The organism is Streptomyces sp. NPDC007095 (assembly GCF_040634475.1).
Taxonomy (GTDB): Bacteria; Actinomycetota; Actinomycetes; order Streptomycetales; family Streptomycetaceae; genus Streptomyces.
In genome coordinates this window covers 1-44,377 of record NZ_JBEYFS010000084.1, presented here as the reverse complement: position 1 = coordinate 44,377, position 44,377 = coordinate 1, and the positions used below count along the sequence as shown (strand labels likewise).

General features: G+C 70.1%; 46 protein-coding genes and 2 pseudogenes. 25 read left to right on the top strand and 23 right to left on the bottom strand.

The features are described from left to right. Positions 1–166 precede the first annotated feature (166 nt). Positions 167–910: a hypothetical protein gene (locus tag ABZ656_RS27285; RefSeq protein WP_360271088.1), complete on the bottom strand. Its 744-nt coding sequence runs from the start codon at positions 908–910 to the stop codon at positions 167–169. Between the two features lie 154 nt (positions 911–1,064). Between ABZ656_RS27285 and ABZ656_RS27280 the strand changes: the two genes are divergently transcribed. Both ABZ656_RS27280 and ABZ656_RS27275 read left to right on the top strand, forming a co-directional pair. After that, positions 1,065–1,427 carry a DsrE family protein gene (locus tag ABZ656_RS27280; protein WP_101407995.1) on the top strand — a complete coding sequence of 121 codons (363 nt, stop codon included), beginning with the start codon at positions 1,065–1,067 and terminating at the stop codon, positions 1,425–1,427. A 13-nt stretch (positions 1,428–1,440) separates the two neighbouring features. Beyond that, a complete protein-coding gene (locus ABZ656_RS27275) occupies positions 1,441–1,572 on the top strand; it encodes a hypothetical protein (RefSeq protein ID WP_360271086.1) in 132 nt (43 codons plus the stop codon). 19 nt (positions 1,573–1,591) lie between these two features. Here ABZ656_RS27275 and ABZ656_RS27270 read toward each other — a convergent pair whose 3' ends face one another. The 8 genes from ABZ656_RS27270 to ABZ656_RS27235 all read right to left on the bottom strand — a co-directional run bounded on the left by ABZ656_RS27270 (position 1,592) and on the right by ABZ656_RS27235 (position 6,922). After that, the gene (locus tag ABZ656_RS27270; protein WP_067371511.1) at positions 1,592–1,852 is read right to left on the bottom strand and encodes a DUF3099 domain-containing protein; all 261 of its coding nucleotides are present in this window, start codon (positions 1,850–1,852) and stop codon (positions 1,592–1,594) included. An 88-nt stretch (positions 1,853–1,940) separates the two neighbouring features. Continuing rightward, positions 1,941–2,228 carry a DUF1416 domain-containing protein gene (locus tag ABZ656_RS27265; protein ID WP_054232391.1) on the bottom strand — a complete coding sequence of 96 codons (288 nt, stop codon included), beginning with the start codon at positions 2,226–2,228 and terminating at the stop codon, positions 1,941–1,943. 22 nt (positions 2,229–2,250) lie between these two features. Then, the gene (locus ABZ656_RS27260; RefSeq protein WP_095853903.1) at positions 2,251–3,090 is read right to left on the bottom strand and encodes a sulfurtransferase; all 840 of its coding nucleotides are present in this window, start codon (positions 3,088–3,090) and stop codon (positions 2,251–2,253) included. Positions 3,091–3,230: 140 nt separating this feature from the next. Beyond that, positions 3,231–3,311: a putative leader peptide gene (locus ABZ656_RS27255; RefSeq protein WP_350310325.1), complete on the bottom strand. Its 81-nt coding sequence runs from the start codon at positions 3,309–3,311 to the stop codon at positions 3,231–3,233. A gap of 250 nt (positions 3,312–3,561) precedes the next feature. Continuing rightward, positions 3,562–4,314 (bottom strand): DUF2993 domain-containing protein, encoded by a 753-nt coding sequence (locus ABZ656_RS27250; RefSeq protein WP_101404271.1) that lies wholly within the window; start codon positions 4,312–4,314, stop codon positions 3,562–3,564. A 173-nt stretch (positions 4,315–4,487) separates the two neighbouring features. Beyond that, positions 4,488–5,693, bottom strand: a complete 1,206-nt coding sequence (locus tag ABZ656_RS27245; protein WP_360271083.1) for a hypothetical protein — start codon at positions 5,691–5,693, stop codon at positions 4,488–4,490. A gap of 8 nt (positions 5,694–5,701) precedes the next feature. Beyond that, complete coding sequence (locus tag ABZ656_RS27240; protein WP_101404270.1) at positions 5,702–5,956, bottom strand: MoaD/ThiS family protein; 255 nt, start codon at positions 5,954–5,956, stop codon at positions 5,702–5,704. A gap of 69 nt (positions 5,957–6,025) precedes the next feature. After that, entirely contained in the window at positions 6,026–6,922 is an 897-nt protein-coding gene (locus ABZ656_RS27235; protein ID WP_101404269.1) for an alpha/beta hydrolase, read from the bottom strand. A gap of 285 nt (positions 6,923–7,207) precedes the next feature. On the opposite strand from ABZ656_RS27235, the gene ABZ656_RS27230 reads away from it, so the two are divergent. Both ABZ656_RS27230 and ABZ656_RS27225 read left to right on the top strand, forming a co-directional pair. Next, positions 7,208–7,999, top strand: coding sequence for a response regulator transcription factor (locus ABZ656_RS27230; protein WP_101404268.1), 792 nt, complete (start codon positions 7,208–7,210; stop codon positions 7,997–7,999). Positions 8,000–8,070: 71 nt separating this feature from the next. Next, positions 8,071–9,093, top strand: a complete 1,023-nt coding sequence (locus ABZ656_RS27225) for a LacI family DNA-binding transcriptional regulator (protein ID WP_101404267.1) — start codon at positions 8,071–8,073, stop codon at positions 9,091–9,093. Between the two features lie 165 nt (positions 9,094–9,258). On the opposite strand, the gene ABZ656_RS27220 is transcribed toward ABZ656_RS27225, so the two are convergent. Further along, entirely contained in the window at positions 9,259–11,004 is a 1,746-nt protein-coding gene (locus ABZ656_RS27220; RefSeq protein WP_101404266.1) for a trypsin-like serine protease, read from the bottom strand. 369 nt (positions 11,005–11,373) lie between these two features. Here ABZ656_RS27220 and ABZ656_RS27215 point away from each other — a divergent pair, with 369 nt between their 5' ends. The 4 genes from ABZ656_RS27215 to ABZ656_RS27200 all read left to right on the top strand — a co-directional run bounded on the left by ABZ656_RS27215 (position 11,374) and on the right by ABZ656_RS27200 (position 15,367). Further along, a complete protein-coding gene (locus ABZ656_RS27215) occupies positions 11,374–12,585 on the top strand; it encodes a trypsin-like peptidase domain-containing protein (RefSeq protein ID WP_360271079.1) in 1,212 nt (403 codons plus the stop codon). A gap of 34 nt (positions 12,586–12,619) precedes the next feature. Then, positions 12,620–12,847: a hypothetical protein gene (locus tag ABZ656_RS27210; protein ID WP_101404264.1), complete on the top strand. Its 228-nt coding sequence runs from the start codon at positions 12,620–12,622 to the stop codon at positions 12,845–12,847. A gap of 304 nt (positions 12,848–13,151) precedes the next feature. Next, entirely contained in the window at positions 13,152–13,883 is a 732-nt protein-coding gene (locus ABZ656_RS27205) for a response regulator transcription factor (RefSeq protein ID WP_360271077.1), read from the top strand. After that, the gene (locus tag ABZ656_RS27200; protein ID WP_101404263.1) at positions 13,880–15,367 is read left to right on the top strand and encodes a HAMP domain-containing sensor histidine kinase; all 1,488 of its coding nucleotides are present in this window, start codon (positions 13,880–13,882) and stop codon (positions 15,365–15,367) included. Before ABZ656_RS27205 ends, ABZ656_RS27200 begins: the two co-directional genes overlap by 4 nt. On the opposite strand, the gene ABZ656_RS27195 is transcribed toward ABZ656_RS27200, so the two are convergent. From ABZ656_RS27195 to ABZ656_RS27180, 4 genes are all read right to left on the bottom strand, one after another. After that, entirely contained in the window at positions 15,343–15,606 is a 264-nt protein-coding gene (locus tag ABZ656_RS27195; RefSeq protein WP_360271075.1) for a hypothetical protein, read from the bottom strand. The two genes, ABZ656_RS27200 and ABZ656_RS27195, sit on opposite strands and share 25 nt — an antisense overlap. A 149-nt stretch (positions 15,607–15,755) precedes the next feature. Then, complete coding sequence (locus ABZ656_RS27190) at positions 15,756–16,031, bottom strand: hypothetical protein (protein WP_360271073.1); 276 nt, start codon at positions 16,029–16,031, stop codon at positions 15,756–15,758. A gap of 41 nt (positions 16,032–16,072) precedes the next feature. After that, a complete protein-coding gene (locus tag ABZ656_RS27185; protein WP_101404261.1) occupies positions 16,073–16,300 on the bottom strand; it encodes a DUF397 domain-containing protein in 228 nt (75 codons plus the stop codon). After that, complete coding sequence (locus tag ABZ656_RS27180) at positions 16,297–17,121, bottom strand: Scr1 family TA system antitoxin-like transcriptional regulator (protein ID WP_101407993.1); 825 nt, start codon at positions 17,119–17,121, stop codon at positions 16,297–16,299. Before ABZ656_RS27180 ends, ABZ656_RS27185 begins: the two co-directional genes overlap by 4 nt. Positions 17,122–17,305: 184 nt before the next feature. On the opposite strand from ABZ656_RS27180, the gene ABZ656_RS27175 reads away from it, so the two are divergent. The 4 genes from ABZ656_RS27175 (at position 17,306) to ABZ656_RS27160 (ending at position 21,155) form a co-directional block, all read left to right on the top strand. Next, positions 17,306–17,629 (top strand): hypothetical protein, encoded by a 324-nt coding sequence (locus ABZ656_RS27175; protein ID WP_101404260.1) that lies wholly within the window; start codon positions 17,306–17,308, stop codon positions 17,627–17,629. Continuing rightward, entirely contained in the window at positions 17,626–17,931 is a 306-nt protein-coding gene (locus tag ABZ656_RS27170) for a hypothetical protein (protein WP_360271070.1), read from the top strand. Before ABZ656_RS27175 ends, ABZ656_RS27170 begins: the two co-directional genes overlap by 4 nt. A 246-nt stretch (positions 17,932–18,177) precedes the next feature. Then, on the top strand, positions 18,178–20,256 hold the full coding sequence (locus ABZ656_RS27165) for a pectinesterase family protein (RefSeq protein WP_360271068.1): 2,079 nt from the start codon (positions 18,178–18,180) through the stop codon (positions 20,254–20,256). A gap of 194 nt (positions 20,257–20,450) precedes the next feature. After that, on the top strand, positions 20,451–21,155 hold the full coding sequence (locus tag ABZ656_RS27160) for a response regulator transcription factor (RefSeq protein WP_101404258.1): 705 nt from the start codon (positions 20,451–20,453) through the stop codon (positions 21,153–21,155). Here ABZ656_RS27160 and ABZ656_RS27155 read toward each other — a convergent pair. From ABZ656_RS27155 to ABZ656_RS27140, 4 genes and pseudogenes are all read right to left on the bottom strand, one after another. Then, positions 21,131–22,885: an ABC transporter ATP-binding protein gene (locus tag ABZ656_RS27155; RefSeq protein WP_360271066.1), complete on the bottom strand. Its 1,755-nt coding sequence runs from the start codon at positions 22,883–22,885 to the stop codon at positions 21,131–21,133. The two genes, ABZ656_RS27160 and ABZ656_RS27155, sit on opposite strands and share 25 nt — an antisense overlap. A 92-nt stretch (positions 22,886–22,977) precedes the next feature. After that, complete coding sequence (locus ABZ656_RS27150) at positions 22,978–23,118, bottom strand: hypothetical protein (RefSeq protein ID WP_167552124.1); 141 nt, start codon at positions 23,116–23,118, stop codon at positions 22,978–22,980. Positions 23,119–23,189: 71 nt separating this feature from the next. Next, on the bottom strand, positions 23,190–23,327 hold the full coding sequence (locus ABZ656_RS27145; protein WP_360271064.1) for a hypothetical protein: 138 nt from the start codon (positions 23,325–23,327) through the stop codon (positions 23,190–23,192). 245 nt (positions 23,328–23,572) lie between these two features. Next, a pseudogene (locus ABZ656_RS27140) lies at positions 23,573–23,755 on the bottom strand (bifunctional metallophosphatase/5'-nucleotidase); the annotation flags it as partial. A gap of 198 nt (positions 23,756–23,953) precedes the next feature. Between ABZ656_RS27140 and ABZ656_RS27135 the strand changes: the two are divergent. Together ABZ656_RS27135 and mshD are read left to right on the top strand one after the other, a co-directional pair. Continuing rightward, positions 23,954–25,583 (top strand): annotated as a pseudogene (locus ABZ656_RS27135) (IS200/IS605 family accessory protein TnpB-related protein). 128 nt (positions 25,584–25,711) lie between these two features. Continuing rightward, complete coding sequence (gene mshD, locus ABZ656_RS27130; RefSeq protein WP_101404255.1) at positions 25,712–26,638, top strand: mycothiol synthase; 927 nt, start codon at positions 25,712–25,714, stop codon at positions 26,636–26,638. Positions 26,639–26,971: 333 nt separating this feature from the next. Here mshD and ABZ656_RS27125 read toward each other — a convergent pair whose 3' ends face one another. The 5 genes from ABZ656_RS27125 to ABZ656_RS27105 all read right to left on the bottom strand — a co-directional run bounded on the left by ABZ656_RS27125 (position 26,972) and on the right by ABZ656_RS27105 (position 31,995). Next, positions 26,972–27,667: an ABC transporter gene (locus ABZ656_RS27125; protein WP_360271062.1), complete on the bottom strand. Its 696-nt coding sequence runs from the start codon at positions 27,665–27,667 to the stop codon at positions 26,972–26,974. 104 nt (positions 27,668–27,771) lie between these two features. After that, complete coding sequence (locus ABZ656_RS27120; RefSeq protein WP_360271060.1) at positions 27,772–29,346, bottom strand: ABC transporter permease; 1,575 nt, start codon at positions 29,344–29,346, stop codon at positions 27,772–27,774. Beyond that, positions 29,343–30,203 (bottom strand): ABC transporter ATP-binding protein, encoded by an 861-nt coding sequence (locus ABZ656_RS27115; RefSeq protein ID WP_360271058.1) that lies wholly within the window; start codon positions 30,201–30,203, stop codon positions 29,343–29,345. The genes ABZ656_RS27120 and ABZ656_RS27115 overlap by 4 nt, the downstream gene beginning before the upstream one ends. After that, positions 30,200–31,150 (bottom strand): zf-HC2 domain-containing protein, encoded by a 951-nt coding sequence (locus ABZ656_RS27110; protein ID WP_360271056.1) that lies wholly within the window; start codon positions 31,148–31,150, stop codon positions 30,200–30,202. The genes ABZ656_RS27115 and ABZ656_RS27110 overlap by 4 nt, the downstream gene beginning before the upstream one ends. A gap of 302 nt (positions 31,151–31,452) precedes the next feature. After that, complete coding sequence (locus ABZ656_RS27105) at positions 31,453–31,995, bottom strand: RNA polymerase sigma factor (RefSeq protein ID WP_101404253.1); 543 nt, start codon at positions 31,993–31,995, stop codon at positions 31,453–31,455. 273 nt (positions 31,996–32,268) lie between these two features. Between ABZ656_RS27105 and ABZ656_RS27100 the strand changes: the two genes are divergently transcribed. From ABZ656_RS27100 to pstB, 11 genes are all read left to right on the top strand, one after another. Next, the gene (locus ABZ656_RS27100; RefSeq protein ID WP_099921882.1) at positions 32,269–32,655 is read left to right on the top strand and encodes a GntR family transcriptional regulator; all 387 of its coding nucleotides are present in this window, start codon (positions 32,269–32,271) and stop codon (positions 32,653–32,655) included. Further along, complete coding sequence (locus ABZ656_RS27095) at positions 32,652–33,557, top strand: ABC transporter ATP-binding protein (protein ID WP_360271054.1); 906 nt, start codon at positions 32,652–32,654, stop codon at positions 33,555–33,557. Before ABZ656_RS27100 ends, ABZ656_RS27095 begins: the two co-directional genes overlap by 4 nt. Then, entirely contained in the window at positions 33,554–34,579 is a 1,026-nt protein-coding gene (locus ABZ656_RS27090) for an ABC transporter permease (RefSeq protein WP_360271052.1), read from the top strand. The genes ABZ656_RS27095 and ABZ656_RS27090 overlap by 4 nt, the downstream gene beginning before the upstream one ends. After that, positions 34,576–35,514, top strand: coding sequence for a hypothetical protein (locus tag ABZ656_RS27085; RefSeq protein WP_360271050.1), 939 nt, complete (start codon positions 34,576–34,578; stop codon positions 35,512–35,514). The genes ABZ656_RS27090 and ABZ656_RS27085 overlap by 4 nt, the downstream gene beginning before the upstream one ends. Before the next feature lie 306 nt (positions 35,515–35,820). After that, positions 35,821–38,052, top strand: coding sequence for an RNA degradosome polyphosphate kinase (locus ABZ656_RS27080; RefSeq protein WP_180362432.1), 2,232 nt, complete (start codon positions 35,821–35,823; stop codon positions 38,050–38,052). Beyond that, positions 38,033–39,184 carry a CHAD domain-containing protein gene (locus ABZ656_RS27075; RefSeq protein ID WP_360271048.1) on the top strand — a complete coding sequence of 384 codons (1,152 nt, stop codon included), beginning with the start codon at positions 38,033–38,035 and terminating at the stop codon, positions 39,182–39,184. Before ABZ656_RS27080 ends, ABZ656_RS27075 begins: the two co-directional genes overlap by 20 nt. 10 nt (positions 39,185–39,194) lie before the next feature. Then, positions 39,195–39,617: an NUDIX hydrolase gene (locus ABZ656_RS27070; RefSeq protein ID WP_101404249.1), complete on the top strand. Its 423-nt coding sequence runs from the start codon at positions 39,195–39,197 to the stop codon at positions 39,615–39,617. A 271-nt stretch (positions 39,618–39,888) separates the two neighbouring features. Then, on the top strand, positions 39,889–41,025 hold the full coding sequence (pstS, locus tag ABZ656_RS27065) for a phosphate ABC transporter substrate-binding protein PstS (protein WP_101404248.1): 1,137 nt from the start codon (positions 39,889–39,891) through the stop codon (positions 41,023–41,025). A gap of 104 nt (positions 41,026–41,129) precedes the next feature. Further along, a complete protein-coding gene (pstC, locus tag ABZ656_RS27060; RefSeq protein WP_101404247.1) occupies positions 41,130–42,140 on the top strand; it encodes a phosphate ABC transporter permease subunit PstC in 1,011 nt (336 codons plus the stop codon). Next, on the top strand, positions 42,137–43,201 hold the full coding sequence (pstA, locus tag ABZ656_RS27055) for a phosphate ABC transporter permease PstA (protein WP_360271045.1): 1,065 nt from the start codon (positions 42,137–42,139) through the stop codon (positions 43,199–43,201). Before pstC ends, pstA begins: the two co-directional genes overlap by 4 nt. A gap of 53 nt (positions 43,202–43,254) precedes the next feature. Further along, positions 43,255–44,031, top strand: a complete 777-nt coding sequence (gene pstB / locus ABZ656_RS27050) for a phosphate ABC transporter ATP-binding protein PstB (RefSeq protein WP_101404245.1) — start codon at positions 43,255–43,257, stop codon at positions 44,029–44,031. The last annotated feature ends 346 nt before the right edge of the window (positions 44,032–44,377 follow it).

Here is a 44,377-nt window from a genome sequence, read left to right as displayed (position 1 = left end):
GGCGCAGACTCCACGGCGGGCTCGGGCGCAGACTCCACGGCGGGCTCGGGCGCAGACTCCACGGCGGGCTCGGGCGCAGACTCCACGGCGGGCTCGGGCGCAGACTCCACGGCGGGCTCCTCCACGTGCTCCTGAACGGGCTGCTCGCTCATCGGTTGCTCCTCGGTCACAGCCGCTCCATCTGCCGCTCGGCCAGGTCCATGATCTTGGCCTTGGAAATCGGCTTGGTGTCGTAGATCCAGACCTCCATGGCGATGTCACCGCGCCAGGCGTGTGCCTGTGCGCTGTACACCGGTAGATAGCCGGGCTTGGTGTCGGGCTTGGTCGTCACGTACGCCATGCCGTCGCCCGTGCCGGGGACGGGCCAGCTGCGGGTGCCGTCCACGTTCCAGTTGCCGGCCTGTTCGGAGGCGGAGAGGTTCTCCTCCTGGCGGTACTGCACGAGCCTGATCCCGACGCTGTACGTGCTGCCGACCCGCCAGTCGACGCCGGCCGCACGCCGGAACTCCGCGCCGACCAGCTGCCCGAACGCCTGGTCCGGGTCCTCGAGCTGGTCCGCGTACTCGGCCATGGTCAGCCAGCCGTCGCGGCCCGGTGCGTACTCGGTGTCCTGGGCCCCCTTCGGCCGCTTGATCAGCAGCTTGCGCAGGTCGCCGTCGGTCTTCACGCGGCGGTCCTGCGCGGCGGACAGCGGTTCGGGACCGGCGCCCTTGGCCTGGGCCACCACGGGCTGCGAGAGCGACGGCAGCTTGGTCGGCTCCCGGTCGGCCTGGATCAGATAGCCGGCGCAGGTGCCCCCGACGAGCCCCAGCACGGCGGCCGTGGCGATCAGCAGGGCCGTACGCCCCCGCCGGCGTACGCGAGGCGCCTCCTCAGATGTCTCCTCGCCCGTTGCCTCCGGACCTGGCACGGGTACTTCCTCGACTTCCACGACATCCCCCCACGGAACGCGACGCACGGATTCCATATCCGCGCGCACAGGAGACCCATGGGAATCTCATGGAGTTGTAAGGGGCATGATCACGATTCGGACTCTCCCGACTCCCCCGGACTACCATGCGGCCATGGCGAAGAAGCTCGTGATCAAGGTGACGGCGGGGGCCGATGCCCCCGAGCGCTGCTCGCAGGCGTTCACGGTCGCGGCGGTGGCCGTGGCCAGCGGGGTCGAGGTCTCCCTGTGGCTGACCGGCGAGTCCTCGTGGTTCGCACTGCCGGGCCGGGCCGCCGAGTTCGAGCTGCCGCACGCGGCGCCGCTGCCCGATCTGATCGACTCGGTCCTGGCCGCGGGCCGGCTCACCCTGTGCACCCAGTGCGCGGCGCGCCGGGACATCACGGAGAAGGACGTCATCGACGGTGTACGCATCGCGGGCGCCCAGGTGTTCGTCCAGGAGGCGATGGCGGACGAGACGCAGGCGCTCGTCTACTGAAGGTGCCGCGCGCATGAAGGTGCTGTACGTACTGAAGGTGCTGTACGTACTGAAGGTGCTGTACGTACTGAAGGTGCTGCGCGTACTGATGGTCCTGCGCTTACTGAAAGGTGCTGCGCGTACTGAAAGGTGCTGCGCGTACTGAAGGTGCTGCGCGCGCCCTCCTACGGGCGGCGCTTCTTGCCGTCGAGCTCGTCCCACCACTCGTCGGACTTCTGATCCCCGGACGGGTCGTCCCACCAGCGGTCCTCGGGCCCCCGCCGGTTGGCGACCATCGCGGCGAACGGCGGAATCACCATCGCCACCACACACATCCCCACGGCCACGGGAATCGACCAGATCCTTACGACTCCCCAGGCCAGGACGAAAAGACCGATGCACGTCCCCATCATGGCGAAGTAGACGTGTCGCCGTCGTGCGTACATACCTCAAGCGTAGGCCCGTACATACCGAAGGGCCGCACCCCGAGCGTCCAACCCTGGGGTGCGGCCCTTCGGCCACTCAGAAGTGCTGTCAGACGGCGATCGCGACCTCGGCGAGGCCGCCCGTCTGGGCGACGACCGTGCGGTCCGCGGTGCCACCGGGGACCAGGGCGCGTACGGTCCAGGTGCCCTCGGCCGCGTAGAAGCGGAACTGGCCCGTCGCGGAGGTGGGGACCTCCGCCGTGAACTCGCCGGTCGAGTCCAGCAGGCGCACGTAACCGGTGACGGGCTCGCCGTCGCGGGTCACCTGGCCCTGGATGGTGGTCTCACCGGGCTTGATCGTCGAGGCGTCGGGGCCGCCGGCCTTCGCTCCACACATATTTCGATTCCGTCCTTCCGGGTTACTTGTTGGCGCCGAGCTCGATCGGGACGCCGACCAGGGAGCCGTACTCGGTCCAGGAGCCGTCGTAGTTCTTGACGTTCTCCACGCCGAGCAGCTCGTGCAGCACGAACCAGGTGAGCGCGGAACGCTCACCGATACGGCAGTACGCGATGGTGTCCTTGGCGAGGTCGACCTGCTCCTCGGCGTAGAGCTCCTTGAGCTCGTCGTCCGACTTGAAGGTGCCGTCGTCGTTGGCGTTCTTCGACCACGGGATGTTGCGGGCGCTCGGGACGTGGCCCGGACGCTGCGACTGCTCCTGCGGCAGGTGGGCCGGGGCGAGCAGCTTGCCGCTGAACTCGTCGGGCGAGCGGACGTCGACCAGGTTCTGCGAACCGATGGCCGCCACGACGTCGTCGCGGAAGGCGCGGATCGCGGTGTTCTGGGCCTTGGCCTTGTAGTCGGTCGCGGCACGGTTCGGGACCTCGACGACCAGGTCGCGGGAGTCGAGCTCCCACTTCTTGCGGCCACCGTCGAGGAGCTTGACGTTCTCGTGGCCGTACAGCTTGAAGTACCAGTAGGCGTAGGACGCGAACCAGTTGTTGTTGCCGCCGTAGAGGACCACCAGCGTGTCGTTGGCGATGCCCTTCTCCGACAGGAGCTTCTCGAAGCCCTCCTGGTCGATGAAGTCACGGCGGACCGGGTCCTGGAGGTCCTTGGTCCAGTCGATCCGGATCGCGTTCTTGATGTGGTTCTTCTCGTACGCGGAAGTGTCCTCGTCGACCTCGACGATGGCCACGCTCGGGTCGTCCAGGTGGTCCTGGACCCAGTCGGCGTCGACCAGGACGTCGCTGCGGCTCATGCTGTTTCTCCTCCGGGGCAGTTGCGGCGGGGCGGTGCGTTAGACAGAGGGTGCGCGGTCATGCCTGTCGAGGCTGCGCGGCGCGCACGGGGACCCTGGCGAAGAGGGGCCAGGGGAGGGCGGACGGACGAATGTCCCGCTCAGAAGGTGCGACAGAGCATGGCGGCGACGCGGCACAGGTCTACTGCCCGCCGCTTCGTGAGATCCGCCTGTCGCTTCATGGGTCCGATCGTAGGGACGGACAGGCGGGCATGTCACCGGCGTGTCGGATGCTGAGATGCGATCGTCCGCAATGTGGGACGCCTTCACCGCCGGTACGGCCCCCGCAGGGATTCCGGGCGCCGGCATCCGTCATCACACCGACCGCACATCTGCGGTACGGACGGGCCCGTCTCGCCCCTCGGACAGCTCTCCGGCCGCGGTCTCCCCGGCTTCCGGCCTCCGGCCAGCGGCCAGTGGCCGCTGGCCCTTCTACCCGACCAGCTTGACGTTCGAACCCTTCACGGAGATGTCCACGCCGTTCGCGGCCGCCTGGACCGTGTCGAGCTGGATGCCGCCCGGCAGCTGGCCGATCTTCTGCTCGAAGTCGGTGATCGCGCGCACCCGGTTCTCGGCGAGGCCGACGCCCAGCTTGGGGAGGGAGTCCGCGTGCACCTTGACCGTGTTGCCGCCGACGACCGTGACCGAGCTGAGCACGGAGACCGGCTGGGGCACCTTGGTGCCGCCGATGCTGACCTCGACCGCCACCTTGATCTTGCCGTTGCCGCCGTCGGAGAGGCCGACGACCCGGGCGGTGACTTCGGGGCCGACCTGAGTGGGCTGGGACTTGGCGGTCTTGAGCAGCTCGGCGTACCCGATGGACGCGGAGCCGGTGGCGCTGTTGGCGGTGGCGGAGCTGTAGTCGCCGTTGAAGCTGACGCCGTGCATCTCGGCGTTCAGGTCGTCGATACGGATGGTGCCGGTGCCGCCGGCACTGCCCGCGCCGCTCGTCGACGCCTCGTAGTCCTTGATGCCGATCTTCACGTCGTCGAGTTCGCCGCCGACGACCTGGGTGAGGAAGGGGAAGCCCTCGATGGACACGTCCGGCGTGCCGGCCAGGCCCTCGGTGGTCTTGATCCGGTCCGCCGCCTTGTTCTCCGCGAAACCGACCGCCACCCGGTCCGCGATCACGAACAGGCCGCCCAGGATGACGGTGACGATCAGGATTATTCGCAGTGCACGCATGCGCGGTGTTCCCCCACCTCGAACGGATCCGGGCGACCGAGTGGTCCTCCCTAGCGAACCTAACCCCGCAGGGCCCCGCGACGGGGCCCTGCGAAGTGGTTGTAGATCACCTGTGACGAACAGCCACTGGACCAGGCCCCGGGGCCTGTCCGGCGGATCACGCCGGACAGGCCCTAGCCGAGGGCGCGGCCCAGCAGGTAGACCGCCGGGGCCGCGGCGGCCAGCGGCAGGGCCACGCCCGCGGTGAAGTGGACGAAGCGGGACGGGTAGTCGTAGCTGGCGACCCGGTGGCCGATCAGCGCGCAGACCCCGGCGCCGAGGCCGAGGAAGGCCCCCTTGCTGCCCAGGTCCGTCGTGCCGCCGACCGCGATACCGGCGCCCGCGGCGGCCAGCAGCGCCACCACCACGGAGGCCGCGGTGGGCAGCGGCAGGGCGCGGGCGAGGATCGCGACGGCGACCGCGGCGGCGCCCACCGTGACGGCGTCCGGCTCGGCCGCGAGGTGCCCGGTGGCGATGATCGCGAGCGCCGCCGAGGCGACGGTCGCCATCAGGCCGTACATCCGGGTGTCCGGGTCGGCATGACTGCGCAGTTGCAGGACGAGGGTGAGCAGGACCCACACGCCGAGGGTGCCGAGGATCGCGGCGGGCGCGTTCTCCCGGCCCGCCGCGAGGAGCGCGACGTCCGCGGTGACCGCGCCGAGGAACGCCAGCGCGATGCCCTGGCGGGCCGGCCACATCCCGTTCAGCCGGAACCAGCCCGCCGCGGTGACGGCCTGGAGGAGGACGAGGGGGACGACGAGGGCGTACTGCCCGATCGCCGCCGTCCCGGAGAGCAGCAGCCCGAGCACCGCGGTGAGCGCGGCGGGCTGGATGCCGGGTTCGATGATCGGGGAGCGGCCCTCGGCACGGGCGCGCTGGGCGTCGGTGACGCGGGCGTTGCCGGTGACGGTCGGGGGGCCGTAGCCGGAGGCGGTCTCCGGGGTGACCGCACTGCCGGTGCCGGGCGCCTGCTGGGCGGGGGGCTGGTACGCGGGCGTCCACTCCGGTGCCGGAGTCGGTGCCGGCGCCTCCTGCGGCAGCGGCTGCCCGACCGTGCCGTACGTCTGCGGCTCGGGGTAGGCCTGGTAGCCCCGCGGCGGCAGGTACGTCGTGTCCGCCGCCGGCATCGGGGGCTGCACCTGGGTCTCCCAGGTCTGCCCCTCCCACTGCTGCGTGTGCTGCTGCCACTCGGGCTGCTGCGGCGGCTGTTGCTGCTGAGGCCGTTGCTGCGGCTGTTGCTGCTGAGGCCGTTGCTGCGGCTGTTGCTGCTGAGGCTGCGGATACGGGTCGTACCCCTCGTACTGACCCTCGTACCGGCCCTCGTACGGCTGGTCGCTCATCGTCTCGCTCACCCTCCTGCGAACGGCGGGAGCACCTCGACCGTGCCGCCCTCGGCCAGCCGTACCGTCTCATGTTCGCGCGTGCCCACGGGGTCACCGTCGATGAGGAAGGAGCATCGCCGCAGGACGCGGACGAGTTCGCCGGGGTGTCGCGCGCGGGCCGCGTCGAGCGCCTCGGCGAGCGTGCCCGCGTCGTACGGTTCCTCCGCGACGCCCGCCGCTGCCTTGGCGGCGGCCCAGTAACGCACCGTGCCCTGTGCCATCTCGTTCCTCAATCGGTGTTTTCCGTGAACACGGATCAGTCATCAGTGGTTTCTGTGAACACGGTCAGGCTAGCCCGCCGCCGCGACGGCCCATGCCCCGATACGGCCGAGCAGCCCGTCGTCAGCCGCGTGCTCGGCGTGGCCCATCCCGTGCTCGATCCACAGTTCGGCGTGGCCGCCGGAGGCGGCGGCGAGCATCCGCGGGTGGTCGACCGGGAAGTAGCCGTCCTGGTCGCCGTGGACGATCAGCAGCGGAGTGGGCGCGACGAGCGGGACCGACTCGACCGGGGAGGCCGGCACCGGGTCCCAGTCACGGTGGTGGATCCGGGTGCGCAGGCCGTAACGGCCGACCGCACGGCCCACCGGCCGGGTTACCAGCCAGTGCAGGCGACGCATAGGGGCCGTACCCCGGTAGTACCAACGGGCGGGTGCGCTCACCGAAACCACGGCGTCCGTACGCGCCTCGGTGCGCCCCTCGTGCTCCATCTCCGCGCCCCGGTCCGAGCCCCCGTCCGGGCCACGGTGCAGCGCCGCGTGCCGCAGCACCACCGAACCGCCCATCGAGAAGCCGACGGTGGCCACACGCGTGTGCCCGAGTTCGCGGGCCCAGGCCACCGCGGCGGCCAGATCGTGGACCTCGCGGTCACCGACCGTGGAGCTGCCGCCGGAGGCGCCGTGACCACGGAAGGAGAAGGTGACCACCGCCGCGTGCCGGGCGAGGACCGCCGCCGCGCGGCGCACGTGCGGACGTTCCAGATCGCCCGTGAAGCCGTGCGCGACGACAATGACCACATCGTTCAAGCCAGTGGCCGAGTCACCAGAAGGCCGCGTTCCAGGGTCGTACGCCGCATCGATCGTCACCCCGTCGACCGTGTGCAGAAACCTCCGCAAAGGGGTCTGCGGTGGCGTCTCAAGGGGTGGACGATCGGAAGATCCCGTCGCTTGACCTGCCGGACCTGAGCTCATGTGGGCTATTCTGCTGGGCAGAGGACTCGGGCAGCGTAGCCCCCGGGTCCTTTTGTGCTTTCTGAAGCGTTGTATACGAAGCGGGAAACCGCAGGTGTACGAAGCCTACGAACGCATAGAACGTGTGGCGGCCCCCAGTGGGCCGTCCGGCGACTCCCAGGGGCGCGGGAGCCGCACCGTAGGAAGCAGTGCCGCAAACGTCCTCGCAGGGACCGAGGAGGAACCAGACGTTATGGGCGAGCGAACCTTGCATGACCGTAGGACGACCCAGGCAGGTGGGGCGCGATGAGTTCTCTGCTGCTCCTGACCAATGCTCTTCAGCCGTCGACGGAGGTGCTTCCCGCTCTCGGCCTGCTCCTGCACAACGTGCGAGTGGCTCCGGCGGAAGGCCCCGCTCTCGTCGACACCCCCGGTGCCGACGTCATCCTGATCGACGGCAGGCGCGACCTCCCGCAGGTGCGCAGCCTGTGCCAGCTGCTGCGCTCGACCGGGCCCGGCTGTCCGCTGATCCTCGTCGTGACGGAGGGCGGTCTCGCGGCCGTCACCGCCGACTGGGGCATCGACGACGTGCTCCTGGACACCGCGGGACCGGCGGAGGTCGAGGCGCGGCTGCGGCTGGCCATGGGCCGCCAGCAGATCGTCAACGACGACTCCCCGATGGAGATCCGCAACGGCGACCTCTCGGTCGACGAGGCGACCTACAGCGCCAAGCTCAAGGGCCGGGTCCTCGACCTGACCTTCAAGGAGTTCGAGCTCCTCAAGTACCTCGCGCAGCACCCGGGCCGTGTCTTCACGCGCGCCCAGTTGCTCCAGGAGGTCTGGGGCTACGACTACTTCGGCGGTACGCGGACGGTCGACGTCCACGTACGACGGCTGCGCGCGAAGCTCGGACCCGAGCACGAGTCGCTGATCGGTACCGTCCGGAACGTCGGTTATCGATTCGTTACACCTGAGAAGGTGGACCGTGCCTCGGACGAGGCGAGGGCCAAGGCGGCCCAGCCAAAGCCGGAGGATGCGGACGAGACGGCGCACCTGGACGCCGTCGAGGCGGTCGAGGCGGCGTCGGAGGCGCAGTAGGCGGTGACGGAGGCGCAGCAAGCCTCCGTACGCCCTGCCCAGCGGCGGGTCCATCCGCGTAGACTCCGCGCGTGGCCAAGGTGACGAGGGACGATGTAGCGCGACTGGCGGGTACGTCCACCGCCGTTGTCAGCTATGTCATCAACAACGGACCGAGGCCGGTTGCCCCGGCCACGCGCGAGCGTGTTCTCGCCGCGATCAAGGAACTGGGGTACCGGCCCGACCGGGTCGCCCAGGCCATGGCGTCGCGGCGGACCGAGCTCATAGGCCTGATCGTGCCGGACGCGCGCCAGCCCTTCTTCGGGGAGATGGCGCATGCGGTCGAGCAGGCCGCCGCGGAGCGCGGGAAAATGGTGCTCGTCGGCAACTCCGACTACATCGCCGAGCGCGAGGTCCACTACCTGCGCGCCTTCCTCGGTATGCGCGTCTCCGGGCTGATCCTCGTCAGCCACGCGCTCAATGACAACGCTGCCGCGGAGATCGACGCGTGGGACGCCCGCGTGGTGCTGCTGCACGAGCGCCCCGAGGCCATCGACGACGTCGCCGTCGTCACGGACGACATCGGCGGCGCCCAGCTCGCCACCCGCCACCTCCTCGAACACGGCTACGAATACGTGGCCTGTCTCGGCGGCCTCGCGGAGACCCCGACCGTCGGCGACCCGGTCTCCGACCACGTCGAGGGCTGGCGGCGCGCGATGCAGGAGGCCGGGATTTCCACCGAAGGCCGCCTCTTCGAAGCGCCGTACAACCGCTACGACGCCTATCAGGTCGGCCTCCAGCTGCTCGGCGGTCCCGACCGCCCGCCCGCCATCTTCTGCTCCACCGACGACCAGGCGATCGGCGTGCTGCGCGCCGCGCGTGAACTGCGCATCGACGTTCCGGGGGAGCTGGCCGTGGCCGGTTTCGACGACGTCAAGGAAGCCGCGCTGACGGATCCGCCGATGACGACGATCGCCTCCGACCGGTCGGCGATGGCGCGGGCCGCGGTGGATCTCGTACTGGATGACGGGTTGCGGGTCGCGGGGTCGCGGCGCGAGCGGTTGAAGGTGTTTCCGTCCAGGTTGGTCGTCCGGCGGTCTTGCGGGTGCGAGTAGCTCCGCTGGTGGGGCGGGTTTTGCGGGTCGTTTTCAGAGTGCAGGCGAGTGGGGGCTGGTCGCGCCCACGCGGCGGAGCCGCTTATGTCACAGCCCCGCGCCCCTAAAAACAGGGGCGCGTCGGCCCCCGCGAGATCACGGGGGCCGACGCATCCAGGTGCTGAGCTAGAACAACAGGTTGTACTGGTTGAAGCCGCTGCCCAGGCCGATCCGTGAGCCGAAGAGGCTGCTGGAGGCCTTGTTGGTGCCGGGGTAGAGCCAGAGCTTGCCGGCGGAGTCGCGGGTGATGACGTCGGCGATGCCGTCGCCCGTGACGTCACCGTTGGAGACGTACGAGGTGAAGTTGAAGCCCGTACGCGCCTGGATCCGCGCCGCGAACGGGGTCTTCTCGACCTGCGTGCCCCGGTAGAGGTACAGGACGCCGGAGCTGTTGCGGACCAGCAGGTCGGCCCTGCCGTCGCCGGACAGGTCGCCGTGGCCGAAGATCTTCACGTTCTTCCAGGCCTTGTCGACGACCTTGACCTTGCCGTAGAACTGGCCGTTGCCCTTGCCCGGGTAGAGGTAGACCGAGCCGTCGGCGTCCACCGCGACCAGGTCGGGGCGGGCGTCACCCGTCAGGTCGCCGGGGATGGCGTACGACTTGTAGCCGCCCCACACCGAGCTGATCTGCATCCAGTCGTACTCGCCGGAGCTGTGGTTCAGGTAGCTGCGGTAGAGCTTGCCGTCGCCCTTGTCACGCATGATCAGGTCCTGGTAGAAGTCCCGGTCCAGGTCGGCCTGGAGGACCCAGCTCGCGTTCTGCCAGCCGTTGCCCTGGTAGGCGCGGGTGGCGAGCGAGGTGCCCTTGCTGTCCTGCTGGAAGAGGCCGCCGGACGGCGTGCGCTCCAGCAGGTCGGCCTTGCCGTCGAAGGTCAGGTCCGCGTCGTCGATGCGCGGCTGGGCGGCCCAGGTGTACGAGGACACCTTGGTGAACACCGGGTAGGCGCCCTTCGCGGTGCAGCCCGCGACGCCCCACGAGACGATGCCGACGACCTTGCCGCCCACGATGACGGGACCGCCGGAGTCCCCGTTGCAGGGGCTCTTGGTGCCCTCGTCGGTGCCGGTCGCCGGGGTGCCCGCGCAGAACATCGCGCCCTCGACGAAGTCGTCCTCGCCGAGGACCGACTGCATCGCGGAGTTGCAGGTGGAGTCGGCGACCAGCGGCAGGGTCACCTTGCGCAGGTTCGCCGACAGGTCGGCGCCGTCGGCGCCGGAGGTCAGGCCCCAGCCGTAGACGGTGGCGGAGTTGCCGGCCTTGTAGGAGGCGCTGTCACCGGCGGCCACCAGCCGCTGCCACTGCTGGTCCAGCGGGCGGTCGAGCGTGAGGACCGCGATGTCGTTCTGGACGGTCGTGGAGTTGTAGCGCGGGTGGTTCCACTGCCGGTAGACGCCCGCGACCGTGCCGCTGGTGTCGTCCAGCAGTCCGGTGGCGCCGGCCAGCACCGCGCCGTTCTTCACCCAGTTCAGGCCCGCGACGCAGTGGGCCGCCGTCAGGACCTTGTTCGGGGCGACGAGGGTGCCGCCGCAGAAGTAGCCGACGCCGGCCGTGCTGTCGTAGTAGGAGAGCTGGACCATCCACGGCGCGGAGGAGATCGTCGTCTCGGTGCCGCCGATGATGAAGGGTGTCTTCTTGGGGGTCGTGTCCGGGGTCGCCCGGTCCTTGACGGCCGCGGCGACCCGGCCGCGCAGCTCCTTGTCGGAGACGGCCGGCTTCGCGGGCTGGGACTGGTTCACCTCCGGCAGCGAGGGTCCGTCCGCCGCGGTGGCGGGATGCGCCGCGAAGGCGCCGGCACAGGTCAGCGCCAGCGCGAGAGCGGCCGTGGGCAACGCCGTGGCGGGGCGTCTCCAGCGGTCGCGCAGGGCACGTATCACTCAGGGCTCCTGATGTGGGTGCGTGTGGTGTCCATGACGTAAGAGGCCCGAGAAGGGCGTACGACGCACCGGCCCGATCGACGGCAGCGGTCGCCGGCCATGGCCGACAACCGCCTGCATCGATTCAGGCACACCGCGGAGCCCCCCTCCGGCGCGGAGATCGTAGGACTCATCCGCCCCAGAACACATGTCCTACACAGCAGACAGACAAGTATTCGTCCGTCGCCTTCCGTGACATCACCCCCACGCAACCCGCTGTTTCCCGGGTTTCAGCGGGCTCGGGCGTCTTTATATCGGGCATACGAGGTTCTGTCGGGCTTCTCAGCGGCCACTCAGGGAGCTCTCATGATCGGGGGACAAGCTTTTTCCATGACCGAGAGCTTCCGCCGCAGCGGCGAGTACCCCCAGGGCGACGACCACCGGGCGACCGACCCCATGCGGGCGGCGTACCCCCAGCAGCAGCCCGTCTCCTCCTCTCCCGTGAACCCCGAGTGGCCCCCGCCGCCGGCGTACGAGCCGATCGCTCCGGTCACCGTCGAGCCGGGTACCACCGTGTGGCCGGGCTCCGGTCAGGGTGGCGACGGCGGTCACGGCGGAGGCGGCGCCTACGCCGGCTACCCCGAGCCGGACGCCGTCTCCTCCACGGCGGTACTCCAGGCGCAGCCGGTCCCGGCCGCCCCGGCCCCCGCTCCGAAGAAGCGCGCGAAGGGCACGATCGCCCTGCTCGCCGCCGTGGCGATAGTCGCGGCCGCCATCGGAGGCGGTACCGCGTACGGCATACAGGAGCTGACCGGCAAGGACACCGCGTCGAGCAGCGTCAGCACCACCGTGGTACCCGCCGCCAAGAAGGGCACCGTCGCCGGTGTCGCCCAGGCGGTCAGCCCGAGTATCGTCGAGATCAGCGCGACCTCGAACGCGGGTTCGTCCACCGGCTCGGGCGTGATCATCTCGTCCAGCGGCGAGATCGTCACCAACAACCACGTCATATCGGGCGCCTCCGAGATCAAGGTGCGGCTGAGCAGCGGCAAGTCGTACACCGCGAAAGCGGTCGGCACCGACAGCAAGAAGGACCTCGCGCTCATCAAGCTCGAGAACGCGCCCTCCGGCCTGAAGGTCGCCACGCTCGGCAACTCCGACGGCGTCCAGGTCGGCGACGACGTCGTCGCGATCGGCTCCCCCGAGGGGCTGACCGGCACCGTCACCAGCGGCATCGTCTCGGCGCTCAACCGTGACGTCACCGTCTCCACGGACGAGAGCCAGGGCCAGCAACAGCAGCAGGGCGGCGGCAGCGGCCAGTGGCCGTTCTCCTTCGGCGGCCAGCAGTTCAACGGCGACACCGGTTCCTCGACGACCACGTACAAGGCCATCCAGACCGACGCGTCCTTGAACCCCGGCAACTCCGGCGGCGCCCTCATCGACATGAACGGCAACATCGTCGGCATCAACTCCGCGATGTACTCGGCCGCCGACTCCTCGTCCAGCTCGTCGAGCGCGGGCAGCGTCGGCCTCGGTTTCGCCATCCCGATCAACACCGTCAAGTCGGACCTCGCCAGCCTGCGGGCCGGCGGTTCCGACAGCTGAGTCCTTCTCGGCCAAGTCCTTCTCGGAGGTTGAAATGATCACTCGCGTCTCCCACAGCATCGAAGGCACCGACCCCGCCGGCCTCGACCTGGCCCTCTCCGTCGCCCGTGAACTGCACCGGCCGGTGCCCCGGGCTCCGGAAGTGACGGTCCCGCAGCCGCAGATGATGGGCCTGCACACCTCCGCCGATCACCCGCACCGCCGCAAGGTCCCGCTGAGCCGCCTGAGCCGCCTGAGCCAGCTGAGCACGCTGGGGGCCTGAGCGACGAGCGCTCGGCGTTGCCTGAGCGGGCCGAGGAGGCCGAGCAGGCTGTGAGCGGGCCGAGGAGGAACGAGCAGGCTGTGAGCGGGCCGAGCAGGCCTGACCTGACGAACTGATCCCGGCTGATCCCGGCTGATCCCGGCTGATCCCGTCCGATCCCGGCCGATCTCCTCCGATCCCAGCCGATCCCGACCGATCCCCGCCGATCCCCGCCGATCCCCGCTGATCCTTTCTGCCCCGGCCGGAACGTGCGAGGCTGAAAGCGTCCGGCCCCGTCCCACCGCACCCCTAGGAACCCACGCCCATGAGCCCCGCCGAAGGCGACCGTGAAACCCAGCGCATCCTGATCGTCGACGACGAGCCGGCCGTGCGCGAAGCACTTCAGCGCAGCCTCGCCTTCGAGGGATACGACACCCAGGTCGCGGTCGACGGAGCGGACGCGCTGGAGAAGGCGACCGCGTACCAGCCCGACCTGGTCGTCCTGGACATCCAGATGCCCCGGATGGACGGCCTGACGGCCGCCCGCCGGATGCGCGGGGCGGGCATGACGACCCCCATCCTGATGCTGACGGCCCGAGACACCGTGGGCGACCGTGTGACCGGCCTCGACGCGGGTGCGGACGACTACCTGGTCAAGCCGTTCGAGCTGGACGAGCTGTTCGCCCGGGTCCGGGCACTGCTGCGACGCAGTTCCTACGCGACCGCGACGGTCGGCACCCCGGACGACGACGCGCTGACCTTCGGCGACCTGCGGATGGACCTCGCGACGCGCGAGGTCACGCGCGGGGGCCGGGCGGTCGAACTGACCCGCACCGAGTTCACCCTGCTGGAGATGTTCCTGGCCCACCCGCGCCAGGTCCTCACCCGCGAGCAGATCCTCAAGGCGGTCTGGGGCTTCGACTTCGAGCCCTCCTCCAACTCCCTCGACGTCTACGTCATGTACCTGCGCCGCAAGACCGAGGCGGGCGGCGAGCCGCGCCTCGTGCACACGGTGCGGGGCGTGGGGTACGTCCTGCGGTCGGGCGGCGCGGAGTGATGAAGGTACTGCGCCGGTTCAAATCCCTGCCGATCCGCTCCCGGCTGGCCATGCTGGTCGCGGCGGCGGTGGCGTTCGGGGTGGCGGCGGTTTCGGTGACCTGTTGGTTCATAGTGCGGGGAAAGTTGTACGACGAGATCGACAACACCCTCAATGCACAGAAGGCACCCGTTACCTACGGATCGTTCCAGCGCGCCATAAAGAACTGCGGCCAGGACCCGAAGAGCGGCAGCGACGGCCCCCGCGGGCGGTCCGAGTACTACTCCCAGGTGGTCCAGGCAAACGGAACCGTCTGCGCGTTCGACGGCTCCGCAGGCACGGTGAAGGTCACCGACAGCGACAAGGACGAGGCCAAGAGCCCTAGCTGGGACGCCACCAGAATCCGCACCGGAACCGACAGCGAAGGCAACGACGTACGGGTGATCACCATGCCACTCGTCGTCGCCGGCCAGGTTCCGGGCAGCAGTCCGGTCCTGGTCCAGGACGCGTCCTTCCTCGTGGCCATCCCCCTGAAGGGCACCCAGGCCACCCTCAACGACCTCGCCCTCGTCCTCCTCCTCGTCTCGGGCATCGGAGTCGTCGGCGCCGGAGCCGCCGGCCTGGCGGTCGCCCGCGCGGGTCTGCGCCCGGTCGACAAGCTCACCGAGGCCGTGGAGCACGTGGCGCGCACGGAGGACCTCTCCATCCGTATCCCCGTCGAGGACGACAGCGAGGACGAGGTCGCCCGCCTCTCCCGCTCCTTCAACTCGATGACGTCCGCCCTCGCCAACTCCCGCGAGCTGCAACAGCAGCTGATCGCCGACGCGGGCCACGAGCTCCGTACGCCGCTCACGTCGCTGCGTACGAACATAGAACTCCTCACCCGCAGCGAGGAGACGGGCCGCCCGATCCCCCCGGCGGACCGCAAGGCGCTGCTGTCGTCGGTGAAGGCGCAGATGGCGGAGCTGGCGGCGTTGATCGGCGACCTGCAGACGCTGTCGCGTTCGGACGCGGGCCAGTCGGGCGACCGCATCCAGGTGGTCGACCTCCAGGAAACGGTCGAGGCGGCCCTCCATCGCGCCCGCCTGCGCGGCCCCGAGCTGACGATCACGGCGGACCTCCAGCCCTGGTTCGTACGGGCGGAGCCGTCCGCGCTGGAGCGGGCGATCGTGAACATCCTCGACAACGCGGTGAAGTTCAGCCCCGAGGGCGAGGCCATCGACGTCATCCTCAAGGCCGGCGAACTGACCGTCCGCGACCACGGCCCCGGCATCCCCTCCGAGGAACTCCCGCACGTCTTCGACCGCTTCTGGCGCTCCCCGTCCGCCCGCGCGCTGCCGGGCTCGGGCCTGGGCCTGTCGATCGTGGCCAGGACCGTGCAGCAGTCCGGCGGCGAGGTGTCCCTGCAACCGGCACAGGGCGGCGGAACGGTGGCGACGCTACGACTGCCGGGCGCGCCCACACCGCCTCCCGAGCTGGGTCAGGACGGGGCCGAGGATCGGTAGAAGCCGAGCATTCCCGGTGCATCAATATCGATGGCGAGGAATCCTGGCGGGTAGTCGTCCTCCCGGCCCGTCAGGATGATGGACATGCCGCCGGTCTCCAGATGCGGCGTCGCGACGTAGATGGCATGGCAGGTATCCGCGCCACCCCATCCATCGCGAACCATCCCTCCAACCAGAGTGGCCGCCGTCTGGCCCAGCGGGTCGACGAGGACTCCCGGCAGCGCGAGCAGCTTGCTCACGGCTCCTTCGTCAGCCTCTTCCGCTCACACAAGGCACAGGGCTGGGACGTGGAGCCAGTCGCCAGGCGTGTGCGCAACGTTGTCCACCAAGCGGTGCAGCGCAACGTGCCCCTGGGTGAGTGCCGTAGCCGCGCTGGTGTCGAGGATGATCACGCAGCGTGCCCTCGGAGGGCGTGGGCCTTCTCCGCCGCCATTGTGTACACATTGGCCAGCACGTCCGGCCCGTTGTCGAACTCCTCGTCGGTAAGCCTGCAGCCCATGCGCTCCCGCAGGACTCTGCGCGTGGCCGCCACACGTTCGGCGATCTGCTCAGCGGTCGGCCGCTCGGCCGCGAGTTGCTCAAGGGTCACACCGCGGTCCTTGGCAACCTGAGCCAGGTGGTCGCGGACTTCCTTGGTCACCTGGATGGTCGTGCGCTCCGCCATGGAATCACCATAGCCTCACCATTATCGACCGACAGCCCGTCTCATTCGAACGAAACGCCGACGAACACGTCTCCGTTTCTGACCGCCCCCACGAAAGGCGCCCACGCCCCGGCTCCGAGCACCAGCACGTGGCCCTGCGGGGCTTTACTGTCACGGACGGGCACGAGACCGGGGTAGCCGTCGGCGACCTCGACGCAGTTGTTGTCTCCCCCGTCGCTGTAGCTCGACTTGCGCCATGCAGCGCTGCTGAGATCGGGGGTGTGCTTCATGACCGGTGCTCCTCCAGAACGCCCCTGATGAACGTAAGTGAGTCCGACGGGGGCAGCGCCATGTCTCGAAGCCGATCGTAGGACAAGCGGTGCCGCAGGACATCCTCCGGATCGTCGACCAACTCCCCACCACCGTTGCCTTCTTTGTAGGCAACGGCGCTTCCGTCCTTCTGCCAGAGCACGGTCAGTGATCCCTCTACGAGGTAGTGGACCCCTGCGGCGAACGGGAGCACCTGGAGGACGACGTTGCGCCACATCGCAACAGCCTCGATATGAAGCAGCTGGTCGTCCCAGGTCTTCGCGGTGGCCGAGGGGCGCCGGAACGCGTACTCGTCGATGATGAAGCGGACATGGGGCGCCGGGTCCCGGCGCAGCAGCAGTTGCCGCCCCAGGCGCGCGGCCACCTGCTCCTCGACTGCCTCATCGGACTCGGCCGTTGCCTGGGGCCCGGACAACACCTCACGCGCGAACTCCTCGGTCTGCAGCAGTCCGGGCACGCCAAGCGTGAACTTGTCCATGGTCAGCGCCGCCGCCTCCAGCCGCATGAACTCCTTGTACTTGTCCTTGAAGGCGTCGTGCCGCGCTACCTTCCACAGCTGAACCAGCAGGTCACCGGACCCGTAGTAGCCGTCAAGGTCCTCCATGACCGCCATCTTGGAGAGCCGCTTGCCCGCTTCCAGGCGGCTCAGATAGCTCTTGTCGTAAGCGGTCTCGCCAGCCAGTTGGCCCAGCGATTTCCCCGCCTTCTCCCGCAGATACCGAAGCGTCCGCCCCAGTGCGGCGAGCCCCGGCTGCCCTTCCCCGTCAACCTGTTCGTCCATGTCACCCCTCACCGTTGCCAGGGCGCCGGACAACGCCCACCCTCTTCCGCAGCGTACGGGCAAGCAGTGACGATCGATACACGAACGGTAATCACCGCTCGTCAGGACCACACCCACAACAAACCCCCGCAGCCGATAGCAGGTCGGCCCGGGGGCGTGGCCGACGCTGAAAAGGAGCGCCGACATGGCCGAACGTATCGCGGGATTCTGCGAGTTACTACTGCTCGCACTCGTGCACGCATTGCTTCCCGCCCGAGGCCGCCACCGGGCAGCTCCGGCCCAACTGCCGGACGCGGGCAGGCCTCCGGCACCCTCCACCCCCGTACGCCACCCCGTCGACGTATGGCCCTTCGAGCGGGACACCCACCTCGTACGCCCGTATCTCCTCACGGCGGAAGAGCGCCGCGCGCGGCGATCGCAGCGGCAGCGCCGACGTGCCCTCTGGCTGGCCGTGCACGGAATCGATGTCGGTCCACGCCACATCCACGGAGTGGAGGTGTCTGCGTGACGAACGCCGCCGGAACGCCCGAACGGCTGCGGCTGCTGCCGTGGGCGACCCCTGAAGGCAAGCCCTGCTACCTGAGCACCGACAGCGACGGCAGCCGTCTCTCCCTGCTCGCCGACGACATCGAAGCGGCCCAGCTGGACTCCGGCGAGCAGGTACTGGCCGGAGCCAGGGCCTTACTCGCCGACCCCAAGGCCGGTGAGCGCGCGGTGCGCTTCGCGCTCACCAGGGCGACGGAGTCGCTCGCCGATGTGCTGCGTGTCGCGGTCAGCCGAGGCGCACGCATCCTCGGAGACGAACGGTGACCGTGACAACAGCTGGACGACCTCGTTCAAAGGCGGCTTCATCAAGTCGACGAACCGTCGGACCAGGCGGAGGGTTCGGTCCGGAAGGTGTCGTCATTGAGGGGCACATGAGTGAACAGCACCGCGCGCCCCGTCCCTCACCGGACGGGGGCGCGTTCGCGTTGCTGCACCGCGGCAACCTTTGCTTCCCCGGTGGCGACTGTGTCGTGACGGACCCCCTCCACAGCACTCGAACGAGACCACCACGTGACTGAGATCCGCAAGGCGCGCCACCGCAGACGCAGAACCGCCCTCGTCGTCGGTGTGCCGCTGGCCCTGGCCGCCGCCGGAGCGATGGCGTACGGCACGGTGTTCGGACTCTTCGGCGACGACGCCCAGCCGAAGGCGGCGGCCGCGACCAACACCCCGGCCTGGGCCACCGAGGCCGCCGACGGTTTCGCCTCCGTCCACGCCATGGGGCAGAACGGGACCTACGGCGGGCGCGACGGCAGGACCGTCACCGTGAAGACCCTCGCCGACCTGGAGAAGTACGCGACCTCGGCCGACCCGTACGTCATCGTCGTCGCCGCGACGATCACGATGGACCCGGTCGGCAAGGAGATCAAGGTCGCCAGCGACAAGACGATCATCGGCTCCGGCACCGCCGGGCAGATCGTCGGCGGCGGCTTCTTCCTCGGTCAGGGCGTGCACAACGTCATCATCCGGAACCTGACCATCCGCGACGCGTACCAGGGCATCTGGAACGACAAGGAGCACGACTTCGACGGCATCCAGATGGACGGCGCCCACCATGTGTGGATCGACCACGACGACATCCGGCACATGGCCGACGGGCTCATCGACAGCCGCAAGGACACCACGTACCTGACGGTCTCGTACAACAGGCTGAGCAACGAGAACAAGGCCTTCGGCATCGGCTGGACCGCCAACACCACGGCGGACATCACGATCCACCACAACTGGATCCGCGAGACCGAGCAGCGCAACCCGTCCACGGACAATGTCGCCCACGCCCACCTCTACAACAACTACCTGGAGGACGACGCGGGCACCGCCATCACGTCCTCGTACGGCAACTACGCGCGCGGCAGGACCAACATGGTCCTGGAGAACAGCTACTTCCAGGGCATGAACAACCCCGTCATCCGGGACAGCACCGCGACCCTCGTGCAGCGCGGCAACGTCTTCTCCGGCACCACCGGCCGCAACGAGAGCGGCGGCAGCGGTACGCCTTTCGACCCGAAGACGTACTACAAGTACACGCTGGACAAGGCCGCCGACGTGCCGGCGCTCCTCAAGTCCCAGTCCGGGCCGCGGACTTCGCTCGGCAACACTGCCACGCCGACCAGCAGTACCCCGACCGTCACCGGCAAGGTCCTCACCGTCGCGCAGGACGGCTCCGGGCAGTACAGGACCGTGCAGGCCGCCGTCGACGCCGTACCCGCGAACAACACCGCGCGCGTCACGATCTCCGTCGAGCCGGGCACGTACCGCGAGACGGTGAAGGTCCCCTCGAACAAACCGCACATCACCCTCCAGGGCTCGGGCGGCAGCCGCAAGGACACGGTGATCACCTTCGGCAACGCGGCCGGTACGAAGAAGGCCGACGGCTCCACGTACGGGACCACCGGCAGCGCCACCGTCGCCGTCGAGGGCGACGACTTCCAGGCCCGCAACCTCACCATCGCGAACGACTTCGACGAGGCGAAGAACCAGAGCGTGCTCGGGCACCAGGCCGTGGCCCTGCGCACCGGTGCCGACAAGGTCGTGCTCGACGGTGTCATCGTCAGCGGCGACCAGGACACCCTGGAGATGGAGACCCCCGGCTCGGACAAGCCCGGCCGGGTCTACATCACCAACTCCTACATCACCGGCAACGTCGACTTCGTCTTCGGCCGCGCCACCGCCGTGATCAACAAGTCGGTCATCAACCTGAAGAAGCGCTGGGACGGTTCGTCCGCCGGTTTCGTCACCGCGCCCAGCACGCAGGCGAACCGCAAGGGCTTCCTGATCACCCACTCCACGGTGACCGGCGATGTCGCCGCGGGCTCCTTCTCCCTCGGCCGCAACTGGCACGCGGGCGGCGACGCCGCCCTCAGGCCGCAGACGACCGTCCGTAACTCCACGCTCAGCGCCGCGATCCGGTCGAACCCGTGGTCCGACATGGGCGGCTTCTCCTGGAAGAACGACCGCTTCGCCGAGTACAAGAACAGCGGCGCCGGCGCGGGCGCCGCGAGCGGTGAGCGACCGCAGCTGACGGACGCGCAGGCCGCGGGCCAGTCGATCGCCGACTGGCTCGGTGACTGGACGCCCACCGCCTCCTGACGTCCACCGGGAACCTTGTGACGTCCCTCGCTGCTTCTTGACGTCCATCGCTGTTTCCTGACTCCCCGGGAGGCCGGGGGGCCTCCTGGGGAAGGCCGGGTCCTCCCGGCCGGGGAGGCTGGGCGCGGACACCGCCCAGCCTCCCCACACCCCTCTCCAAGCCCTCCCACAGCACCCCGTTACACGTTGGGGGGATGGCGCGGAAGATCCTGCTGGCCGATGACGACGAGGCCGTACGTGAGGGGCTCGACCGGCTGCTCAGGTTCGAGGGCTACGAGACCGTCCTCACCGGGGACGGCCGCGATGCCCTCGAACTGGTGGCCGGGGTGGACGAGCGGCCCGACCTGGTGCTGATGGACGTCACCATGCCCGGCCTCGACGGGCTGGCCGCGACGCGCCGGATCAGAGCCTCCGGGTCCACCGTCCCCATCCTCATGATCACCGGCCGGGACGCGGTCGGCGACCGTATCGTCGCCCTCGACAACGGCGCCGACGACTACCTCATGAAGCCGTTCGCCGCCGAGGAACTCCTCGCCCGGGTCAGGGCCCTGCTGCGCCGCAGTCCGCAGCCGAAACAGTGCGCTCCCCGTCTCGACGACCGGCTTGCCTTCGCGGACCTCGCCATGGACCGGCCCACCCGCACCGTCACCCGCTCCGACCGCCTCCTCGACCTGACCAGGACCGAGTACGCCCTGCTGGAGTATCTGCTCCGGCATCCCGCCAAGGTCCTCAGCCGCGCCCAGATCCTCAAGGAGGTCTGGGGCTTCGACTTCGAGCCGACGTCGAACACGCTGGATGTGTACGTGATGTACCTGCGCCGGAAACTGGAGAGCCGCGGCGAACCGCGGCTCATCCAGACCGTGCGGGGGCTCGGCTACACGCTCCGCGCCGCCAAGTAGTCGAGTTCCGGTGTCGCGAGCCGGGCGTACGCCCCGCCCCACGCCATCAGCTCGTCGTGCGTGCCCGCCTCCACCAGCCGGGCGCCGTCCACCACCAGGATCCGGTCGGCGTCGGGGGCGAGGCTCAGATCGTGCGTGATCATGATGGTCGTACGGCCCGCCATCAGCCGCCTCAGCGGCTGCACCACCCGGCGTGCGGCGATCGAGTCGAGCCCGGCGGTCGGCTCGTCGAGGACCAGGACGGGCGCGGCGCGCAGCATCGCGCGGGCGATCGCGATCCGCTGGAGCTGGCCGCCGGACAGGGTGGCCGTGCCGGGCGCGATCTCGGTGTCGTACCCGTCGGGCAGCGCGCTGATGAAGTCGTGCGCGACCGCGTCCGTCGCCGCCCGCTCGATGTCCGCCTGGGACGCGCCCGGCCTGCCGCACTCGATGTTCTCGCGGATCGTGCCGTGCAGGATCAGCGTCTCCTGGGGCAGCAGCGCCACGTTCTCGCGCAGGAACTCCAGGGACACGTCGGGCAGCGGGACGCCGTCCAGGCAGACCACGCCGGCCGTGGGGTCGTAGAAGCGGGTGAGGAGTTTGGAGAGCGTCGACTTTCCGGCGCCGCTCGGGCCGGTGACGATGACGAGTTCGCCGGGGCCCGCGGTGAAAGTCACGTCGTGCAGGGACTCGCGCTCGGCGCCGGGGTAGCGGAACGACGCGCCGTGGAAGCTGACCCAGCCGTGCACGGGCCAGTCCCGGACGGGCTCGGCGGGTTCGGTGACGGCGGGTTCGGTGTCCAGGATCTCCTGGATGCGTTCCGCGCCTGCGGTGGCGGCGGTGAGGGTGAGGCCGAGCTGCCCCAGATTGCGGATCGGCGGGTACAGGTAGCCGAGGAACGCGGCGAAGGCGAGCAACTGGCCCAGCGACATGCGCCCCTGCGAGATCTCCCAGGCACCGAGGCCGATCACCGCGAGCACGCACAGCGTCTCGACGACCTCGACGAACTGCTCGTACATCTCGCTCGCCCGTGCCCCGCGCACCGACGCCCGCATCCAGGCACGCGCCTCGCGGTCGAGCCGCTTCTCCTCGGCGCGGCGGCGGTTGTACGCCTGGGTCAGCACCACGTTGCCGAGGGACTCCTCGACGACCGAGGTGATCGCGCCGTCGGCGGCCCGCTCCTCCTGGGAGGCGGTCTTGATGCGGCCGGCGAACCGGCGGGCGGCGACGAGGAAGAGAGGGGCGAGGAGGAAGGTGACAAGGGCGAGATCCCAGCGCAGCCAGAGCGCGGCGGTCGCGTAGAAGACGGCGGAGAAGGCGGCGGAGACCGTCCCGACGACACCCGACACGACCATCTGCTCGATGGCCTCGACATCACCGGTGAGCCGTTCGACCAGGTCGCCCTGGCGGTGCTTCTGGAAGAAGTCGGGTGGCAGGTCCTGGACGTGGCGGAAGACACTCGCGCGCAGGCGCAGGACGAATCTCTCCGCGATCCACACGGCGAGCGAGTTGCCGAGGTAGCCGACGATCGCGCCGATCACGGCGACGCCCAGCCAGGCTCCGGCCGGCTCCCAGAACGCGGAGAGCGAACCGGCCTTCAGGGCGTGGTCCGTGAGTTGTGCGAAGAGCAGGATCGAGGCCGTCTCGGCGAGCGCGGCCACGACCACGCAGCCGATGATCAGCAGTAGCCATTTGCGGTCGCCGCGCGTCAGCGGCCAGAAGCGTGCGAATGCCTCCCGTACTTCCCGCATATCAAATCAACTTCCCTTTCCTGTCCGGAACATGGCCGAGGCGGGGCCACCGGAAACCGATAATTCCCGGGGACCCCGCCTCGCGCGGGCTGCTACTGGCCCTGACGGCTGACCGGGCGCTTCTTCGGAGCGACGGCCTTCTTCGCCACCGGGGCCGGCTTGGCAGGCCGGCGCTTCGCGACCGGGGCGGCCTTGTGGTGCTTCTTGACGGGGGCGATCTTGTGGAAGCTCATGGGTTTCCCTCTCGTAGCTGTGACTGATCCGCTGGTCGCGGGGGGATCTGTTGATCGGGGGTGGATCTTGCTTACTTGTTGCCGACAGGACGGCGCCCGGGCTTCTGCGCCACCGGGGCCGGCTTGGCGGGCCGGCGCTTCGCGGGCTTCTTCGGGGCCGGAGCGGGCTTGTGGTGCTTCTTGACCGGGGCGATCCCGTGGAAGCTCATGGGTGTCTCCTTGTTCCCTGCGGGTGAATTCCCTTTGCCGTTTGCGCTGTTCGCTTTCGGCATGGAAAACACTACGGGACCCCGGACCCTTAAATCGCCAATTCGGATAAGACCTCAATGAATTACGGCTGAAACAAATTCTCAGGTGGGCCGTGGAACCAATCCACTACTCACACAGAATTTAGGTCGAAAAAAAGCGGGGCCGATACGCATCCGCGTACCGGCCCCGCCTGTTCCGTAAGGGACTACCGCACTACCGTGATCCGGTCCGCCGTCGGCACCGGGCACGGCGCCGTGGCCGAGGAGTTGGCCGTCAGGTAGGACTCGAAGGCCGCCAGGTCGTCGCCGCCGACCAGGACGTCTCCGCCCTTGCCGAGCTCGGCGAAGCCGTCGCCACCGCCCGCGAGGAAGGTGGGGGTCTGGAGCTGCTGCCGCTGGAGCGCGCTCAAGCATGTGCTGGTGAGCGGGAGGAAGTGCCGGTGGCAGGTGTCGTGCCATGCGCCGGGAGGGAACTGGCGTGCCTGTGTCGAATGCGTGACCTTTGCGGGTGGTGCTCGTTGGATGCGGTGACAGGGATCTGCAGGGTGACAGGGATCTGCAGGGTGGGGCAGGGCGGGGGTGGAGTGGTGGGCGGGCTGAGGGAAGTGGCGCAGCCGTTCGTCGCGTCCGGCCCGACCGGTGCGGCCATCCGTACCCGGCTCAAGCACCTGACGCCCGAGGACGAGCAGGTGCTGCGACTGGTCGGCGCGCGCCTGGGCGCGCTAGCCTCGAAGGATCTTGCGGCGCGCTGCCGGGACGGCCTGGAACACTCCGCCGACACCTGGGCGGCCCGCAAGCGCGAGCTGACTGCGGTCTCCTCGTCACGCTGGGCAGGTAGCATCACCAAGGCGTCGCACGACCAGTGGGCGCTGGCCCGCCGCTGTCAGCTCGCCCACGTCCAGAGCCTGGAAGCGGGCATCAAAACCGTCGTGCACCGGCTGTCCCTGCCCCTCGGGCAGAAGGGCTCCAAAAAGGCGCCCGGGGGGTACCGGTCGAGGCAGGAGTGGCACGCCAAGGCCCGTCGCCTGCACGTGCTGGAAGACCGGCTGGCCGTAGAGCGGGCCGACCGCGAAGCCGGGCTCGTGCACGTCGCACGCGGCGGGAAACGGCTGGCCCGCACCCGGCACCACCTGGATGCCGCCCAGCTCACCGAGGCCGAGTGGCGTGAACTCTGGGAGGCCGAGCGCTGGTTCCTCGCCGCCGACGGTGAGTCCGGGAAGCGGTACGGCAACGAGACGATCCGCGTCAGCCCCGGGGGCGAGGTGAGTATCAAACTCCCCGCACCGCTCGCGCATCTGGCGAACGCCAGGCGCGGCCGGTACGTCCTCGCCTTCCGCATCACGTTCCCACACCGGGGCACCGAGTGGGCCGACCGGATTGAGGCCAACCGGGCCGTCGCCTACCGCGTTCATCTGGACGTGGGCCGGGACTGCTGGTAGCTGACCGCCTCCTGGCAGATCCCGCCCACCCCGGCCATCCCCATCCGTGCCGCGCTCGCCGACGGCGTGATCGGCGTGGACATGAACGCCGACCACCTCGCCGCCTGGCGCCTGGACGTCCACGGCAACCCCATCGGTGCCCCGCGCCGTTTCGTCTACGACCTGACCGGCTCGCGAGAGCACCGTGACGCCCAGGTCCGCCACGCCCTCACCCGGCTCCTGCACTGGGCCCAGGCCTGCGGGGTGAAGGCGATCGCCATCGAGGACCTGGACTTCACCGCGGACAAGACCCGGGAGAAACACGGCCGGAAGAAGCGGTTCCGGCAGGTCATCTCCGGCATGCCCACCGGCAGGCTCCGCACCCGGCTGACCTCGATGGCCGACCAGACGGGCATCGCCATCATCGCCGTGGACCCCGCCTACACCAGTCGCTGGGGCGCCCAGCACTGGCAGAAGCCTCTTACCAGCAGCAACCGTAAAACGACTCGTCATGACGCGGCAGCGGTGGCGATCGGAAGGCGCGCCCAGGGACATCCGATCCGGCGACGGACGGCACCGCCCCCGCACGACCAGAGCGATCGTGCGGGGCATCGGACCGTCCAGGCCCGACCGGAGGTCTCTGGGCGTGAGGGAACCCGCCCCCGCATTCCCGGACCACGGACACGATCCGTGCCGCCCGGACGCGGAGCGAACGCGGGGGACCAGAACGCCCAGCACCGTTCGGGGCGTTCGGCTGAGCACAGGTCCTGGCAACAGGACTCACCCGCTCAGTCCTTAGGATCGGTTACAGGCTGGTTGCCATCACCTCACCACCACCTGACGGAAGCCCCTCCGCACCCCGCCACGAGCCACATCGACTCCGCGCAACTCCTTGTCCGCAAAACACCGCGCCGTACCCTCGTATCCATGACCAGCGACGACACCGCGCCCCACGCCCTCACCCGCTCCATCGAGACCCACACCGCGCTCTCCCCGGCCCAGGCCGAGGATGTGCTCCGGCTGCTCGCGGAGGCCGCCCGGGCCGACGGGCAGCAGGCGGTATCCGAGCAGGGCCGGCTCCAGCTGAAGGGCGGCGCCCGCGAGGGCGTGCGCCATCTGCTGCTGACCCTCGGCGACGAGCTGATCGGGTACGCGCAGCTGGAGGACACCGACCCGGTGGAAGCCCCGGCCGCCGAACTGGTCGTGCACCCGGCGCACCGCGGCCACGGCCACGGCCGGGCCCTGGGCTCGGCCCTGCTCGCCGAGTCCGGCAAACGGCTGCGCGTGTGGGCGCACGGCGGTCACTCCGCAGCGCGGCATCTCGCCCAGGTCCTCGGCCTCACCCTCTTCCGCGAACTGCGCCAGCTGCGGCGGCCGTTGACCGACCTCGACCTGCCCGAACCGAAGCTCGCGGACGGCATGCACGTCCGCACCTTCGTGCCCGGCCAGGACGACGCGGCCTGGCTCGCCCTGAACGCCGAGGCCTTCGCCCACCACCCCGAGCAGGGCTCCCTCACCCAGCGCGACCTGGACGACCGCAAGGCGGAGGTGTGGTTCGACCCGTCCGGGTTCTTCCTCGCCTTCCGCGGCGACGAACTCGTCGGCTTCCACTGGACGAAGGTCCACGCCGAGGAGGGCCTCGGTGAGGTGTACGTCCTCGGAGTCCGCCCCGGCGCCCAGGGCGGCGGCCTCGGCAAGGCCCTCACCACGATCGGGCTCCGCCACCTCGCCCGGCAGGGTCTGCCGACCGCCATGCTCTACGTCGACGCCGACAACAAGGCGGCCGTGACCGTGTACGAGCGGCTCGGCTTCCGCACGCACGAGACGGACCTGATGTACCGAAGCGAGTCCTGACCGTCGGTCCGGTGTCCTTGGCGGTCCGGTGTCCCTGCCCGTCCGGTGTCCTTGTCGGTCCGGTGTCCTTGGCGGTCTGGTGTCCCTGCCCGTCCGGTGTCCCTGCCCGTCCGGTGTCCCTGCCCGTCCGGTGTCCCTGCCCGTCCGGTGTCCCTGCCCGTCCGGTGTCCTTGGCGGTCTGGTGTCCCTGCCCGTCCGGTGTCCCTGCCCGTCCGGTGTCCCTGCCCGTCCGGTGTCCCTGCCTGTCCGGTGTCCTTGGCGGTCTGGTGTCCCTGCCTGTCCGGTGTCCTTGGCGGTCCGCTGTCCCTGCCTGTCCGCGCCCGCGTCTTCGTGTCACCGGCGAGCGAAGACGGCGGGTCGCCACGTCCTCAGGGGTTCCACGCTGGACCACGCCCCGGCCAGCGCCGCCGTGACCAGGACCACCGCCCATGCCTGGTGCGCTCCGTCCCAGCGCGGGTCGGACGGAGCGGGGAAGAGCGTCCACCGGTGGGGGACCAGCAGGGGTGCCAGCACCGCCATGGCCAGTAGTCCGACGCACACCGCGCCTCCCGGCTCGGCCCGGTTGGTGAACCGCACCATGACCGCCGCGGCCGCCGTCGCGAGCAACGCCGTGGCGGCGGCCTCCAAGGTCACGGCGCCCACCGGCGGCCGAGCCTGCTCCGGTATGAGGAACAGCGCGGCCGTCCACCAGAGCACGGCCGACGGGGCGACGAGCGCCACCCGCAGGCCGACCCGCACGGGACGCCTCGTCGGCACCGACGCGGTGATGTGCCGGGCCGGATCGTCCAGCAGGAAGGCCAGGCCCAGAGCGAAGGTGAGCGCGGCGGCCCGCAGGAGGTTGAGGCCGGCTCCCGTGTCGAGCCGGAGGGAGAACAGCCGCGGCGTCCCGGCGAGCAGCAGCCCCAGTACGGCACCGGTCACCAGCGCCCTCCGGGGGAGGGTGCGCCAGAGGGGGCGGAGAAGGGCGCGGGCCACGGTGAACGGCCGCCCCCGGGGCGGAATGCCGCCCCCGGTAACCCCATTTCCCACCGCTCCCACCCTTCCCACCGTTCCCACCCTTTCGGCGCTCTCCGCACCCCCGGTGCTTCCGGCACTCTCCGCGCTTCCGGCCGTACCTGCGTCGTCGAGCACGGTCACTCCTCGCATGTCTTGACGTTCAGCGCGCCCGGGCCGGTCGGCGCCCGGACTCCCAGCAGCTCAGCCACCTGGGCCGTCGTCGCCGTGGGGGATGTGAGCTCCGCCCAGTGGGCCTTCACCTTCGGGATGACGCTGTAGCGGGGCTTGCGCAGCAACTTCTTGATCACCTCTGTCTGTGCGGCGTTCATGGAGACCGGGTTCGTGGGCGCGAGGGCGACCCCTCCGCCGTCGATGGAGTCGTCGATACGGAGATGGCGCAGCACGGTCAGCGGGTGGGACTCAGAGCCCAGCGCCAGCCACATGATGATCACCGCGCGGGCGTCGCACACTTCGCCGCTGGACGTCTCGTCCCCCGTCACCAGAACCGAGGCCACCCCCACGGCGAACTCCGGGATCCGGTTGCCGCCCCATCGTGTGGTGACAGTCACCGCCCCTGGTGCTTTGGCCGGGTCGAGTGCGGAGTCGCTCTCCAGGCCATAGCTGGCGTTCACCCGCTGCCGTACGGTCAGCCGCTCGGCCGCGGCCGGGCCGCCCGCGAGGGACTGGACGCGCTGGACCACCTCGGCCCAGTCGGCGGTCTGGCCGGTCCACTCGGGGTAGGCGCAGTACGTCGACCTTTCGTGCGTGACGCAGGTCTGCACCTTCTCCGGGGTGGCGGACGCCTTCGCGCGGGCCGCGATCAGCGCGGCCGAGTCACCCGGGGCCTGCCCCGCGATGCCCTGGGCCATCGCGGCGAGGGCGAGGACCGTGATCGCCTTGATCCTGGGCGTACGACCGCCGTTGATCAGCAGTGCGAGGCACAGCAGCAGCACGATGAGCCCCACCAGATACAGCACGTGCCAGGCGGCCGGGCGGCCCAGCAGGTCGGAGGGCAACGGGTGGGCGCCTTCCTCGGTGACCACCGGTGCCAGCCATCGCACCCAGTGCGTGCCCTGTGTGCTCGCGGACACGAGGGTCGTGATGACGTACATACCGATGATGAAGGGCGGGACGACGAACGCGAAGGGGATCGACCGTGCGACCAGGACGCCGAGGACACCGGCGAGGAGTATCGACAGCGGGCCCACGAGCAGTTCGGCGACCGAGCCGTGGCCGACCGCGCCGGGCTTCAGGGCCGCCCAGATGAACTCGAACCCCACGACCAGCGCGGTGAGGACCGCGAACGGCACGGCCGACAGGGCGTGGGCCAGCGAGCGCCGCCACGGCTCCATGACCAGCACGTCGAAGTGCTGGTCGGTGCCGTGCCGGCGGGAGCGGAGCACGGCGCGGTTGATGCTGACGAACAGCACGAGGGCGAGGAGCAGGGGGGCGCCCTGCGTGGAGCGGTCGACATCCTGGAGGGCGGGATAGTCGTCCATGCCCTCCCGGCCGTTGAACATCCCCCAGCCGGTGTAGGCGACGTACAGGAGGAGGAAGACGAGTACCGGGATCTGCATCAGCAGTTCGCGTGCCTCGAAGCGGGCGAGGGCGATGACGGCCCTCGTCCTGTTCGGGTGCAGGTCCCGGGCGGGCGGCTCCACCCCCGTGGGGGCCGCCTCCTCCACGACCGTGCGGGTCACCAGCTCGCTCACGCCGCCACCTCCGCCGGCTCGCCGTCGAGAGTGAGCAAGTAGCCGTCCTCCAGGGTCGGTTCGAGGAGATCGGCGCCCTTGGGCGGGTCGCCGACATTGCGGAAGGAGCCCGTGCCCGTACGCCAGCCGGCTCTCGCGCCGGGGTCGCGGGCCGTACTGCTCCACACCCGCCCCGCCGCCCGCGCGGTCAGCTCGGCCGGGGTGCCCTCGAAGCGGATGCCGCCGCGGACCATGACGATCACACGATGGCAGAGCATCGCGACGTCCTCGGTCTGGTGAGTGGAGAGCAGGACCGTGCGTCCCATGCCCGCCTCGGCGATCATTTCCCTGAACCGCATGCGCTGTTCGGGGTCCAGGCCGACGGTCGGCTCGTCCAGGACGAGGAAGCCGGGGTCGCCGACCAGCGCGGCGGCCAGCCCGACCCGCTGGCGCATACCGCCCGACAGCCTCTTGATGCGCTTGCCCCGTACGTCGGACAGGTCCACGGTCTCCAGCACGCGCCGCACCTCCCGGTGCCGGGCGGAGCGGTCCGTAAGCTCCTTCAGGATCGCCACGTAGTCGACGAACTCGAAGGCCGAGAAGTCCGGGTGGAATGCCGGGGTCTGCGGCAGATAGCCCAGCGCGCGCCGCACGTCCAGGCGGCCCGAGGACGTGCCGGGGTCGTGCCCGAGCACCGTGAAGGCTCCCCGGTCGGCGGGCACGGCGGTGGCGAGCACCCGCAACAGGGTGGTCTTCCCGGCGCCGTTGGGCCCGAGCAGCCCGGTGACGCCCTCGCTCAGGTGCAGGGAGACGTCGTCGAGGGCGACGGTCCCGCCATACCGGAGGGTGAGCCCGGAGGCGGAGACGGTGGGGGTCATGCGGCGCTCCTGTCGGAGAAATCGGAGTGGTCGGCGAAGAGGGTGTGCGCGGGGGAGAAGTCGAACCGGTCCCGCACGAGATAGAGCAGCCCGGCGGCCAGTACCGCGACCGCGCCGGCGACGCCCTGGCCGAGTGCCGTGAACGGCGCGAGGGTGCCGCCGTCGGCCTTCGCGTGGGCCACCATCAGCAGCGTGACCCACGCTCCGCCGACCAGGCAGGGCGGGAGGACCGGCCCCCAGCGGGCGGTCAGTGCGAGCCCCGTCCCGGTGAGGGCGAGGGCGGGCAGCAGCCAGGCCAGCGCGCGCAGCCCGTAGGCGGGGAGTGCGAGGGTCGCGAGGCCGTTCAGAACGAGGCCGGTGGTGAGCACGGCCACCGTGCGGATCATCAGCAGCCGGAATCCGTGGAGGGGTGACACCACGGCCATCTCGTACGTCGGGTCGAGCACCGGTCCGTAGGACAGCGCGACGCCGACGAGCGGGAGCAGAGGGGCGAGGGCGAGGAACAGCGTGGGCGAGGGCGCGACCCGTCCGGCGTCGGTCGCCACCACCGTCATGAGGAGCACGAGGGCGACCGCGGCCAGCCAGGAGCGGCGCAGCACGGGCGTGGCCGCCAGCAGCCGTGCCGTGTGGTCGGCGACGCCGATCCGCACCAGCAGCGACTCGAGCAGCCGTGGTCGTGGCGCGTCCAGCTCGGCGTCGAGCCGCTCCCATCCGGCGTCCAGGACGACCGGATCGCTCACGGTGGCGAGCGCCTCCCGGCAGGGCGCGCACGCCACGAGGTGGGTGTCGACGGACCAGAGCCGGGGCGGCGCCAACTCGCCCCGCGCATAGGCCCGGAGGTCCTCGGCGTCCGCGTGCCACCGCCCGTCCGGGGAGCCGTCGGCACCGGGCGCGGGCCGATCGGCGTCACCCGCACCGGACGCGGCCCGACCGGCGGCCGGGTCCATCCCGCCACCGCCCTTACCGGATGCACCGGCGGTGTCGGATTCACCATCCGTGCTGGATGCACCATCCGTGGCGGATGCACCATCCATGGCGGATGCACCATCCGTGACGGATGCACCATCCGTGACGGATGCACCATCCGTGGCGGATGTGCCGTCCGTGCCGGATGCACCATCCGTGGCGGATGTGCCGTCCGTGCCGGACGTGCCGAAGACGGCCGCGTCCTCGTCCAACCCGCTCATGTTCTCTCCACCCCCATCCATGTCCCGGCGGTCTCCGCCGATGACCTCGTCATCTCCGCCGCTCATGCCAGCTCCTCCCGCAGCTGCTTGCGCGCCCGCAGGGCCCGCGTCTTGACCGTGCCGGGTGGAATACCGAGCAGGACGGCCGCTTCCCGGGTCGTGAGTCCGTCGATCACCGTGGCCTGGAGGACCGCGCGCAGCTCGGGCGAGAGCCGTATCAACGCGCCCGCGAGGTCGCCGTGTTCGACCCCGGCCAGTACGCGCTCCTCGGCGGAGACCTCGTGCCGGTGGCGGAAGCGGGCCAGCGTCTGGCGCAACCGGCCGCGCGCGCCGTCGCCGCGCAGTGTGTCGATCAGCCGCCGCGAGCCGATGCGCCACAGCCAGCCCGCCGCGTCGCCCTCCTCCCGGTAACTCGCGGTACCGCGCCAGATGGCGAGGAAGGTCTCCTGCACGACGTCGTCGACGACTCCGGCATCGGCGCACCGGCCGCGCAGCCGCGCGGTCAGCCACGGCGCATACCGCCGGTACAGCTCCTCGAAGGCGCGACGGTCCGTGTCCGCCGCGATGGCCCGCAGCAGCTCCCCGTCGCTTCTCGTTTCCCTCACATCCCCTCATCGGACGAGCCCCGCCGATCGGTTCACGCATCCGGCATCGAATTTTCCGGGCCCGCATCAGCAACTTCCGGGCTCGCCTCCGCGACTTCCCAGCTCACCTCCGCGACTCCCCGGCTCACCTCCGCGACTTCCCAGCTCACCTCCGCGACTCCCCGGCTCACCTCCGCGACTCCCCGGCTCACCTCCGCGACTTCCCGGCTTGACTCCGGACACCCCCTTGCACCACCCTTTCACTACTCAATTAGTGAAAGGGTGGTTGTCCGAGTGGTCGAGTACCGCATCGACCGGCGCAGCGGTGTCGCCACCTACGTCCAGATCGTCCAGCAGACCAAACAGGCCCTGCGCCTGGGCTTGCTGGAACCGGGCGACAAGCTCCCCACGGCCCGTGAGGTCGTGGAGGCCACGGCGATCAATCCGAACACCGTCCTGAAGGCGTATCGCGAGCTGGAGCGCGAGGGCCTGGTCGAGGCCAGACGCGGCCTCGGCACCTTCGTGAAGCGCTCGCTGGGCGCCGCCCCCGCCGACTCGCCCCTGCGCGCCGAGCTCGACGACTGGGCGGCCAGGGCCCGCGAGGCCGGGCTCGATCACGACGACGTGGCGGCGCTCTTCACCGCCGTACTGGAAAAGTTCAGCAAGGGAGACAAGGAATGAGCGACACCGCCATGGAGGCGGCCGGACTCGGCAAGCGGTTCGGGCGGCGCGGGGGCTGGGCACTGCACGAGTGCTCCTTCCGGCTCCCCACGGGACGTGTCTGCGCCGTCGTCGGACCCAACGGCGCGGGCAAGTCGACCCTGCTGGCCCACGCCGCCGGACTGCTCGCCGCCACCGAGGGCTCCCTGACCGTGCTCGGCAGCCACCCGGCCGCCGCCCGCGAACGCGTCGCGTACGTCGCCCAGGACAAGCCGCTGTATCCGCAGCTCACGGTGGCCCAGACGCTGCGCCTGGGCCACGAGCTCAACCCCGCCCGCTGGGACGCCTCGGTCGCCGAGCGGATCACGTACGAGGTCGGCGGGCTGGACCCGAAGGCCAAGGTACGTACGCTCTCCGGCGGCCAGCGCACCCGCGTGGCACTCGCCCTCGCGCTCGGCAAGCGGCCCGAACTCCTGCTCTTGGACGAGCCGATGGCCGACCTCGACCCGCTCGCCCGCCACGAGCTGATGGGCACGCTGATGGCCGAGGCCGCCCAGTACGGCACGACGGTCGTGATGTCCTCGCACGTCGTCGCCGAGCTGGAGGGCTCCTGCGACTACCTGTTGCTGATAGGCGGCGGCCAGGTGCGACTGGCCGGCGACCTGGACGACCTGCTGGCCGCGCACACCCTGACCACCGGGCCGGTCCGTGACCTCGCTCCGCACACCGTGGTCGAATCCCGCACCACAGGGCGTCAGTTGACCGCCCTGATCCGCCCGCAGGGCCCGTTCTCCGGCGGACTCGACGCTCGCACCACCACGCCCTCCCTGGAGGAACTGGTCCTCGCGCACCTGCGCAACCCCAAGGCCCCCGCGCTGATCCTCGCCTCCGCCCGCACCGCCGCCCAGGAGTCCGCCGCATGACCACGCTGACCGCCCCCGGCACCACGGCGACGCCCACGCGCCGCCCGTCCGCCGCACGCGGACTGGTGCGCACGGTGCTGCTGCTGCACCGCCCGGCGCTCTACATCTGGGCCGGTCTGTTCGTCGCGCTCTCGGCGCTGCTGCTGTGGCTGTACGGCCCGGGGACGGACGCGGCGGCCGCGGCGTGGCGGGCGTACGACCGCTGCACGACGGCCACCTGCGCCTACGACCAGGACGCGATCCTCAGGTACAAGTCGTACTCCCTGTACGCCTCCCTCTCACTGACCTTCCTGCCGTTCCTGGTCGCGGCCTGGGCGGGCGCCTCGCTGATCGGCCGCGAGATGGAGAGCGGCACCGCGCAGCTCGTGTGGACCCAGTCGGTCTCCCCGGCCCGCTGGCTGGCGGTGAAACTGGCCGTGCCGGCCGCGCTCGTCACCGTCGGCACCAGCGTGCTGGTGGTGCTGCACCGGCGGATGTGGGTGCGCGGCCAGGGCCGCATCGACACCGCCAAGGAATGGACCGACTCCTTCGTCTTCCACGCCAACGGCCCGACCACCGTCGCCCTCGCCCTGTCCGGTCTGGCCATCGGCGCGCTCGCCGGCATCAGGCTGCGCGGTTCCCTGAGCGCACTGGTCATGTCGGTGGTGTGGACGGTCGGCGTCCGGGCCGCCCTCGGCCTCACCCTGCCGTACCTGTGGCCGACCGTGCGGACGGTCACCAGCCTGACCCACGACCGCCCCACCAGCCTTGGGATCACCGTCCACGACGGTCTCCTCACCTCGACCGGTGTCCGGCTGCCCGACCCGCAGTGCGGCAGCAGCCACAGCACGGAGTGCAGCGCCCTGTACCACCGGCTCGACGCCGTCAGCTTCTACACCGACTCGCACCCCGAATCCCACTACTGGCCTCTCCAGCTGATGGCGACCGGCCTGGTGCTCGTCCTCACCGCACTCGTTCTCCTCGTCACCTTCCGGCTGTTGAAGCGCCTCACCGGTACCGCCCCGAAGGCGGCCCGCCGGTGAGCGCCGCCGTCAACGGCCTGCCATGGACCGTCCTCCGCCTGCACCGCGCGGCGCTGCTCGGCTGGGGCGCGTTCGTGGCCGCCGTCACCGGGCTCCTGCTGTGGACGGTCGAGGTCAAGGCGGACGCCGCCCGCGCCGAGCTGGCCTACTGCTCACACCACGGCACCTGCACCATCACGGCCACGCTCGACTACGACGACACCATCGGCCTGGCCGCCGTCTTCCTGTGCTACTCCTTCCTCGCCGTCGCGGCCTGGGCGGGCGCCGCCCTGGTCGCCCGCGAGCTGGAGACGGGCACCACGCAGCTCGTCTGGACCCAGTCGGTGACCCCCGTGCGCTGGCTGGTCGCCAAGCTCGCCCTGCCCGCGCTGCTGATCACCGTCGGCGGTGCGGTGCTGGTGCCGGTGTTCCGGCACGCCTGGTGGATCAACCCGGACCGGACGGACAGCGGCTGGGCCTCCGCCAACGTCTTCGTCGCCCGCGGCCCCACGATGGTGGCGTACGGCCTGTGCGCGCTGGCCGTCGGCGCGCTCGCCGGACTGGTGCTGCGCCGCTCACTGCCCGCCCTCGGTGTCTCCTTCGCTGTGATGCTCGTGCTCCACCAGCTCGTGCAGAGCTGCCGCACGGACCTGTGGCCCTCGGTCACCCGTACCGGCACCGCCCTGTTCACCCCGCCCGACACCGCCTGGCAGCTGGCCAACGGGGTGATCGTCCACGGACAACGCGTGGCGAACCCCGAGTACGGACACTGCAACGGCACAGGCACGAAGGCCACACAGTGCCTCGCCGACCACGGGATCACCGGGTACTACTCCGTCTACCACCCCGCCTCCCACTTCTGGCCCCTCCAGCTGGTGGAAACCGGCATCGTCCTCACCGTGACCGCCGCGGCCACCGTCGCCACCTTCCGGCTGCTGCGCCGCCGCACCGCATAGCTCCCCCCGTGCCGGGGCCGCGCACGCCCCCACGTGGAGCGGCTCCCGGGCATGTAGACGTCCGGGAGCCGCTCCCCGATATCCCGCACGTCATGTCGCCGTAACCATCGATTCAGACGGGCTTGCGACGCTCAGCCAATGAAGCCCGCCGTGCCAGAGCCGTCGCCTCCACCGGAGCACGAGACCTCTCCGACGACGGGGAGCAAGGCGGTACCGGGGACGCGGAACGGGAACATCCGTCTCACCCCGCTGCCGCTCGCGCTCTCCGACGCGCCGGTCTCGCTCCCGGCGCGGAAGAATGGGTCCATGAACCAGCCCAGCGCCCAGGCACCGGTCCAGCACCCGCAGCCCTCCGTCGGCTCCATAGCCGCCCACCGCCCGCACACCGTGGCGGCGAACGTCTCCGACCTCGAGCCCGACATCGACGCCGACCTCGACGCCTACGAGGACCTGGTGCAGGACGGCATCATGTTGCCTCAGGGCCGGTTCCTCGACCGCGAGCGCAGCTGGCTGGCGTTCAACGAGCGGGTGCTGGAGCTCGCCGAGGACCCGAGCACGCCCCTGCTCGAAAGGGCGAACTTCCTGGCGATCTTCGCCAGCAACCTGGACGAGTTCTTCATGGTCCGGGTCGCCGGACTGAAGCGCCGCATCGCGACCGGCGTGGCCACCAAGTCCGCCTCCGGCCTGCAGCCCCGCGAGGTCCTGGAGATGATCTGGGCCCGCTCGCGCGAGCTCATGGCCCGGCACGCGGCCTGCTACCAGGAGGACGTCGCCCCCGCGCTCGCGGAGGAGGGCATCCACCTGGTCCGCTGGAGCGAACTGACGGAGAAGGAGCAGGCCCGCCTCTTCACCCTCTTCCGGCACCAGATCTTCCCGGTCCTGACCCCGCTGGCGGTCGACCCCGCGCACCCCTTCCCGTACATCTCGGGTCTGTCCCTGAACCTCGCGGTCGTCGTACGGAACCCGGTCAGCGGCCACCGGCACTTCGCGCGCGTCAAGGTCCCGCCGCTGCTCTCCCGCTTCCTGGAGGCCTCCCCCAACCGCTACGTCCCCATCGAGGACGTGATCGCGGCACACCTGGAGGAGCTCTTCCCGGGCATGGAGGTCCTGGAGCACCACACCTTCCGGCTGACCAGGAACGAGGACCTGGAGGTCGAGGAGGACGACGCCGAGAACCTGCTCCAGGCGCTGGAGAAGGAGCTCATGCGGCGCCGCTTCGGGCCGCCGGTGCGCCTGGAGGTCGAGGAGTCCATCGACCGGTACGTCCTCGATCTCCTCGTACGGGAACTGAAGATCTCCGAGGCGGAGGTGTACCCGCTGCCGGGTCCCCTGGACCTCACCGGCCTCTTCGGCATCGGCGCCCTCGACCGGCCCGAGCTGAAGTACCCGAAGTTCATCGCGGGAACGCACCGCGACCTGGCCGAGGTCGAGTCGGCGTCCGCGCCCGACATCTTCGCCGCCCTGCGCGAGCGCGACGTCCTGCTGCACCACCCGTACGACTCCTTCTCCACGTCCGTGCAGGCCTTCCTGGAGCAGGCGGCGGCCGACCCGGACGTGCTGGCCATCAAGCAGACGCTGTACCGGACCTCGGGCGACTCGCCGATCGTCGACGCGCTGATAGACGCCGCCGAGTCCGGCAAGCAGGTCCTCGTCCTCGTCGAGATCAAGGCGCGCTTCGACGAACAGGCCAACATCAAGTGGGCCCGGAAGCTGGAGGAGTCGGGCTGCCATGTCGTGTACGGACTGGTCGGGCTGAAGACCCACTGCAAGCTGTCGCTGGTCGTCCGGCAGGAGGGCGAAACGCTCCGGCGCTACTCCCACGTCGGCACCGGCAACTACCACCCGAAGACCGCCCGGCTGTACGAGGACCTCGGCCTGCTCACCGCCGACCCGCAGGTCGGCGCGGACCTGTCCGACCTCTTCAACCGGCTCTCCGGCTACTCGCGCCGCGAGACCTACCGCCGCCTGCTCGTCGCCCCCAAGTCCCTGCGCGACGGTCTGATCGCGCGGATCAACAAGGAAGTCCAGCACCACACCGCCGGACGCCCCGCCTACATCCGCATCAAGTGCAACTCGATGGTGGACGAGGCGATCATCGACGCGCTGTACCGCGCGTCCCAGGCCGGAGTGCCCGTCGACGTGTGGGTGCGCGGCATCTGCGCGGTCCGGCCGGGCGTCACGGGCCTGTCCGAAAACATACGCGTACGGTCCGTGCTCGGCCGCTTCCTCGAACACTCCCGCGTCTTCGCCTTCGGCAACGGCGGCGAGCCGGAGGTGTGGATCGGCAGCGCGGACATGATGCACCGCAACCTGGACCGGCGGATCGAGGCCCTGGTCAGGATCACCGACCCGGCTCACCGGGCGGCTCTCAACCGGCTGTTCGAGACCGGGATGTCCGACACCACCGCCTCCTGGCACCTGGGCCCGGACGGCGAGTGGACCCGGCACTCGACCGACGCGGATGGCCAGCCCCTGCGGAACGTCCAGGAGATGCTCATAGACGCCCGGAGGCGCCGGCGTGGCACAGCAACACCTTGAACCCCCCACCGACTCCCCGGCCGGGCCCATGTCAGGAGACGCCCTCGCGGGCTACCTGAGGGCCCAGGCCACGGAGTTCCTCCGCTCCCTGCGACAGCACCGGGAGAACGGCACCGACGCGGGTGCCTCCGCACGGCCGAAGCCGAGAGCGGAGTCGCGCGCCGTGTCACGAGACGTGTCACGAGACGTGTCACGAGACGTGTCACGAGACGTGTCACGAGACGTGTCGCGGGCGGGGGAGAACGGCTCGGGGGAATCGGTCGACGCGGCGCGCGCCCTGCGCCGCTCGGCCCGCCGCATCAGCGGCACCCTGCACACCTTCCGGCCGCTGCTCGACGCGGAGTGGTCGGAGGGCATGCGGCCCGAACTGGCATGGCTCTCGGGCACCCTGGCCCGTGAGCACGCCTACGCGGCCCGCCTGGAACGGCTGCTCGGCGCGCTGAACCGGCTCTCGGGCGCGGCCGGCTTCCCGGCGCAGGCCGCGCAGAACACCGGGGCGCCGGCCAAAGGCAGTCTGACCGTCGGCGCCGCGAAGGCGGGCGCGCTGCTCGACCGCCAGCTGACGCTGGCCCGTACCCGGGCCCACTCGGCCGCGCTCCAGGCGCTCGGCTCCTCCCGCTTCCACGCCGTCGCGGACAGCGTCGCCGTGCTCGCCAGCGAGGTGCCGCTCACCCCGGCGGCCGCCACGGCCGACCTGCGCCCGCTGGCCGCCGCCGCGACGGACCGGCTGACCGACGCGGTCACCGCGCTGCCGCTGGTCACCGCGGGCCACCCGTACAACGCCGAGGCCCTCGTGCACGGCCTCTCCGCGGACACCGCGCCCCATCCCCAGGACGCGCCCTGGCACCAGGTCCGGCTGCTGCTGCGCCTGCACCGCTACGCGTGCGAGGTCCTCTACGGGGAGGACGCCCCCATCGACGTACGACTGCTCCGCGCGGGTCAGGCCCTCAACCGGCACCGGGACGCGGCGGAGGCGGCCGCGGCCGCCGGGTCGGCGGCCCGCACCCCGCGCATCGCCCCGGCCACCGCGTACGCGCTCGGCGTGCTCCACGCCGACCAGCGGCACGAGGTGGAGGCGGCACGGTTCGCGTTCCAGCAGAACTGGCAGAAGGAAACCGTGCGCACCCCGTGAGGGAGGCCAGATGACCGAGGACACCTTCAAGGCCGTACGGGCGGCGGGCTGCGTCCTGTGGCGCCGCTCGCCTCTCGGCGGTGAGCTGGAGATATGTCTCGTCCACCGGCCGAAGTACGACGACTGGTCGCATCCGAAGGGCAAGCTCAAGCGCGGCGAGGAACCGCTCGCGGGGGCGCTGCGGGAGGTCCAGGAGGAGACCGGGTACACCCCCGTGCCCGGCACCGCCCTGCCCACGGTCCGTTATCCCGTCGCCGGCCGCCCCAAGGAGGTCCACTACTGGGCGGCCGAGGCGACGGACGGCCGCTTCGCGCCGAACGACGAGGTCGACCGCGTCCTGTGGCTCTCCCCCGCCGCGGCCCGCGACCGTCTGACCCAGCCCAGGGACGCCGATCTGGTTGACGCCCTGCTGAGCGTGCTTCACCTGACCTAGCCAAACCGCCGGGTCATATACGTACACAGGTGGTCACATGCGGTTAGCTCGATCGGGATCCCACCGTGTCCTCGACGTAAGCGTTCCGTGACCTCACCGCACCGCCCACAGGGGTTCACCCTCCGTTCACTTACGGCCATCGACGCCTTCATCTGATCTGCCTAATTTCGGCCTTACCCGGTGCGGAACGCCTCCTGCGTGTGGCCTCCGCATCACACAGACCTCGCACGCCGCCAACCAGACGGCGGCTCCTGGAAGGAACACCCCAACAGTGAAGCTTCAGCGCAAGAACCGGCTTCGCGCCCTTTCGCTCGGTGCTGTCGCCGTCTCCGGCGCCCTGGCCCTCACGGCGTGCGGCTCCGACGACACCGGCACCAAGAGCAGCGCCACGGGCGGCTCGACCACGGGCTCCGCCAGCTCGATCAAGTGCGACAACGCCAAGGGTCAGCTGCTCGCTGACGGCTCGTCCGCGCAGAAGAACGCGATCGACGCCTGGGTCAAGGAGTTCAGCGCCGCCTGCTCCGGCGTGCAGATCAACTACAAGGGCGGCGGCTCCGGCGCCGGTGTCACCGCGTTCACCCAGGGCCAGGTCGCCTTCGCCGGCTCGGACTCCGCGCTGAAGCCCGAAGAGGTCACCGCCTCCAAGAAGATCTGCACCGGCGGCGGCCAGGGCATCGACCTCCCGATGGTCGGCGGCCCGATCGCGGTCGGCTTCAACGTCCCGGGCGTCGACAAGCTGGTCCTGAACGCCTCGACGATCGCCAAGATCTTCGACAGCAAGATCAGCAACTGGAACGACGCGGCGATCGCGAAGCTGAACCCGGGCGTCAAGCTGCCCAGCCTCAAGATCCAGGCGTTCCACCGCTCGGACGAGTCCGGCACCACGGACAACTTCACCAAGTACCTGATCGCCGCGGCCCCCTCCGACTGGAAGTACTCCGGCGGCAAGGCCTGGCAGGCCAAGGGCGGCCAGTCCGCTCCGCAGTCCTCCGGTGTCGCCCAGCAGGTGAAGCAGACCTCCGGCGCCATCGGTTACATGGAGCTGTCGTTCGCCAAGGACGGCATCAAGGCGGCCAGCATCGACACGGGCGCCAGCGCCCCGGTCGACGCCACCGTCGACAACGCCACCAAGGCCATCGCGGACGCCAAGGTCGTCGGCACGGGCAAGGACCTCTCGCTCTCGCTGAACCGCGCGACCAAGGCCGAGGGCGCCTACCCGATCACCCTGGTCACGTACGAGGTCGTCTGCGACAAGGGCAACAAGTCGGACACGCTGGCCGCCACGAAGGCGTTCCTGACCTACATTGCGAGCGAGGACGGCCAGAAGGTCCTCTCCTCCATCGACTACGCGCCGATCCCGGCCGACATCATCGCCAAGGTCCGCACCACCATCGCGGGCCTGAGCTGACCTAAGTGTGCGGCCCGGCCCCGAACCGGGGCCGGGCCGCACCGTCCGGTGCACCGCCGCCAGGAGCCGCACACCAAGTACGGCTCTGCAGACCGGAGATCCCGATGGACATATCGACACAGAACACAGACGAAGCGCCTCCCCCCACCCCCCAGCCTTCCGTGGCCGTGCAGAAGCGCGCGAGCCGTGGCACCACCCGACCCGGTGACCGGATCTTCCTCGGTCTCTCCCGCGGGTCGGGCATCTTCCTGCTGGTGATCATGGCCGCCATCGCGGTCTTCCTCACCTATCGCGCCTCGCTCGCGATCAGCAAGGACCACGGCAACTTCCTCACCACCTTCGAGTGGAACACCAACACCATCCCGCCGGTCTTCGGCATCGCCGTCCTGGCCTTCGGCACGGTGATCTCCTCGATCATCGCCATGGCCCTGGCGGTCCCCGTCGCGGTCGCCATCGCGCTGTTCATCACGCACTACGCACCGCGCAGGCTGAGCGGCCCGGTCGCCTACGTGATCGACCTGCTCGCCGCCGTGCCGTCCATCGTCTACGGCCTGTGGGGCGCCCTCGTCCTGGTGCCGCACATGAACGGCCTCTTCGGCTGGCTGGACAAGTACCTCGGCTGGACCGGCATCTTCAGCTGGCAGGGCGGCGCGCCCCGCTCGATGCTCACCGTCAGCATCCTGCTCGCGATCATGATCCTGCCGATCATCACCAACGTGAGCCGCGAGGTCTTCCGCCAGGTCCCGCAGATGCACGAGGAGGCCGCGCTGGCCCTCGGTGCCACGCGCTGGGAGGTCATCCGCATGTCGGTGCTGCCCTTCGGCCGCTCCGGCGTCATCTCCGCGTCGATGCTGGGTCTCGGCCGCGCGCTCGGTGAGACAATGGCCGTCGCCACGGTCCTCTCACCGACCTTCGACATCAACGCCAGCCTGCTCGACCCGGGTGGCGGCACCTTCGCACAGAACATCGCCAGCAAGTTCGGCGAGGCGACCGCGGACGGCCGTGACGCGCTGATCGCGTCCGGTCTGGTCCTCTTCGTCATCACCCTGCTGGTCAACGGCGCGGCCCGGGTCATCATCGCCCGTCGCGCGGAGTACTCGGGGGCCAACGCATGAGCCACTCAGCACCCGTCGCGGACAAGCGTCCCAGCACCCTGCGCGGCGCGACCCTGCCCAAGTGGTCCCCGTGGGCGATCGCCGCCGGCGCCGTCGTGGTCGCCGTACTCATCGGCCTTGTCGGCGGTCTCGACAGCAAGGTCCAGTGGGGCCTGATCGCCGGAATCCTCTTCGTCCTCGGTACGTACGGCATCGCCGCGCGCGTCGAGGGCCGTCGCCAGGCCAAGGACCGCGTCGCGACCAGCCTCGTCTGGGTCTGCTTCCTCATCGCCGTCGTCCCGCTGGCCTCCCTGATCTGGACCACCGTCAAGCGCGGTGTGAAGGTCTTCGACGTCTACTTCCTGACCCACTCGATGGGTGTGGTCGCGGACTCCGAGCCCGGCGGTGGCATCTACCACGCCATCGTCGGCACGCTGGAGCAGGTCGGTCTCGCCACCCTGATCGCGGCGCCGATCGGTGTACTCACCGCGGTCTACCTGGTGGAGTACGGGCGCGGCAGGCTCTCCACGGCCATCACCTTCTTCGTCGACGTGATGACGGGCATCCCCTCGATCGTCGCCGGTCTGTTCATCCTGAGCCTGATGCTCATCCTGGACCTGCAGCCCTTCGGCTTCGCCGGTTCGCTGGCCCTGGCCATCCTGATGATGCCCGTCGTGGTCCGCTCCACCGAGGAGATGCTCAAGCTCGTACCGAACGAGCTGCGCGAAGCCTCCCTGGCGCTCGGCGTGCCCAAGTGGCGCACGATCCTCAAGGTGGTCCTGCCGACCTCGATCGGTGGCATCACGACCGGCGTCATGCTCGCCGTCGCACGCATCACGGGCGAGACCGCCCCGGTGCTGCTGCTGGTGTGGGGCACGAACTTCATCAACACCAACCCGTTCTCCGGAGCGCAGGCCTCGCTGCCGCTGTACATCTACCAGCAGTACGCGAACAGCGCCGGTTCGAACGCGGCGTACGACCGCGCCTGGGCGGCGGCACTCGCCCTGATCGCCTTCGTGATGATCCTCAACCTGGTGGCCCGCGGCATCGCCCGCTGGAAGGCACCGAAGACAGGTCGCTGACGCGGCCATATCAGCGACCAGCAGCATCCCCCTCGAAAGAAGCAGTGATTGACATGGCCAAGCGAATCGACGTAAGCGGTCTCACCGCCTACTACGGCTCCCACAAGGCGATCGAAGACATCTCGATGACGGTCGAGCCGCGCTCGGTGACGGCGTTCATCGGCCCCTCCGGCTGCGGCAAGTCGACGTTCCTGCGCACGCTCAACCGTATGCACGAGGTCACCCCCGGCGGCCGGGTCGAGGGCAAGGTCCTCCTCGACGACGAGGACCTCTACGGCCAGGGCATCGACCCCGTCGCCGTGCGCCGCACGATCGGCATGGTCTTCCAGCGCCCCAACCCCTTCCCCACCATGTCGATCTTCGACAACGTGGCGGCGGGTCTGCGTCTGAACGGCTCGTACAAGAAGTCCGAGCTGAACGACGTCGTCGAGAAGTCCCTCAAGGGCGCGAACCTCTGGAACGAGGTCAAGGACCGCCTCAACAAGCCCGGTTCGGGTCTGTCGGGTGGTCAGCAGCAGCGTCTGTGCATCGCGCGGGCGATCGCGGTGGAACCGCAGGTCCTCCTCATGGACGAGCCCTGCTCGGCCCTGGACCCGATCTCGACCCTCGCCATCGAGGACCTGATCGGCGAGCTGAAGGAGCGCTTCACGATCGTCATCGTGACGCACAACATGCAGCAGGCCGCGCGCGTCTCCGACCGCACCGCGTTCTTCAACCTGGCCGCGGTGGGTCAGCCTGGCCGGCTCATCGAGATCGACGACACGGAGCGCATCTTCTCCAACCCGTCGGTGCAGGCCACGGAGGACTACATCTCCGGCCGCTTCGGCTGAGCCGTTTCCCCCATACCCCTCGCGGTGCTGCATGGCGGTGCCACCGCGAGGACGAGAAGGGCCCGCCCCTGGCTCCCGGGGGCGGGCCCGCTCGTCTTCGACGAACAACCAAGTCCGCCACAGCCTTCCGGCTACGGGCCGGCGGGGGCTTGTCGCGCAGATCCTTCGGCTACGGGCCGGCGGGGGCTTGTCGCGCAGATCCTTCGGCTACGGGCCGGCGGGCCCTTTGCCGCGCAGATCCTTCGACTACCGGCCGGCGGGCCCTTTGCCGCGCAGATCCTTCGACTACCGGCCGGCGGGCCCTTTGCCGCGCAGATCCTTCGACTACCGGCCGGCGGGCCCTTTG

Excerpts from the sequence above, each read along its gene's own strand:
- ABZ656_RS27280 (WP_101407995.1), top strand. The coding sequence starts at position 1,065 with ATGGCGAAGAAGCTCGTGATCAAGGTGACGGCGGGGGCCGATGCCCCC.
- ABZ656_RS27275 (WP_360271086.1), top strand. The coding sequence starts at position 1,441 with ATGAAGGTGCTGTACGTACTGAAGGTGCTGTACGTACTGAAGGTGCTG.
- ABZ656_RS27270 (WP_067371511.1), bottom strand. The coding sequence starts at position 1,852 with ATGTACGCACGACGGCGACACGTCTACTTCGCCATGATGGGGACGTGC.
- ABZ656_RS27265 (WP_054232391.1), bottom strand. The coding sequence starts at position 2,228 with ATGTGTGGAGCGAAGGCCGGCGGCCCCGACGCCTCGACGATCAAGCCC.
- ABZ656_RS27260 (WP_095853903.1), bottom strand. The coding sequence starts at position 3,090 with ATGAGCCGCAGCGACGTCCTGGTCGACGCCGACTGGGTCCAGGACCAC.
- ABZ656_RS27255 (WP_350310325.1), bottom strand. The coding sequence starts at position 3,311 with ATGAAGCGACAGGCGGATCTCACGAAGCGGCGGGCAGTAGACCTGTGC.
- ABZ656_RS27250 (WP_101404271.1), bottom strand. The coding sequence starts at position 4,314 with ATGCGTGCACTGCGAATAATCCTGATCGTCACCGTCATCCTGGGCGGC.
- ABZ656_RS27245 (WP_360271083.1), bottom strand. The coding sequence starts at position 5,693 with ATGAGCGACCAGCCGTACGAGGGCCGGTACGAGGGTCAGTACGAGGGG.
- ABZ656_RS27240 (WP_101404270.1), bottom strand. The coding sequence starts at position 5,956 with ATGGCACAGGGCACGGTGCGTTACTGGGCCGCCGCCAAGGCAGCGGCG.
- ABZ656_RS27235 (WP_101404269.1), bottom strand. The coding sequence starts at position 6,922 with ATGAGCTCAGGTCCGGCAGGTCAAGCGACGGGATCTTCCGATCGTCCA.
- ABZ656_RS27230 (WP_101404268.1), top strand. The coding sequence starts at position 7,208 with ATGAGTTCTCTGCTGCTCCTGACCAATGCTCTTCAGCCGTCGACGGAG.
- ABZ656_RS27215 (WP_360271079.1), top strand. The coding sequence starts at position 11,374 with ATGACCGAGAGCTTCCGCCGCAGCGGCGAGTACCCCCAGGGCGACGAC.
- ABZ656_RS27210 (WP_101404264.1), top strand. The coding sequence starts at position 12,620 with ATGATCACTCGCGTCTCCCACAGCATCGAAGGCACCGACCCCGCCGGC.
- ABZ656_RS27205 (WP_360271077.1), top strand. The coding sequence starts at position 13,152 with ATGAGCCCCGCCGAAGGCGACCGTGAAACCCAGCGCATCCTGATCGTC.
- ABZ656_RS27190 (WP_360271073.1), bottom strand. The coding sequence starts at position 16,031 with ATGGCGGAGCGCACGACCATCCAGGTGACCAAGGAAGTCCGCGACCAC.
- ABZ656_RS27185 (WP_101404261.1), bottom strand. The coding sequence starts at position 16,300 with ATGAAGCACACCCCCGATCTCAGCAGCGCTGCATGGCGCAAGTCGAGC.
- ABZ656_RS27180 (WP_101407993.1), bottom strand. The coding sequence starts at position 17,121 with ATGGACGAACAGGTTGACGGGGAAGGGCAGCCGGGGCTCGCCGCACTG.
- ABZ656_RS27175 (WP_101404260.1), top strand. The coding sequence starts at position 17,306 with ATGGCCGAACGTATCGCGGGATTCTGCGAGTTACTACTGCTCGCACTC.
- ABZ656_RS27160 (WP_101404258.1), top strand. The coding sequence starts at position 20,451 with ATGGCGCGGAAGATCCTGCTGGCCGATGACGACGAGGCCGTACGTGAG.
- ABZ656_RS27155 (WP_360271066.1), bottom strand. The coding sequence starts at position 22,885 with ATGCGGGAAGTACGGGAGGCATTCGCACGCTTCTGGCCGCTGACGCGC.
- ABZ656_RS27150 (WP_167552124.1), bottom strand. The coding sequence starts at position 23,118 with ATGAGCTTCCACAAGATCGCCCCCGTCAAGAAGCACCACAAGGCCGCC.
- ABZ656_RS27145 (WP_360271064.1), bottom strand. The coding sequence starts at position 23,327 with ATGAGCTTCCACGGGATCGCCCCGGTCAAGAAGCACCACAAGCCCGCT.
- mshD (WP_101404255.1), top strand. The coding sequence starts at position 25,712 with ATGACCAGCGACGACACCGCGCCCCACGCCCTCACCCGCTCCATCGAG.
- ABZ656_RS27115 (WP_360271058.1), bottom strand. The coding sequence starts at position 30,203 with ATGACCCCCACCGTCTCCGCCTCCGGGCTCACCCTCCGGTATGGCGGG.
- ABZ656_RS27110 (WP_360271056.1), bottom strand. The coding sequence starts at position 31,150 with ATGGACCCGGCCGCCGGTCGGGCCGCGTCCGGTGCGGGTGACGCCGAT.
- ABZ656_RS27095 (WP_360271054.1), top strand. The coding sequence starts at position 32,652 with ATGAGCGACACCGCCATGGAGGCGGCCGGACTCGGCAAGCGGTTCGGG.
- ABZ656_RS27090 (WP_360271052.1), top strand. The coding sequence starts at position 33,554 with ATGACCACGCTGACCGCCCCCGGCACCACGGCGACGCCCACGCGCCGC.
- ABZ656_RS27080 (WP_180362432.1), top strand. The coding sequence starts at position 35,821 with ATGAACCAGCCCAGCGCCCAGGCACCGGTCCAGCACCCGCAGCCCTCC.
- ABZ656_RS27070 (WP_101404249.1), top strand. The coding sequence starts at position 39,195 with ATGACCGAGGACACCTTCAAGGCCGTACGGGCGGCGGGCTGCGTCCTG.
- pstC (WP_101404247.1), top strand. The coding sequence starts at position 41,130 with ATGGACATATCGACACAGAACACAGACGAAGCGCCTCCCCCCACCCCC.
- pstA (WP_360271045.1), top strand. The coding sequence starts at position 42,137 with ATGAGCCACTCAGCACCCGTCGCGGACAAGCGTCCCAGCACCCTGCGC.
- pstB (WP_101404245.1), top strand. The coding sequence starts at position 43,255 with ATGGCCAAGCGAATCGACGTAAGCGGTCTCACCGCCTACTACGGCTCC.